The 56,149-nt window shown below is 62.6% G+C and carries 53 protein-coding genes (2 of these 53 cut by a window edge); 31 read left to right on the forward strand and 22 right to left on the reverse strand.

The window, feature by feature from the left end; genetic code table 11:
• A protein-coding gene (locus tag FHX11_RS08515; RefSeq protein WP_184356968.1) for a polysaccharide deacetylase family protein crosses the window boundary here: on the forward strand, positions 1-12 show its 3' portion. 777 nt of this gene lie to the left of the window's left edge; only the last 12 of its 789 coding nucleotides appear in the window; its start codon lies off the left edge, out of view; it ends in the stop codon at positions 10-12.
• Positions 13-55: 43 nt separating this feature from the next.
• On the opposite strand, the gene FHX11_RS08520 is transcribed toward FHX11_RS08515, so the two are convergent.
• Both FHX11_RS08520 and FHX11_RS08525 read right to left on the reverse strand, forming a co-directional pair.
• Positions 56-1,228: an AI-2E family transporter gene (locus tag FHX11_RS08520; RefSeq protein WP_184356970.1), complete on the reverse strand. Its 1,173-nt coding sequence runs from the start codon at positions 1,226-1,228 to the stop codon at positions 56-58.
• A gap of 98 nt (positions 1,229-1,326) precedes the next feature.
• Positions 1,327-2,193: a VOC family protein gene (locus FHX11_RS08525; RefSeq protein WP_184356971.1), complete on the reverse strand. Its 867-nt coding sequence runs from the start codon at positions 2,191-2,193 to the stop codon at positions 1,327-1,329.
• 243 nt (positions 2,194-2,436) lie between these two features.
• Here FHX11_RS08525 and FHX11_RS08530 point away from each other — a divergent pair, with 243 nt between their 5' ends.
• Positions 2,437-3,105: a hemolysin III family protein gene (locus FHX11_RS08530; protein WP_184356972.1), complete on the forward strand. Its 669-nt coding sequence runs from the start codon at positions 2,437-2,439 to the stop codon at positions 3,103-3,105.
• Here FHX11_RS08530 and FHX11_RS08535 read toward each other — a convergent pair.
• Positions 3,080-3,595 carry a hypothetical protein gene (locus tag FHX11_RS08535; RefSeq protein ID WP_184356973.1) on the reverse strand — a complete coding sequence of 172 codons (516 nt, stop codon included), beginning with the start codon at positions 3,593-3,595 and terminating at the stop codon, positions 3,080-3,082. The two genes, FHX11_RS08530 and FHX11_RS08535, sit on opposite strands and share 26 nt — an antisense overlap.
• 207 nt (positions 3,596-3,802) lie before the next feature.
• Here FHX11_RS08535 and FHX11_RS08540 point away from each other — a divergent pair, with 207 nt between their 5' ends.
• A complete protein-coding gene (locus tag FHX11_RS08540) occupies positions 3,803-4,309 on the forward strand; it encodes a GNAT family N-acetyltransferase (RefSeq protein WP_184356974.1) in 507 nt (168 codons plus the stop codon).
• A gap of 8 nt (positions 4,310-4,317) precedes the next feature.
• On the opposite strand, the gene msrB is transcribed toward FHX11_RS08540, so the two are convergent.
• Positions 4,318-4,731, reverse strand: a complete 414-nt coding sequence (msrB, locus tag FHX11_RS08545) for a peptide-methionine (R)-S-oxide reductase MsrB (RefSeq protein ID WP_184356975.1) — start codon at positions 4,729-4,731, stop codon at positions 4,318-4,320.
• A 238-nt stretch (positions 4,732-4,969) separates the two neighbouring features.
• Here msrB and FHX11_RS08550 point away from each other — a divergent pair, with 238 nt between their 5' ends.
• From FHX11_RS08550 to FHX11_RS08585, 8 genes are all read left to right on the forward strand, one after another.
• Positions 4,970-7,345, forward strand: a complete 2,376-nt coding sequence (locus FHX11_RS08550) for a putative monovalent cation/H+ antiporter subunit A (protein ID WP_184356976.1) — start codon at positions 4,970-4,972, stop codon at positions 7,343-7,345.
• On the forward strand, positions 7,342-7,761 hold the full coding sequence (locus tag FHX11_RS08555; RefSeq protein ID WP_184356978.1) for a Na+/H+ antiporter subunit B: 420 nt from the start codon (positions 7,342-7,344) through the stop codon (positions 7,759-7,761). Before FHX11_RS08550 ends, FHX11_RS08555 begins: the two co-directional genes overlap by 4 nt.
• Positions 7,761-8,138, forward strand: a complete 378-nt coding sequence (locus FHX11_RS08560) for a Na+/H+ antiporter subunit C (protein WP_184356980.1) — start codon at positions 7,761-7,763, stop codon at positions 8,136-8,138. The genes FHX11_RS08555 and FHX11_RS08560 overlap by 1 nt, the downstream gene beginning before the upstream one ends.
• A gap of 4 nt (positions 8,139-8,142) precedes the next feature.
• Entirely contained in the window at positions 8,143-9,711 is a 1,569-nt protein-coding gene (locus tag FHX11_RS08565; RefSeq protein ID WP_184356982.1) for a Na+/H+ antiporter subunit D, read from the forward strand.
• Positions 9,708-10,181: a Na+/H+ antiporter subunit E gene (locus FHX11_RS08570; protein ID WP_184356983.1), complete on the forward strand. Its 474-nt coding sequence runs from the start codon at positions 9,708-9,710 to the stop codon at positions 10,179-10,181. Before FHX11_RS08565 ends, FHX11_RS08570 begins: the two co-directional genes overlap by 4 nt.
• A complete protein-coding gene (locus FHX11_RS08575; protein ID WP_184356984.1) occupies positions 10,178-10,558 on the forward strand; it encodes a cation:proton antiporter in 381 nt (126 codons plus the stop codon). The genes FHX11_RS08570 and FHX11_RS08575 overlap by 4 nt, the downstream gene beginning before the upstream one ends.
• The gene (gene mnhG / locus FHX11_RS08580) at positions 10,555-10,911 is read left to right on the forward strand and encodes a monovalent cation/H(+) antiporter subunit G (protein WP_184357528.1); all 357 of its coding nucleotides are present in this window, start codon (positions 10,555-10,557) and stop codon (positions 10,909-10,911) included. The genes FHX11_RS08575 and mnhG overlap by 4 nt, the downstream gene beginning before the upstream one ends.
• 544 nt (positions 10,912-11,455) lie before the next feature.
• A complete protein-coding gene (locus FHX11_RS08585; protein ID WP_184356985.1) occupies positions 11,456-11,884 on the forward strand; it encodes a MucR family transcriptional regulator in 429 nt (142 codons plus the stop codon).
• A gap of 157 nt (positions 11,885-12,041) precedes the next feature.
• Here the strand turns inward: FHX11_RS08585 and FHX11_RS08590 are convergent, their stop codons facing one another.
• Positions 12,042-12,464 (reverse strand): SufE family protein, encoded by a 423-nt coding sequence (locus FHX11_RS08590; RefSeq protein ID WP_184356986.1) that lies wholly within the window; start codon positions 12,462-12,464, stop codon positions 12,042-12,044.
• Positions 12,465-12,687: 223 nt separating this feature from the next.
• Positions 12,688-13,149 (reverse strand): DUF5330 domain-containing protein, encoded by a 462-nt coding sequence (locus FHX11_RS08595; protein WP_184356987.1) that lies wholly within the window; start codon positions 13,147-13,149, stop codon positions 12,688-12,690.
• A gap of 425 nt (positions 13,150-13,574) precedes the next feature.
• Between FHX11_RS08595 and FHX11_RS08600 the strand changes: the two genes are divergently transcribed.
• Genes FHX11_RS08600 through FHX11_RS08610 form a run of 3 tightly spaced genes read left to right on the forward strand, consistent with a single transcriptional unit; the run spans position 13,575 to position 16,353 of the window.
• Positions 13,575-15,152 (forward strand): ATP-binding protein, encoded by a 1,578-nt coding sequence (locus FHX11_RS08600; RefSeq protein WP_184356988.1) that lies wholly within the window; start codon positions 13,575-13,577, stop codon positions 15,150-15,152.
• On the forward strand, positions 15,124-15,960 hold the full coding sequence (locus tag FHX11_RS08605; RefSeq protein WP_184356990.1) for a peptidoglycan-binding domain-containing protein: 837 nt from the start codon (positions 15,124-15,126) through the stop codon (positions 15,958-15,960). Before FHX11_RS08600 ends, FHX11_RS08605 begins: the two co-directional genes overlap by 29 nt.
• Positions 15,961-16,008: 48 nt before the next feature.
• Positions 16,009-16,353 carry a DUF1491 family protein gene (locus tag FHX11_RS08610; protein ID WP_184356992.1) on the forward strand — a complete coding sequence of 115 codons (345 nt, stop codon included), beginning with the start codon at positions 16,009-16,011 and terminating at the stop codon, positions 16,351-16,353.
• An 8-nt stretch (positions 16,354-16,361) separates the two neighbouring features.
• Here FHX11_RS08610 and FHX11_RS08615 read toward each other — a convergent pair whose 3' ends face one another.
• The 5 genes from FHX11_RS08615 to FHX11_RS08635 form a co-directional block, all read right to left on the reverse strand.
• Positions 16,362-17,378 (reverse strand): DUF2336 domain-containing protein, encoded by a 1,017-nt coding sequence (locus tag FHX11_RS08615; protein ID WP_348649689.1) that lies wholly within the window; start codon positions 17,376-17,378, stop codon positions 16,362-16,364.
• A gap of 400 nt (positions 17,379-17,778) precedes the next feature.
• Positions 17,779-17,985 carry a hypothetical protein gene (locus tag FHX11_RS08620; protein ID WP_184356996.1) on the reverse strand — a complete coding sequence of 69 codons (207 nt, stop codon included), beginning with the start codon at positions 17,983-17,985 and terminating at the stop codon, positions 17,779-17,781.
• 811 nt (positions 17,986-18,796) lie between these two features.
• Entirely contained in the window at positions 18,797-19,345 is a 549-nt protein-coding gene (locus FHX11_RS08625; RefSeq protein ID WP_184356998.1) for a DUF1254 domain-containing protein, read from the reverse strand.
• On the reverse strand, positions 19,338-19,925 hold the full coding sequence (locus FHX11_RS08630; protein WP_184357000.1) for a DUF1214 domain-containing protein: 588 nt from the start codon (positions 19,923-19,925) through the stop codon (positions 19,338-19,340). The genes FHX11_RS08625 and FHX11_RS08630 overlap by 8 nt, the downstream gene beginning before the upstream one ends.
• Before the next feature lie 140 nt (positions 19,926-20,065).
• Positions 20,066-22,261 (reverse strand): PBP1A family penicillin-binding protein, encoded by a 2,196-nt coding sequence (locus FHX11_RS08635; RefSeq protein ID WP_184357002.1) that lies wholly within the window; start codon positions 22,259-22,261, stop codon positions 20,066-20,068.
• 164 nt (positions 22,262-22,425) lie between these two features.
• On the opposite strand from FHX11_RS08635, the gene FHX11_RS08640 reads away from it, so the two are divergent.
• Positions 22,426-22,911, forward strand: a complete 486-nt coding sequence (locus FHX11_RS08640) for a YcgN family cysteine cluster protein (protein ID WP_184357529.1) — start codon at positions 22,426-22,428, stop codon at positions 22,909-22,911.
• On the opposite strand, the gene FHX11_RS08645 is transcribed toward FHX11_RS08640, so the two are convergent.
• The gene (locus tag FHX11_RS08645; RefSeq protein ID WP_184357004.1) at positions 22,889-23,218 is read right to left on the reverse strand and encodes an MmcQ/YjbR family DNA-binding protein; all 330 of its coding nucleotides are present in this window, start codon (positions 23,216-23,218) and stop codon (positions 22,889-22,891) included. The two genes, FHX11_RS08640 and FHX11_RS08645, sit on opposite strands and share 23 nt — an antisense overlap.
• A 159-nt stretch (positions 23,219-23,377) precedes the next feature.
• Here FHX11_RS08645 and FHX11_RS08650 point away from each other — a divergent pair, with 159 nt between their 5' ends.
• The 13 genes from FHX11_RS08650 to FHX11_RS08710 all read left to right on the forward strand — a co-directional run bounded on the left by FHX11_RS08650 (position 23,378) and on the right by FHX11_RS08710 (position 38,502).
• On the forward strand, positions 23,378-23,686 hold the full coding sequence (locus FHX11_RS08650; protein WP_184357006.1) for a Dabb family protein: 309 nt from the start codon (positions 23,378-23,380) through the stop codon (positions 23,684-23,686).
• 547 nt (positions 23,687-24,233) lie between these two features.
• A complete protein-coding gene (locus FHX11_RS08655) occupies positions 24,234-24,488 on the forward strand; it encodes a hypothetical protein (protein WP_184357008.1) in 255 nt (84 codons plus the stop codon).
• Positions 24,489-24,623: 135 nt separating this feature from the next.
• Positions 24,624-25,295, forward strand: coding sequence for a response regulator transcription factor (locus FHX11_RS08660; protein ID WP_184357010.1), 672 nt, complete (start codon positions 24,624-24,626; stop codon positions 25,293-25,295).
• Positions 25,285-26,682 carry a HAMP domain-containing sensor histidine kinase gene (locus FHX11_RS08665; RefSeq protein WP_184357012.1) on the forward strand — a complete coding sequence of 466 codons (1,398 nt, stop codon included), beginning with the start codon at positions 25,285-25,287 and terminating at the stop codon, positions 26,680-26,682. The genes FHX11_RS08660 and FHX11_RS08665 overlap by 11 nt, the downstream gene beginning before the upstream one ends.
• Positions 26,683-26,773: 91 nt before the next feature.
• Entirely contained in the window at positions 26,774-27,205 is a 432-nt protein-coding gene (locus FHX11_RS08670) for a hypothetical protein (protein WP_184357014.1), read from the forward strand.
• A 98-nt stretch (positions 27,206-27,303) separates the two neighbouring features.
• Positions 27,304-28,455 carry a c-type cytochrome biogenesis protein CcmI gene (gene ccmI / locus FHX11_RS08675; RefSeq protein ID WP_184357016.1) on the forward strand — a complete coding sequence of 384 codons (1,152 nt, stop codon included), beginning with the start codon at positions 27,304-27,306 and terminating at the stop codon, positions 28,453-28,455.
• Positions 28,452-28,901 carry a cytochrome c maturation protein CcmE gene (gene ccmE / locus FHX11_RS08680; protein WP_184357018.1) on the forward strand — a complete coding sequence of 150 codons (450 nt, stop codon included), beginning with the start codon at positions 28,452-28,454 and terminating at the stop codon, positions 28,899-28,901. The genes ccmI and ccmE overlap by 4 nt, the downstream gene beginning before the upstream one ends.
• Positions 28,898-30,886, forward strand: coding sequence for a heme lyase CcmF/NrfE family subunit (locus tag FHX11_RS08685; protein WP_184357020.1), 1,989 nt, complete (start codon positions 28,898-28,900; stop codon positions 30,884-30,886). The genes ccmE and FHX11_RS08685 overlap by 4 nt, the downstream gene beginning before the upstream one ends.
• Before the next feature lie 137 nt (positions 30,887-31,023).
• Positions 31,024-31,497 (forward strand): cytochrome c-type biogenesis protein, encoded by a 474-nt coding sequence (locus FHX11_RS08690; RefSeq protein WP_184357022.1) that lies wholly within the window; start codon positions 31,024-31,026, stop codon positions 31,495-31,497.
• A gap of 167 nt (positions 31,498-31,664) precedes the next feature.
• The gene (locus FHX11_RS08695; protein WP_184357024.1) at positions 31,665-33,206 is read left to right on the forward strand and encodes a Do family serine endopeptidase; all 1,542 of its coding nucleotides are present in this window, start codon (positions 31,665-31,667) and stop codon (positions 33,204-33,206) included.
• Positions 33,207-33,333: 127 nt separating this feature from the next.
• Positions 33,334-34,092, forward strand: coding sequence for a response regulator transcription factor (locus FHX11_RS08700; RefSeq protein ID WP_184357025.1), 759 nt, complete (start codon positions 33,334-33,336; stop codon positions 34,090-34,092).
• Positions 34,089-35,504 (forward strand): ATP-binding protein, encoded by a 1,416-nt coding sequence (locus tag FHX11_RS08705; protein WP_184357026.1) that lies wholly within the window; start codon positions 34,089-34,091, stop codon positions 35,502-35,504. The genes FHX11_RS08700 and FHX11_RS08705 overlap by 4 nt, the downstream gene beginning before the upstream one ends.
• A gap of 40 nt (positions 35,505-35,544) precedes the next feature.
• Positions 35,545-38,502, forward strand: coding sequence for a bifunctional [glutamine synthetase] adenylyltransferase/[glutamine synthetase]-adenylyl-L-tyrosine phosphorylase (locus FHX11_RS08710; protein WP_184357027.1), 2,958 nt, complete (start codon positions 35,545-35,547; stop codon positions 38,500-38,502).
• 1 nt (position 38,503) lies between these two features.
• Here the strand turns inward: FHX11_RS08710 and FHX11_RS08715 are convergent, their stop codons facing one another.
• On the reverse strand, positions 38,504-40,819 hold the full coding sequence (locus tag FHX11_RS08715) for a PAS domain-containing sensor histidine kinase (RefSeq protein WP_184357028.1): 2,316 nt from the start codon (positions 40,817-40,819) through the stop codon (positions 38,504-38,506).
• A 229-nt stretch (positions 40,820-41,048) separates the two neighbouring features.
• Positions 41,049-43,697, reverse strand: coding sequence for an aminopeptidase N (gene pepN / locus FHX11_RS08720; RefSeq protein ID WP_184357029.1), 2,649 nt, complete (start codon positions 43,695-43,697; stop codon positions 41,049-41,051).
• 435 nt (positions 43,698-44,132) lie between these two features.
• Here pepN and FHX11_RS08725 point away from each other — a divergent pair, with 435 nt between their 5' ends.
• A complete protein-coding gene (locus FHX11_RS08725) occupies positions 44,133-45,008 on the forward strand; it encodes a hypothetical protein (protein WP_184357030.1) in 876 nt (291 codons plus the stop codon).
• A gap of 104 nt (positions 45,009-45,112) precedes the next feature.
• On the opposite strand, the gene FHX11_RS08730 is transcribed toward FHX11_RS08725, so the two are convergent.
• The 7 genes from FHX11_RS08730 to FHX11_RS08760 form a co-directional block, all read right to left on the reverse strand.
• Positions 45,113-45,274 (reverse strand): hypothetical protein, encoded by a 162-nt coding sequence (locus FHX11_RS08730; RefSeq protein WP_184357031.1) that lies wholly within the window; start codon positions 45,272-45,274, stop codon positions 45,113-45,115.
• 55 nt (positions 45,275-45,329) lie between these two features.
• Positions 45,330-45,521 (reverse strand): hypothetical protein, encoded by a 192-nt coding sequence (locus FHX11_RS08735; protein ID WP_184357032.1) that lies wholly within the window; start codon positions 45,519-45,521, stop codon positions 45,330-45,332.
• 141 nt (positions 45,522-45,662) lie between these two features.
• Positions 45,663-46,553: a uracil-DNA glycosylase gene (locus FHX11_RS08740; RefSeq protein ID WP_184357033.1), complete on the reverse strand. Its 891-nt coding sequence runs from the start codon at positions 46,551-46,553 to the stop codon at positions 45,663-45,665.
• Positions 46,554-46,608: 55 nt separating this feature from the next.
• On the reverse strand, positions 46,609-47,898 hold the full coding sequence (locus FHX11_RS08745) for an Hsp70 family protein (RefSeq protein WP_184357034.1): 1,290 nt from the start codon (positions 47,896-47,898) through the stop codon (positions 46,609-46,611).
• Between the two features lie 166 nt (positions 47,899-48,064).
• Entirely contained in the window at positions 48,065-51,184 is a 3,120-nt protein-coding gene (locus FHX11_RS08750; RefSeq protein ID WP_184357036.1) for an efflux RND transporter permease subunit, read from the reverse strand.
• Complete coding sequence (locus tag FHX11_RS08755; protein WP_184357038.1) at positions 51,181-52,425, reverse strand: efflux RND transporter periplasmic adaptor subunit; 1,245 nt, start codon at positions 52,423-52,425, stop codon at positions 51,181-51,183. The genes FHX11_RS08750 and FHX11_RS08755 overlap by 4 nt, the downstream gene beginning before the upstream one ends.
• A 424-nt stretch (positions 52,426-52,849) precedes the next feature.
• Positions 52,850-53,638 carry an SDR family oxidoreductase gene (locus tag FHX11_RS08760; protein WP_184357040.1) on the reverse strand — a complete coding sequence of 263 codons (789 nt, stop codon included), beginning with the start codon at positions 53,636-53,638 and terminating at the stop codon, positions 52,850-52,852.
• A 298-nt stretch (positions 53,639-53,936) separates the two neighbouring features.
• On the opposite strand from FHX11_RS08760, the gene FHX11_RS08765 reads away from it, so the two are divergent.
• Both FHX11_RS08765 and FHX11_RS08770 read left to right on the forward strand, forming a co-directional pair.
• Positions 53,937-55,601, forward strand: a complete 1,665-nt coding sequence (locus tag FHX11_RS08765; RefSeq protein WP_184357042.1) for an electron transfer flavoprotein-ubiquinone oxidoreductase — start codon at positions 53,937-53,939, stop codon at positions 55,599-55,601.
• Positions 55,601-56,134 carry a GNAT family N-acetyltransferase gene (locus FHX11_RS08770; RefSeq protein ID WP_348649690.1) on the forward strand — a complete coding sequence of 178 codons (534 nt, stop codon included), beginning with the start codon at positions 55,601-55,603 and terminating at the stop codon, positions 56,132-56,134. Before FHX11_RS08765 ends, FHX11_RS08770 begins: the two co-directional genes overlap by 1 nt.
• Positions 56,135-56,145: 11 nt before the next feature.
• Here FHX11_RS08770 and FHX11_RS08775 read toward each other — a convergent pair whose 3' ends face one another.
• A protein-coding gene (locus FHX11_RS08775; RefSeq protein WP_184357045.1) for a PIN domain-containing protein crosses the window boundary here: on the reverse strand, positions 56,146-56,149 show its end. Its footprint extends 362 nt past the window's final position; only the last 4 of its 366 coding nucleotides appear in the window; its start codon lies off the right edge, out of view; the stop codon is at positions 56,146-56,148.

Raw genomic sequence — 56,149 nt, forward strand, 5'->3', positions numbered from 1 at the left:
ACCACCAACTGAAGGCGGGATCGCCGCCAGCGGTCATTGAGTTCGCCGGTGGCATTCACTCCGGCAGTTGCGGCTGCACCTTTTCCTCGAAGAACAATTCGTTGACCACGGTCATGACGACCAGCGACAAGGGCAGCGCGAGCATGGCGCCGACGGCGCCCCACATCCAGGTCCAGAAGATGATGGCCAGGAAGACGACAAAGGGATTGAGCTCCCACTGCCGGCCCATGACCGCCGGAAAGACCAGGTTCTCCACGACGAGATGGGCGGTGAAGAAGGTTACGGCGGGCGCCAGGCCGAAGATGATGTCGTCATGGGTGATGATGCCGGCGATCGCCAGCGCGATCGTCATCGACGCGATGCCGAGGAAGGGCACGAAGCTGGAGAGGAAGGCGAAGAGGCCCCAGAGGATCGGCGCGCTGATGCCGCCGACATAGGCGATGACCGTCATCACCACGCCAAGACCGGCATAGATCAGCGCAGCGGTCGCGAAATAGAAGCCGAGCACCTGTTCCACCGCATTGATGATGCGGATTGCCGCCAGCCGCGATGTCCGGCGCGAGAAGGTCAGGATGATGGTCTTGCGCAGATTGACGCGGCCGGCGAGGAACAGCAGCAGCGCCGCGAAGAAGATCAGGCCCTGCACGATGGCGGGCGTGAGGCTGTTGGTGAGGAGATGCAGCACGTTGCCGGTGTTTTCGAGCAGCACGCTGATCGACATCGGCCCGCTTTCGAACGTTTGCGCCGTGATGTGCAGCCATTTGATCCGCTCGAGATAGGGCATCAGCCGCTCGACCGTGTGCTGGAAGGCATCGGGTCCTTTCTGCGCCAGGTTTGCCAGGGGGCCGGCGAGCGCGTTCATGACGAGAAAGACGATCAGCGCGACCGCCGACGACAACAGAACGGCGTTGAGGATGCGGGGCACGCCGAGCTTGCTCAGCCTTTCCGCGGTGAGGCCAAGGATCATGCCGACCACCACGGCGAGCGTCACCGGAATGAGAATGATCGACATCATGTAGACGGCGGCGAGCGTGAGGACGAGGCAGATGCCGATGAGAGCCCAGGCGGAGGCGATATCCAGCCCGTCCTTCTCCGGAGGCTTTGCAGGTTGGAGATTGTCCAGTCGTTCGGTATCCGCCCGCAGGGCGTCAACCCAGTCGCTGGAACGTCCTTTGCCCGCCGTCGCTGGTTCGCGTAGCTGCTTGCCTGTGCCGCTGGTGGTATCCATCCCGAACAATCCCCGAAGCCCCATTGCCTCGGTATCCAAACGCGAAAAGCCCGTTCCGGTTCCGGAACGGGCCTTCGATAATCGATCTATGGTTGCGATCAGGCGATCAGATTGAGGCCGATCCCCCATGGATCGCGCAGGGAAACACCGCCGTCGCGCTTTTCCGTCTTGATCTCGTGCGCGTCGAGTTCGGCGACCGCCTTATCGAGCGCCTGCCTGTCGTTGAAGCGCAGCGTGTAGTCGGAGAGGCCGGTCATCTGCTCGGAGCGGACACCGGCGCCGCGGCTGTTCCAGGTATTGGCGCCGAGGTGATGGTGATAGCCGCCGGTTGCGAGGAAGGTCGCGCCGGGATAGCGCGCCGCCATCACCTTCATGCCGAGCACGTCGCGATAGAAAGCGTTCGCCTCCGCGACGTCGCCGACCTGCAGATGGATATGGCCGATCGCCGAACCATCCGCCATGCCGTCCCAGCGATCCTGCGGGGCGCTCTCGTAAAGCGCCTGCAGATCGAGCCTGAGCGTTGCCATCTCGACCGTGCCGTCGCCATGGAAGGTCCATTGATCATGCGGCCGGTCGGCATAGATCTCGATGCCGTTGCCTTCCGGATCGGAAAGATAGATCGCCTCGCTGACGATATGGTCGGATGCGCCTTCGAGGACGACATTGTTGTGCGCGGCATGCCGCAGCCAGCGGGCCAGCTCGACGCGGCTCGGCAGCAGGAAGGCGGTATGGAACAGGCCGGCGGCCGTCTGTGGCGCGCGCTGGGCGGCGCGGTCCGTCGTCAGCGTCAGCAGCGGCTGGCCGGCAACGCCCAGCACCTCGCCGCTGGCCGTCTTTTCGATGACCTTCAGGCCGAGCATGTCCTGATAGAAGCCCGACACCTGCGCCAGGTCGGTGACGACGAGGTGCGACTGGCCGACATAGGCGGGGCGCGTCAGCGCGTAGGAAGGGGCGATTTCAGTCATTGCGTATCCAGCCTTCGATCATGGGAAAAGGGGCAACCCGCCCACTGTACTTGATCGCCTATATGGCGGATTCCGATTGTTCACAGAAGGTCAGAAATTGCGGATTGAGCGTTCGTAATTCGTTGACGATAATCACTCGATCCGCTCCCCGGTCATGAAGATTTATCGACCCAACCGCTTCTGGCGATTGCTTCCATGGTGATGAGATGCAACGATCAAGGCGACAGGGTTGGAAGCGAGTATATGACCGAGTTCAAGGGTATCCGTTGGGCCTATGATCGATATGAGGTGATCGCCGACAGCATCGTCAACGGTGTCGGCGTGGTGTTCGCCTTGATCGGTGCGACGGCGTTGATCTTCTATGCGACGGTCTGGAGTTCCCATGGCGAGATCGCCGCCGCCTGGATCTACGGCGTCGGCCTCGTGCTGACGCTTGCCATGTCCTTCACCTATAATCTCTGGCCGGTCTCGCCGACCAAGTGGTTCCTGCGGCGCTTCGACCATTCCGCCATCTTCGTGCTGATCGCCGCCACCTATACGCCGTTTCTCGAACGCGGCGCCGCCGATCCCCTGCTGTTTGCCACGCTGATCGCGATGTGGGTGTTCGCCGCCTGCGGCATTGCGCTGAAATGCTTCTTTCCCGGCCGTTACGACCGGCTGGCGATCCTGCTCTACCTCGCCATGGGCTGGAGCGGCGTGTTGGTGGCCAAGCCGGTCTCCATGCATATCCCCTCCGCCTCGATGCTGCTGATCGTGATCGGCGGGATCATCTATTCGCTGGGCGTGATCTTCCATGTCTGGGAGAAGCTGCGTTTCCAGAACGCCATCTGGCACGGCTTCGTCATCTCCGCCGCCGCCGTGCACTATTCCGCGGTTTTCACCTGCTTCAGCCTGTCACCGGAAAGCTTTTGACGATCTGGGTCGTCGGCGCGCATTTCGTCGTCGGGCGCAGGCTGCGCACCAGCCGCATGACCACGGCGTCGTAGCGCTGCATGGCGGCCTTCGGATAATCCATCTGGAAGAAGGCGGCGGCACCGTTGCAAAGGGCCACGCCGCGCACATAGACGATGTGCCCCTGCCGTGTGCCCGAGAAGCTGATGCCGCGCGAGGTCGATTTCGAATAGGAGATCTGCCAGCCTTCGTCCCTGGCCCGAGCCACGCGGATATTCGCTTCCGTCGCGAAGTCGCCATTCAGAATGTTGGCGCCGAACACGAGCAGCCTTGCGGATTGATCCGCCGGCGTCAGCGTCAGCCCGTCGCTATTGTCGGAGCGGGCGGAAAGGTGGAATTCCGACGGCAGTTCGATCGCATAGCCGAAGCGCGCATTGTCATAGGACCACCAGTCGGCGGCTTGCGCCGGCACGGCGGAAAGAAGCAACAGGATGGTCAGGCGCGCGAGCATTGCGGTTTCCGGGAGGCGGGATCTGCAAACCAGCTAGGAATAGCGCATTTTTCAGCAGAAATTCCATAGCGATTCTCAGAATCGCTCGAAAAATAGCGCCAATTCGTTACAGCTTCATTGCGAGCCATGCAGGAATGGCGGATTTACTTCGTCGATATCGCGGAGTAATGCCGCAGTCTGTCTCAAGAACAACCGGATGAGGCGATTATGGACCGAGCCGTGCTGCTTCGCGATGCGACCGAGGCCGATCTGCCCGCGATTTGCGAAATCTACAATCATGCCGTCGCGCACACGACCGCCATCTGGAACGATACGCTCGTCGACATCGACAATCGCATCGAGTGGCTGAAGGCGCGCAGGGCGCGGGGGTTTCCGGTCGTCGTCGCTGAGAAGGACGGCAAGGTTGCCGGCTATGCCTCCTATGGCGACTGGCGTGCCTTCGACGGCTATCGCCACACGGTCGAAAACTCCATCTATGTCGACAAGGATCATCGCGGTCTCGGCATCGGCGAGGGCCTTCTGCGCGAGTTGATTAGCCGCGCCGACAATGGCGATGTCCATGTCATGATCGCGGCGATCGAGACCGGCAACACCGTCTCCATCCGCCTGCACGAGAAGCTGGGCTTTCGCATCGCCGGGCAGTTTTCCGAAGTCGGCACCAAGTTCGGTCGCTGGCTGGACCTGACCTGCATGGAATTGCGCATCGGGGCCTGACGGGCGGGTTATCCTTCCGCCTCGAACACCATGGCATGGCCGTTGATGCAATAGCGCAGCCCGGTCGGCGGCGGGCCGTCGGGGAAGACGTGGCCGAGATGCGCCTCGCAGGCGCCGCAGCGGATCTCGGTGCGCACCATGCCGTAGGAATCGTCGCGATATTCCGTCACCGCCTCGGGCGAGACCGGCTCGAAATAACTCGGCCAGCCACAGCCGGCGTCGAACTTGGTGTCGGAGCGGAAGAGCGGCGCATCGCAGCAGACACAGCGATAGAGGCCGGTTTCAAACGAATTCCAATAGGGGCCGGTAAAGGCCCGCTCGGTGCCATGCTGCCGGGTCACGCGATATTGCTCCGGCGTCAATTGCTCCCGCCATTCGGCATCGGTCTTTTCGATTTTCGGCTTGGTCATCGTAACGGACATGCGCGCCATCCTTTCCCGCCGTCCCGGCACACGAGACGGATTCCTACCAATATCCCTCCAATATAATGTGGCGTTTCCGAATGGTTGTTCAATCGCCGGATCGTGCCGTTGAAGTACAATTCCAGTGGGTTACTTCCAGCTTTCCTCACGCAGGGCTTGAGGCGGTTCAACCTTTGTCCTATCCCAGAAAGGACTTCCGGCCATGCCGGATCGTGCGATCGTTCAGCAGGGAGAAGACATGGCCAGTGTCACCGGCCTGACATTCCTGGCTTTGTGTCTGCCCTTTCTCGGTGCGATCATTGCCCCCGTTGCCGTTCGTCGTCTCGGTCACAACGCGGCCTGGCCGCTGGCCCTGCTTCCCGCGCTCGCCTTCCTGCATTTTTCCGGTTTCCTTCCGACGATTTCCGCCGGTTCCAGCATCCAGGGCGGCCTCGATTGGGTGCCGAGCCTGGCCTTGCGTTTTTCCTGGCTGCTCGATGGCCTGTCGCTGACCTTCGCGCTGCTGATCACCGGGATCGGCACGCTGATCGTGCTTTATGCCGGCGGTTATCTGAACGGGCATGCGGATCAGGGACGCTTCCTGTCCTTCATCTTCCTGTTCATGGGCTCGATGCTCGGCCTTGTCGTATCGGACAGCTTCCTGACCCTGTTCGTCTTCTGGGAACTCACCTCGATCACTTCCTTCCTGCTGATCGGCTTCGATCATCAGCGCGAGGCATCGCGCCGAGCCGCGCTGCAGGCGCTGGTCGTCACCGGCGGGGGAGGGCTGCTGCTGCTTGCGGGCCTGCTTCTGATCTGGCAGGCCACTGGCGTCGCCGATCTGTCCGGCTTGCTGAAGGCCGGCGGCGTCCTGCGCGAAAGCCCGCTCTATCTTGCGGCGCTGATCCTGGTCCTCGGCGGCGCCTTCACCAAGTCGGCGCAATTTCCTTTCCATTTCTGGCTGCCCAATGCCATGGAAGCGCCGACGCCGGTGTCGGCCTATCTGCATTCCGCGACCATGGTGAAGGCCGGCGTCTATCTGCTGATGCGCCTCAATCCGGTCATGGGCGGCACGACGGCATGGCAGACGATCCTGCCTGTCTTCGGCGCCGCGACGCTTCTGGTCGGCACGCTGCTCGCCATCCGCCAGACCGACCTGAAGCTGAAGCTCGCCTATACCACCGTCTCCTCGCTCGGCCTGCTGGTGCTGCTGACCGGCTTCGGCACGGATTATGCGGTGGAAGCCGCCGTGCTCTATCTGGTGGCGCATTCGCTGTTCAAGGGCGCCCTGTTCATGGTCGCCGGCATCGTCGACCACGAGACCGGGACGCGCGACATCACCCGGCTCGGCGGCCTGCGGAATGCCATGCCGCTGACCTTCGCCGCGGCCCTCGTGGCGGCGATTTCCATGGGCGGCCTGCCGCCCGCCTTCGGCTTCCTTGCCAAGGAGGAAATCTATGCCGCGCTGGCCGGTGCGTCTCCCTGGCCGGTCGTGCTGACGGTCATCGCGGTTGCCGGCAATGCGCTGATGTTCGCCATCGCTTTCGCCGTGGCCCTAAAGCCGTTCCTCGGCACGCGCGTCGAGACACCCAGGCATCCGCACGAGGCGCCGCCCTTGCTCTGGCTCGGCCCGGTCGTGCTGGCCATCCTCGGCCTCGCTGCCGCCATCGCCTCCGGCCCCTGGCATAGTTATGTCTCCTCGCCGATGGCGAGTGCCGTCAGCGGCAAGGCGATGGAGATATCGGTCTCGCTCGCTCCCCATATCGGCCTGCCGCTGGCGCTCTCGATATTGACCGTGCTGGCTGGCATTTTCGTCTACTGGAAGCTCGACCGCGCCCGCTTCCTGATGTCGGCGGTGCTGCGCCATCTCGGACCGGGGCCGGATCGCGGCTTCGATGCCTTCATGTCCGGGCTGGTGCGCCTGTCGCATGCCGTCTCGCGCGTCCTGCAGCCGGGTCGGCTGGAGATTTATATCGCCGTGACCTTCCTTTGCCTTGCGGCCATGCTGCTGGTGCCGCCGGTGCTCCATGGCGAATTGCCCGTCGCGCCCTCCTGGCCCGACCTGCAATGGCATGAGGCGGCGATCTTCCTGATCGCCATCATCGGCCTCGGCGCCGTCGTCCTCGCCCGCGACCGGCTGACGGCGATCGTATCGCTCGGCATCCAGGGCTTTGCCGTGGCGGTCATCTTCCTGCTGTTCGGTGCGCCGGACCTGTCCTTCACCCAGTTCATGGTGGAGACGCTTTCCGTCGTCATCCTGGCGCTGGTCATGACGCGGCTGCGGCTTTCGGCTTCGGATCGCCGTCCGCCGCTGCGGATGCTTTGGCATGCGGCGCTCGCCGTCGCTTGCGGCCTCGGTTTCGGGCTGCTGTTGCTGAAGGCGACGCAGGCACCCTTCGACCTGACGCTGACGGCCTTCTTCAATCAATATTCCAAGCTGATCGCCCATGGCGCCAATGTCGTCAACGTCATCATCGTCGATTTCCGCGGCACGGATACGCTCGGCGAGATCGCCGTCGTCACCATCACCGGCCTTGCCATCCTGGCGCTGATCCGCATCCGCGCCGGCGGCGAGCGCAAGCTTGCGGCCAACGATCCTGATCTGGAAGAAAAGATGGAGGCGGAGCGCCGATGAACACGCTGATCTTCCGCACGGCCGCGCCCTTCCTGACGGCGCTGATGCTGCTCTTTTCCGTTTTCGTACTGCTGCGCGGCCATAACGAGCCCGGCGGCGGCTTCATCGGCGGTCTGATCGCCGCCTCGGGCTTTGCGATCTATGGTATTGCCTGTGGCGTCACGGCGGTGCGCCGCGCCATCGTCTTCCATCCGCTGGCGATCGCCGGCTTCGGCCTGCTGGCGGCGACGGTCGCCGGGCTGCTGTCGGTCTTCTTCGGCGTGCCCTTCATGACCGGGCTGTGGATCTATCCGCATCTGTTCGGCGTCGAGGTGCCGCTCTCCAGCGTCATGCTGTTCGACACCGGCGTCTATCTGGTCGTCGTCGGCGCCATCACCTCGATCGCGCTGGCGCTCGAGGAGCGGGAGGTGGAGTGATGGAGGCTGTCTTCGCCGTCCTCGTCGGCCTGTTCTTCGCGGTCGCGATCTACCTGATGCTGTCGGGTTTTTCGATCCGTATCATGCTCGGCATCGCCATTCTCGGCAACGCCGTCAACCTGCTGCTCTTCACCGCCGGCCGGGTGACGCGCGAGGTGCCGCCGATCATTGCGGCCGGGGCCGACACGCTCGGCATGGAGGCCGCCAATCCGTTGCCGCAGGCCCTGATCCTGACGGCGATCGTCATTTCCTTCTCTTTCCTCGCCTTCCTGCTGGTGCTCACCTACCGCGCCTATCAGGACCTGCGCACCGACGATACCGGCGAGATGCGGGTGGCGGAACCGGACGAGCGGCCGCTGCCGCCTTTGGGGTACTGACGGCATGGCGGCACCTGCAAACACCGCTATCGATCTTTCCGCCGCGCTGGTGACCGCGCCGGTGGCGGCGGCGCATTGGCTGGTCATCCTGCCGGTGGTGCTCTGCATCGGCCTCGGCGCGCTGCTGCTGATGCTGCGCGATCGCACCGCCTTGCATGGCTGGATCGCCATCCCCGGCCTGGTCGTCCTGGTGCTGGCGGACCTTGCCCTGCTGTGTAAGGTCGCTGCCGAGGGACCGCTGACCATGGTCATGGGCCGCTGGCTCCCGCCCTTCGGCATTGCCTTCAGCGTCGATCTCTTCGGCGCGGTGATGGCGCTCGCCGCGGCCATCGTGGCGCTGGCGGGGAGCCTCTACGCGCTCGGCGAAATCACCACCAGCGGCCGCCGTTACGGCTTCTTCCCTTTCCTGATGCTGCTGCTTGCCGGCGTCAGCGGCGCGTTCCTCACCGGGGATGTCTTCAATCTCTATGTCTGGTTCGAAGTGCTGCTGATCTCGTCCTTCGGCCTGCTGATCCTCGGCTCGGAACGGGAGCAGATCGACGGCGCCCTGAAATATGCGGTGCTGAACCTCATCGCCACGACGCTGTTCCTCGTCTCCGTCGGCTATCTCTACGCCGTCTTCGGCACGCTCAACATGGCCGACATCGCCATGAAGGCGAAGACACCAGACAGCGAGGCGCCGCTGATGACGCTGGCCGGCCTGTTCCTGCTGGCTTTCGGGATGAAGGCTGCCGCCTTTCCGGTCAATTTCTGGCTGCCGGCCTCCTATCATACGCCGCGTATCACCGTCTCCGCGCTGTTCGCCGGCCTGCTGACCAAGGTCGGCATCTATGCGCTGATCCGGGTGCTGGTCATGCTGCTGCCGGCCGAAAGTGCCGGGCTTGCGCCGCTCATCGCGACGGTCGCCATCGCAACCATGCTTGCCGGTGTCCTCGGCGCGCTCGGCGAAAGCGATCTGCGCCGCCTGCTCGGCTATGTCGTCATTTCAGGCATCGGCACGATGCTTGCGGGCGTCGCGCTCGGCAGCGCCGGCGGTCTTGGCGGCGCGATCTTCTATGCGCTGCATTCGATGGTGCTGATGACGGCGCTCTATCTGTTGTCGGGACAGGCGGCGCGTCTTGGCGGCGGCTTCTCGCTCCATGGGCTCGGCGGGCTTTATCGGCAAAGCAGCTGGTTCGCCGGCCTGTCGCTGGTGCTGTTTTTCGCCGCCAGCGGCTTGCCGCCCTTTTCCGGCTTCTGGCCAAAGGTCGTGCTGGTCAAGGCCGCGCTCGACAGCGGTGCCTGGTGGCTCGCCGCCGCGATCCTCCTGACCGGCTTTCTCACCACCATCGCATTCGGCCGCGTCTTCCTGCTGGCCTATTGGCGTCCGAGAACCCAGCAGGACGCGGTCGTCGCGTCGGAACCCATCGCCTGGCAGGCCAACTTGCCGATCGCCGTCCTGGCCGCCCTGGTGATCGGTTTTGGCCTTTTCCCCGAGCCGCTCCTGCATTTGACGCAGCGGGCCGCGCTTGGCCTTGAGGATCCTTCAGCCTATCTGCATTCGGTCTTTCCGGGAGGGGCGGGGACACAATGATCCTGTTCGTGTTCAACCTTCTGCTTGCCATCGTCTGGGCCGCCATCACCGGCAGTGCCTCCTTCGTCAACCTCGTCTTCGGCTTCGTTCTCGCGGCACTGGCGCTGGCGATCGTGCGGCAATCCTATGGCGGCGTGCTCTATCTCGGCCGTATCAGGCGGATTGTCGCACTGCTGTTTCTGTTCCTGCGCGAACTCGCCAATTCCGCTTGGACCGTTGCCGTCACCGTGATGAGCCCGAGACTGGATGTGAAGCCCGGCATCTTCGCCTTTCCGCTGACCGTCGACCGCGACTTCGAGATCGCGCTGCTCGCCAACCTCATCACGCTTACCCCCGGCACGCTTTCGGTCGACGTCTCCGACGACCGCAAGACGCTCTATGTGCACGCGCTCGACTGTTCCGATCCGGAAGCGACGAAACGCAGCATCGCCGATGGCTTTGAACGCCGGATCATGGAGGCGTTCCGATGACCGGTGCCGCCATCGTCTCGGCCGCCGCCATGGTGGCGCTCGGCATTCTTGCCTTGGCCTTCCTGCTCACCGTCTATCGCGTCGTCGCCGGGCCGAGCCTGCCGGACCGGGTGCTGGCGCTCGACATGCTGGTCGCCGTCGCCATCGGCTTCATCGCCGTCATCGCCATCAAGACCGGCTTCACCCTCTATATCGATATCGCCATCTCACTGGGCCTTGTCGGCTTTCTCGCCACCGTTGCCTTCGCCCGTTTCATCCTGAGCCAGGGCGCGGCGCGTGAAGCCGAACGGCAAGGCGTGTCTGCGGCGGGCGAGGCGGTGAAGCCAAAGGCCAAAAAGGCCCGCAAGGATGCGCGGACAAAAAAGGGAGGGCGATAATGGAACTGCTCGCAGCCGTCGTCGTCGCCACCCTGCTTTTGGCCGGCGCCCTGTTCGCACTGGTTGCCGCGATCGGTATCGTTCGCCTGCCGGATCTCTACAGCCGCATGCATGCCGCCTCGAAAGCCGGCACGGTCGGTTCCGGCCTGTTGCTGCTTGCGGTCGGCGTCCATTCACAGGATTTTTCTATTTTCGCGCGGGCGCTCGCTGGTTTCGTCTTCTTCGTCTTGACTGCGCCAATTTCAGCCCATCTTCTTGCACGTGCCGCGCATAAAGCCGGCTATCGGTTGACGCCGCCATCTGTTCGCGATGATCTGACGAGAGCACAACGGAATGGCAGTCGTACAAAATGAAGCGCTAACAAACGCAAGGATTGCTGTGGTGGGAATACAATTCTAGTTCTTAGTTACCTATTTTTAATAGATGAGCATTTTGCGAAGAATTGATAGAATTAAAAACTGGACTTTTGGGTAAAGAGTGATAATTCACATTGAAGTAGAGTTCTGATGTTGAATTAGTCTCGGCCGGAATTAAGTGCCTAATGTTCTGATCTTTCCTTCAAGCAGCAGTGGGCAAAACTTATTTTCGGTTAAGGTTTGGCGGACCTATCTCCGTCATCACTGATTCTATCATTGGACGGTATAAAAGCGGGTTCCGTAGTGCGAAATCTAGGGGTGGATTTCGAATTGCGGGGCAAATGGCATGAAATACCCCGTTTTTTGCTGATGGCTGCTACGAATATGGACAATGCGCCCGTGCGGATTGTCCAGTGCACAGGCCTCGAAAATCACATCGGTTTTCGCCGGGACTATGCACGGATCATGAGGAATGCCGTGTCTTTACGTGCTCCGCTGGAGACGTTGGCGCGGTAAGCAAGCCGATGAACAGGAGAACAAAATGACAGATACGGCCCTTGGCAATGGCCAGGATTTGCTGGTTGAACTGACTGCCGACATCGTGGCGGCCTATGTCAGCAATCATGTAGTGCCGGTCACCGACCTTCCGAACCTGATTTCCGACGTGCATTCTGCTTTGAGCAACACCTCGGCTCCGGCACCTGCCGTCACCGTGGTAGAAAAGCAGAAGCCGGCCGTATCCGTTCGCAAGTCGGTACAGGACGACCAGATCACCTGCCTGGAATGCGGCGGCAGCTTCAAGTCGTTGAAGCGCCACCTGATGACCCATCATGGCCTTTCGCCAGAAGAATATCGTGAGAAGTGGGACTTGGCGGCCGATTACCCGATGGTCGCGCCCGCCTATGCCGAAGCCCGTTCGCGCCTTGCGAAGGAAATGGGTCTCGGCCAGCGCCGCAAGCGTGGCCGCTGAGGTTCCCAACCGAAGCCGCAAAGAAAAAACCCGGCTTTCGAGCCGGGTTTTTTGTGTCTTGGAACATGTCGCGCAAAAGTGTGCAGCGGTTTTCCGTCCGCAATTGCGTTGATACAACAGCATGAGCGGTTCAGTGATTCCGTGAAGGATTGAACCGCTATGCAGCGGCGCGAATGCGCGCTTCCTCGCGGATACGCTTGATCATCGAGCGCAATCCATTGGCACGTTGCGACGAGAGATGTTCGACGAGGCCGATCTTGCCGAAGACGTCGAGCGCGTCCAGCGCGGCGATCTCGGAGGCCGGCTTGCCGGAATAGGTGGCAAGCACGATGGCCACCAGTCCGCGCACGATATGCGCGTCGGAATCGCCCTCGAAGGTCAGGACCGGATTGTCCGGATCTCCCGCAGCATGCGTCACGAGCCAGACCTGGCTGGCGCAGCCCTGGACCTTGTTTTCCAGCGTGCGCTTCTCTTCCGGAAGATCGGGCAATGCCTTGCCGAGTTCGATCACATAGCGATAGCGGTCCTCCCAGTCGTCCAGGAAGGAGAAATCCTCAATGATCTGCTCAAGCGTCGCCATTCTGCCGGTCCAATTGTCCGGAGTGTTTCAGCACCTCAAGAGCGCTGAAACACTCCAACTTTCTATTTTACGCAATTCCGGGCGGAAAATCGCTGCGCACTTTTCCAGGAATTGCTCTATTGCCTGCATATAAGTGAAATGGTCGATGATTTGAACCCGTGGCAAAAAAGATCGCCGTGAGCGGTCGGGCTCACGGCGCGGGGCAGGTTTCAGGGAAGACATGTCAGGTGCGAGGCTTCGGCAAAGGCACCGGAATGAAGGAGGGTAGCCTGACCGTGCCGGTGACGACGGCATCCGCGGTCTGGGTGCCGGCCACGCGCCTCGGGGGCATGGGCTGAGTTTCGGCGGCTGCCTGCTCATGGCTGGCGGCGGGAGCGGTCGCGGCCTGTTCGGCCGGCTTCTGGTCCTTGAAATGCTGGCCGAGCAGGTCATAGGCGACGCGGGCGCCGTCACGGGCCTGATATCCCAGCGCAGTCAGTGTTTCGCCGCCCTTCAGGCAGACGTCGGGCTTCTCGGTGCACATGGAACCGACATATTGCATCACGCCGGAGGCAGCCGACAGCGCGTCGGAAACCTGCACCTGCGGTTCGCCCGCCGGCCGGGGATCGCCCTGCGGCTTGGCGAAGATCGGCAGGAACATGAGGACCAGTGAGAACCAGAACCCCGTCCTAATGAGAAACCACATTGCCTTGCCCATCCTGTTCGTTCGGTCTTGCCACCGATTCGAATCCATTGATCCGACGTTGCCCAGACCCTATTCGGCAGAGGACAACATCGCTTTTCAAAACTTGGATGCATTTTCGGCAAATTTGATTCAAATTTTAGCTTTCGGAATTTGAAGCCTATTTGGTTCGAATTGTAGCGATTGCTGTTAAGCATGTCTCCCGCGATCTGCTTGATCTCCAGGGCTTTGCGGCCGCCGGGCGCGTCCAAAAAGTTAATGCGAAACGGAAATATAAATAAAATCCGTTGCTTACCCGCTGTTAACCACAAAACTCAAAGGTCTTATCATGTGCGTCAAAACGGGACTTTCGAGCCTTTTCGGCCGATCCCCATGCCCGTCCTTTATTCTTTCCTTAAGTCGCCAGGGCCTATTGTGAACCTCGATAAATGACCGTTTGTGCGGGTTTTGGTGTGCGCGTATTGAGTAACATGGCTGGCAGGGCAGGAGCCCTCGTGGACCGGGCAGGCGAAAGCTGGCTCTCCCGGACAAGCGGGAACGGCGAGGTCCGTGGACAGGAGTTGACGATCCTGCGCCGGCTCGCGCTTGCCTCCTCCGTGGCGCTCGTCGCCGTTCCGGCGGGTCTCTCCTTCATCACCAGCCCGGCCGTGGCGCTGCCGGCCGGCGTTGCCACCGTCTGCGCCGCTTTCCTGTTCTCCGCCGTCGGCAGCATCGCCCTTTCACGCCTGCGGCCCGTTTCGACAGCCGTCGAGGCCGTCGTCGTCGAACATCGCGATCTGATGCTGGAGGCTGCCAGCGGTCTCGTTCTCCTGTTCGATCCGCAAGGCAGCGTCACCGCCATCGGCGGCCGCGATCGTGCCGAATTCCTGAGCTGGATGCGCGATCCCACCGGCCGCGGCCTCATCGAGCAGGTCCACATCTCCGATCGCATTCTCTTCCTGCAGGCCGTCGATACGCTTCGCCAGGGACGCGATGGCCTCAGCGTCGATCTGCGTCTGGAACGCTCCGCCGTTGTCGAAGGCAGCGATCAGTTCATTCATATCCGCATGGAGATGAGCGCGCGGCGCGATGGCGAGGGACGGCTGACGGGGATCGTCAGCCAGTCGCGCGATATTTCCGACGATCAGCGGCTGCGCGACGAGGCGGCTCGCAAGACCGCCGAGGCGGAATCGGCCAATGACGCCAAATCACGCTTTCTGGCCGCCGTCAGCCACGAGCTGCGCACGCCGCTCAATGCCATTCTCGGCTTTTCGGACATTCTGAGCGGCGAATATTTCGGCAAGCTCGAAAACAATAGACAACGCGAATATGTCAGCCTGATCCGTCAGTCCGGCGCGCATCTGCTGTCGGTGGTCAACACCATGCTCGACATGAGCAAGATCGAGGCCGGCCGCTACGAGCTCATGCCAGAACCCTTCCCGATCGAAGCGTCGATCGGTGCCTGCGAAGCCATGCTGGCGCTGCAGGCGAAGGAAAAGGGGCTGACGCTGACGAGCCGCGTGCAGCGCGGCCTCGGCGATATCGTCGCCGACCAGCGCGCCATCCAGCAGATTCTCATCAACCTCGTCGGCAACGCCATCAAGTTCACCGATGCCGGCGGCGCGGTGACCGTGGATGCGGCCATGGCCGATGGCATGCTGAAGCTTTGCGTCAGCGATACCGGCATCGGCATCGAGACCGATCGGCTCGCCTCGCTCGGCCAGCCCTTCGTGCAGATCCAGAACGATTATACCCGCCGCTATGCCGGCACCGGCCTTGGCCTGTCGCTGGTCAAGGGGCTGGTGGCATTGCATGGCGGCAGCTTTGCCATTGCCAGCGCTCCCGGCGAGGGTACGATGATCACCATCCTTATCCCGCTCGACGGTTCCGGCGTTGTGACGGCTCAGCAGCCTGTGGATGCCAGCCGCACGGTCGATTTTCCGCCACGTCTGAAGCATAATCTGGAGATGAATGGAAAGCGAAAAGAGGAAGAGATGAATGGCCCCGCAAAAGCGAAAATCGCCTAAGGGAAAGGGCAGGGGCGGGCGCAAGCAGCCTGGCCTGGCTTCCCGGGGGGCGGTTGCCGTTGGCAGCCTTGGCCTGCGCGGCGCCGGCGCGCTGGGTGGCCTTGGCGTGCGCGGTGCCGGTGCGCTGGCCAACCTGTTCGGTGGCGTTGTCGGCCGGCATCCGGCCGCGGCCGGCGGCGTGGCGGTCTTTGTCGCGGTCTTCGGTTTCGTCACCGCCAACGCACTCTGGTATCAGGCGGGCACGCATCCGTCGCCGCTGCTGCGCACGCGTGATCCGGCAGCTCCCTACCAGATTCCGGGTCGAAAAGCCTTCCTGAACGCACAGCAGGCCGACGCCGGCAATGTCACGACATTCCGAATCGAACGGCAGGACACGGAAACGCCGGACGCTGCCACCGCCGATCGGCAGGCCGTCGCGGCTGCGGCTCCGGCTGCCAGCCCGGCCGCCCGCGCGGTCAGCAAGCCGACGGTGGCCGCGGTTCCTGTCGAACGGCCCGTCAACGTCTCCGCGGATGCATCGGCCATCGATCCCGTTGCCGCCGCCATCCGCAGCGCCGAGAAGGATGTCGGCAAAAGCAGGGCCGCGCCCAAGAGCGCGCCGAACGACGCGGTCAATACCGTCAACATGGTGATGCAGATCCAGAAGGGCCTGAGCAACATCGCCTATAGCAATGTCAGCGTCGACGGCGTTGCCGGCGAGCAGACCAAGGCGGCCATCCGCCGTTTCCAGAAGCATTACCGCCTGCCGGAAACCGGCGAGCCCGACATGGCCGTCCTAAAGAAGCTGCAGGATATCGGCGCGCTTTGATGAGCGCCGTCAATTGCCCTGTCGGCGGCCGGTCGTTATAGCTCAGCCATGAGATTGCGTAGCGACATCTTCGTTTCCGCCCTGACCCGCCGCCTGTTCGGCCGCGGCGATTTCGCCGCTGTCGAACACAAGGGCTCGGATGCGGCGGGAGCGATCTTCATCCGCCAGCGTTTTCGCGACGGGCTGGAAACGCTTTACGCGCCGGCGCCACAGAGCTTTTTCGATGAGGAAGAGAGCGGGGCGCGGCTGTTCGAAATCCGCCTGGAGCGCAAGGACCCCGAAGAGATCAGGCATATGCTCGACCGGGAGCTGAAATTCGATCCAGACCTTTGGATCATCGAGCTGGAGACGGACGATATCGGCGATATCGTGCCGCTGGCCGAGCAAGGTTAAAACCCGCTTCAGCGCCGGCTGACGACGCGCAACTCGCGGATCGGGCTGGCCCTGGGACCGAAGAGCGGTGCGTCGCGCTTCTGTTCCGGCGGCAGGTAGGTGTAGCTGTCGGCACGGCGCCAGGCTTCGACGCGCGCATGGCTCTCCTCGGCATCGATGTCATCCAGGACAAGCCAGGCGCGGCTGACGCTGCCATGGCGTTCGGCCAGCTGCGGATAGAAGCGCTCCAGCGCGTAGACGGCATCGGCAAAGCCCATGCCGAGGCTCACCAGCGTCAGCGCCAGTTGCTGGCCGGACGTATCGAGCATGATGCGCTCGGCGAGCCAGCGGCTGGATGACAGCGCATCGGCGAGCGTGGCGGCGAACTGCTGCGCCTCGCGCTCGCGGGCGAACCGCACCAGCAGGGCCTCCTGCGCGTCGGAGAGATTGCGCAGACCGAGCCGGTCGGTGTCGTCCCTGGCGAGATGGCGGGCGATCTGCTTGATCTTCTGCCGCAGGACCTCCTCGCGGGCCAGTCGTTCGGCCTCGGGATCGGGAATGCTTGCCGTGAGATCGAGCGCGGCCGTTGGCTGGGCCGCTGCCGTCTCGGCTATGGTCATGCCGCGTTCGGGCTCCGCCTGATGCAGGCTGACGAGGGCATCGATGACCTTCGGAGAGAGCGAGGAACGGCGAACGATGGCTTTTGCATGCGCCGCACCCTGGGTGCGGGCGATGGTGATCAGCGTGTCGTCGTCGATCGCCTGCGAGCTGGTCAGAAACGGCGCGGCGATGGCGATCGGTTGACAGCCGATGAAGAGGGCGACGGCCTGCGGCACGGTCGGGCATTGCGAAAGCGCTGCAACCGCCTGGCGCTTTGCTTCGTCGCTCGATGCCTGGAAGAGGGGCGTAAAGAGCTCGGCAAACTGACGCAGCTCCGACTTGGATGGATGGTTCATGCCTTCGAAGCTGGTGACCGTTGCCATCAGGACCACATCCTTCTTGCGGACGGTCGCTGGCTCTTCCAGATCTCGAAATCGGTCACGCACGCCAACACCCATACTGATACGCGAAACAAAGAACGGGAGCCGGATCGCCGGGCCTATCCGCGAACCTTCTTCCGCCGAGCCGAGATGCGCTTTGATCTTGCGCGCCCGCTGCTGTGGGTGCCGGAAGGGTCGTAGGCAGTCCTGATCAGGCTTTGTTGGAAGAGTAAGGCGTGCAGGGTTAACGCTTGGTGAAAACTTTATTAAAATCCAAATAAAAACTGCGCGTTAGACTTGCGGCGGCTTTCGGCGGGATTTGTTGCGGATCGCCTTGATAGCCTTGCCCGCAGCCGGCCTGCCGTCACATTCCAAGGCGATGTGGTGTTTGGCGCTTTTCAACCTATGGGAGATTTGTCGCCGATGTTGGCGGATCGACGGCGGAGGTTCTCTCCGTGGACGTCCGTCAAAGCCCCTTGTGCTCGCGCAATGCCATGAGCAGCTTCTCGGAGGTGTTGTATCCGGATTGAAACAGGCCGAGCGCCGCCGTTGCCGCGAACTGGGCCTCGGTGCTCCTGATGTCTATCCTCTTCTCAAGGCACCATCTATCGAGCGCGCCCCGCAGCACGGTGACGTCTTCGGGAGAGAAGAAGGAATTGGCCGTCGTTGACATTGCCCGCCCTCTATTTCGCCCGTTACATTACGTTAATTTTTCGTTACCGCAAATAATATTTGCGTGACGCTTTTCTGCAACGAGCGGCCGCCATGAAAATTCATGGAAATCCGGCTCAGATTGATTAATAGTATGATTTTTCAATGTTTTACAGCCTATGCGCTTCATATATTTTTTATATCGCATATGAAACCAAATTCAGCCCTTCCGCGTTTATCAGCCACGATGCCACGCATGCTCGCGGCAGGGCGTGGCAATGATTAGCATTCTGTTAACCACAGTATGTCTGAATTCGGGTGAAAACGGCGATTTGCATAGTTTGGTCGCATGATGGTTCGCATGGAAGCCACAGTTCGGCGTCCATGTCACGGTGTCCAGGAAATACCGTGAGAAGGCGTGCATCTCCTTTGTCGGCTCCGCGGGTGCGGAAAGATCGAAGGGCACGCTAGCCCGCACGAATGGCGGGCAGGGTGAAATCAGTCGCAAGTTCATCCGTCTCAGGTTGTAAATGGAGACGAGAATGGCAAAGATCATATCCCTTTCGGACCGACGATCGCGGTTACCGCGGCGCGTCCCGAAGGAGCCGGCCGAAGCGAAGATTCTTCTCTTCACCGGCGTGCGCTATGAGCGCCTTGAGGTCGACTCCCATCGTCCGGGAGCAGGACCCCAGCGGGCAAAGGGCAAATAGCCCGCATATAGGTCGGCCTGTCCAGCCGGCATCACGCCGCCAGAGCGGCCCCGGTTTCGCGGCTCGAACCACGATATGCCGGCGGTCAGCCGCTCGGCTTTCTTCAGCCCTTCGATTTGATCGTCATTGCCCGTCGAACGCATCGCAGCCGGCTTCCGACAGGAAGTTCCGGGCGGCATCGTCGAAGCTTGCCTCGGGCGCCATGGTGCGCAACACGACATAACCTTCGGCGCGCGGCACCTCGACGAGGATCGATTGCGTGAGCGACGGCGGCAGCGCCTTGCGGATGCCGGTCAGCTGGATCGGCGAGGCGAGCAGCAGGTCGAGCATGCCGCCGACAGAGGTGCGGTCGCTCATGCTGAACACCTCGTTGGAGGCGGCGTCGTAGACGGACAGCGACCAGAACGGCACCTGGCCCTTGGCGGTCAGGCGGATCGGCTGCGTTCCGATATCGAAGGCGCAGACAGCGGTGCGGATATAGGGATCGCTGTTGGAAAGCCCGGCATCGTCATCCTTGTCGTCAAGCGTATAGAAATGGTTCTCGTCGCCCTCGTCCTCGATGCGGGTATAGGCGTCGCGGTCGGAAAAATGCGGCAGGGACAGGATGATGATCAGATGCAGCAGCGCAGCGCCGAGCAATCCGGTCAGGATGGCGAAGACGGTCCTAAACATGGCCGCACCCGATTTTCTCGAGCTTCGGCATCGACAGGTCGACCAGGCCGGAATTGCCGGCGGCCGGTGTGTCGAGCAGCGTCCACACCAGCCGGACATTGCCGGAAGCCGGCAGCGCCAGCCAGTTGCCGGCTTGCGCCTCCGGCGAAACGGTGATGACGAAGCTTGAATCGGGATTGCGCAGCACCACCCAGGAATTGATCGCCGAGGGCCTGCCCGGCAACGCCTGTAACGGTTCGCCGTCATTGCCGGCGATGAACAGCGTCCACAGCCGCGCCGGCGGCGTCTGCCCGCTGATGCGATAGGTGCAGCCGGCCGTCAGCCGCCCGCCGCCGTCATCCTCGGAGGCGGTGAAGGACAGCCCCTCCGCCGTGCCGTAGAGCAAGCGGCCGGCGCGGGCGCGATGTGACTTGGCGTAAGGGTCGGCATCCGCCGTGTGCATGTCCGGAAATGCCTGCCAAGCACCGAGCTTGATCGCACCGAAACCCGATGTCGCATCCAGCGCGAAAATCGTGAACACGATCCCGCCGCCAAAGGCGAGCACCAGCGAAAGCGCAACAAGAAGGGGAACCCGGAACACCCTAAGATCGTCCTTATGACCAATCAGGTGGCGATTTATCCCTGATTCTGACGGCAGGGGAAAGGGTTAGTCGGTTGATTGCTGTCGTTGCGACGTGAAATACAGGCCCATCACGCATTGCGTTATGCCGCCGGCCCGGCTTATTCCGCCGTCGCCACCTTCTGTGTGGCAAGGGGCGCGGCGGTCTTCAGCTTCTCGCCGAGATCGCGCAGGATCTTGGTGGAATCCACCGATAGCGAGCGCGGACGGATGAGTGGCGGCAGGGTGTTTTCCGGCGTATCGGCCGGTTTTTTGGCGGCGACCGTCTGCGGCTTCTGCGCCGGGAATGGATTGTCGAGGCCGGGGATCGGCTTCAGCACGATGCCTTGATGGGCATAGTCCATGATCTTCTTAAAGGTCATGGCCGGCAGCGTACCGCCCGTCATGTTGTTGGTGGAAGTGTAGTCGTCGTTGCCGAACCAGACGGCGCAGGTGTAGTTGCCGCTGAAGCCGATGAACCAGGCGTCGCGATAGGCCTGCGTCGTGCCGGTCTTGCCGCCGACGAGGATGCCGCGGTCGAGCGCCGCCCTGCGGCCCGTGCCGGCGAGCGGGATCTGGATCAGCATCTGGTTCATATAGGCCGTCGCCTGTTCGGTCAGGACGCGCTTGGCCGGCGGCTCGTCGTGACTGAAATCATAAAGCACCTTGCCGTCATAGCCGACGATCTGCCCGATGCCATGGCGGCGGGACTGCAGGCCGTCGGCCGGGAAGACGGCATAGGCCGTCGCCTGGTCGAGCACAGTCACTTCCGATGTGCCGATCGGAATGGTCTTGTCGTTGCGGATCGGCGTTTCCACGCCCATGGCCTTGGCCATGTCGCGGATTGGCTGGATGCCAAACTTCTCCTTGGCGAGGCGTACCGGGATGGTGTTGATCGATTGTGCGATCGCTGTCGTCAGCGTCACCTTCCCGGCGTAGCGGTTTTCATAGTTGTGCGGGCTCCAGTTGCCCCAGGTGATCGGCGCATCGACGATGGTGGAGGTCGGCGTCATGCCCTTCTCCATTGCGACGGAATAGGTGTAGATCTTGAAGGAGGAGCCCGGCTGGCGCAGTGCCTTGGTGGCACGGTTGAACTGGCTCTCGCCGTAATCCCGGCCGCCGACCATGGCACGCACCGCGCCGCCGTTTTCGATGACGACCGTGGCGCCCTGCTTGGCATGATACCGCTCGCCATATTCCATCAGGCTGGATTCGACCGAATCCTCCGCCGCCTTCTGCAGCCCCATGTCGATGGTCGTGCGCACGATCAGGGACCGCTCGGGGAAACGCGCGGCCAGCCGCTGCACTTCGTCGAAGGCCCAGTCGAGGAAGAAATCCGGGGACTCGATCTGGGCGCGGTCGACGACGGAAGCGGGGTTGCGCCGCGCGGCGATCACCTGTCCCTCGGTCATCAGCCCGCTCTGCACGAGATTGGAAAGCACGTCGTTGGCACGGGCGCGGGCGGCCGGCAGGTTGACATGCGGCGCATATTTCGCCGGCGCCTTGAACAGCCCCGCCAGCATCGCCGCCTCGGCGAGATTGACGTCGCTGATGTTCTTCCCGAAGTAGAATTGCGCCGCCGCCGCCGCGCCGAAGGTGCCGCCGCCCATATAGGTGCGGTCGAGATAGAGGCTGAGGATTTCCTTCTTGGAAAGATTGGCTTCCAGCCAGATGGCAAGGAAGGCCTCCTTGATCTTGCGGTCGATCGAGCGCTCGTTGCTGAGGAAGATATTCTTGGCGAGCTGCTGCGTCAGCGTCGAGCCGCCCTGGACGACGCCGCCGGCCTGGGCATTGACCGTCAGTGCCCGGAACAGGCCGATGACGTCGATGCCGAAATGGTCGAAGAAACGCCTATCCTCGGTCGCCAGCACCGCCTTGACGAAATAGTCGGGCAGCTGGTCCACAGGCACCGAATTTTCATGGATGATGCCGCGATGGCCGATGACGTTGCCGTAACGGTCAAGGAAGGTGACGGCGAAATTGCCGCGATTGCGCCAGTCGCCCTGCGTCGCCTCGAAAGCCGGCATGGCGAGCATCAGCATCACCACCGAGCCAGCCGTGCCGAGCGTCAGTCCTTCCCCGAGCAGCTCGAAAAATATGCGCTTCCAGCCGCGGGTGCGGAAGCGGCGAAAGAAGATGGTGATGTCTTCCCAAAGTTCGCCGAGACGAAAACCGGCGTTCCAAAGCGTGGAATCGATCCAGGAATCGATGCGCAGCAGGATATGCCGCTTCCGGCGCGGGCGGTTCTCCGCCTGGCCATCCGGCTGCGCGTCGGGCTTGGTCTCCGGCCCGTTTTCCTGGTTGGATGGGTCTTCCACGCTTTACTTCCCGACCACAATGCCTCGATTGCGTATTCCCTTGGGAGACGCAAAGCCTATCCTGTCATAGAATGGCACATTGAATAATTGGTTGATTTAGGGAAAAGAACAAGAGACATGCATGCCGCAGCCGGCTTTCCCGTGTCGGCGGCAGGATGAAGATGATGGACGAAATACCTTTCTGGAAGAAGAAGACGCTGGTTGAGATGAGTGCCTCCGAATGGGAGAGCCTCTGCGACGGCTGCGGGCTCTGTTGTCTCAACAAGCTGGAGGATTGGGATAGCGGCGATGTCTATTTCACCTCGGTCCGCTGCAAGCTGATGGATGGCGAGAGCTGTCGATGCACCAGCTATCCGAACCGCTGGGATTTCGTGCCCGATTGCGTGCAGCTGACGCCGGAGAAGGTTCCCGAACTGGCATGGTTGCCGCCGACTTGCGCCTATCGTCTCGTCGAGGAAGGCCGCGATCTCTATTGGTGGCATCCGCTGGTATCGGGCGATCCGGAGACCGTCCATATCGCCCGCGCCTCGGCGCGCGGCCGCACGATCAGCGAGGAGGATGTCTCCGTCGACGATTTCGAGGATTATGTCGTCGACTGGCCGCTGACGGTGGAAGACGACATGGAGGCTAATCCTCCGGCGGGGCGATAGATTTCGGCGCCACGTTGCGCCATGCCTGCCGCACCAGCGCATATATCGTGTTCTCACCGGCAACTGAGTGGAAAACCCGCGTCCAGCCTTTCGCTCCCCAGCCGCCTGGCACGGCAAGGACATGGTCCGGCGCGGTTGCCAGCGCCATCTGCTGCTGATCGGGTGTCAGCTTGACGACGCAGAAATCCGGACTGGGAAGGGCCAGGTAAATCTTGCCGCGAACGCGAAAATCCCGATTGCCGAAATGCGAGCTTTCCATCGCTTCCGGCAGGCTGAGCGCAAAGGCAACAAGCTCATCATCGGTCATGGCGTCAAAGCATAGCATGCGGGGACGTTGCGGGGGAGGTGACGTTTTCCCGGACACGCTGCGACGAAACGGCAGGCTGCCCGAGGGCTGAGCGTCGTTGAATTGACCGGATACGCATGATATCGCGCTGTGCTTTCGCAATGCACAGGGAGCCTCCGCGTGATCCGCCACATCGTTTTCTTCACCGTTCCCGACCGCGCCAATCTGGAGGAAGTCCGGTCCGGATTGTCGATCCTGACGGCCATTCCGCATGCGCGCCTGCTGGAGATCGGCACGAATGTGAAGACGGATCAGCTTGGCACGGACATCGATCTGGTCGTCTACGGCGAATTCGACGACGAGGCGGCATTGGCCGCCTACAAGGCGCATCCGAACTATCAGCTTTCGATCGAGCGTGTCCGCCCGCTGCGGGAGCTACGGATCGCGGCGGACTATGAGACCACGGCGGCGGTGCGCGAGCCGGCTTAAACGCAATCAATCCGGTTGGTTGGATCTTTGGGCGGAATCAATTTCGCCACGAGCGGATTCTGCGCATGAAGATCATGACTCAACCTCTCACCTCCTCGACTCAACGTCTGAAGGCATGACGGCAAGCGATTCAAAAGACTCAAGGAACCCTTCGCGTCTTACCTTCGCAAAACGCTTGAAGGCCGGTTGCATCGGCCGCGACGCGCCGTCGGTCATGACGACGCCTATGAGAAAATGATAATCAAGAAAGATTAAAAATGACTGAGTTTTTCCCAAGCCGTGGATTTGTTTCGGAACGTTGAAAGGGAAAAATATCGGCGCCGTCAGCCGATTTGTGGTGCGCCGGGGCCCAAGGCGGATTCGGCCGGTCACCGGCTGTCGCGCGGCGACGTCAGTGCTAACAAATCCAATCAACACAATGGCTTAAAGGGAAAGAAAATCTCGCCGCACGTTTTGCGGGTGGAAAATTACCGCCCATTCATTTGCCATTCAGACGCGTTTGGGTACATATTTGCTCAAGTTAATGTCCCCATGGGAAGTCTGGAGCATGGCATCATTTCTAAGCATAGCAGCAGCGGCGGCGCTCATGGCCGGCTCGACTGTTCTGCCGACGCCGGCCCCGACAACGACCTTGGTGGCGCGTGCGAACAGCGATTGCAGCGAGGCGGCGGCCGAAGTTGTCGCCAAAACCGGAGGGCAGCTTCTCTCCGCGCAGCCCTCGGGCGATAGCTGCGTCATAACCGTCCTTGTTCAGGGCAACGGTCAGCGGCCGCGCAAGGTGACCATGAAAGTGCCGATGTAGGCGCAAAGACCGTCGTCGCCACATGCAGGGAACACTCTAACACTTTGAATCTCACGCAAAATCTTATGGCCAAGTGATTCCACTTGAATCAGATTTGCAGTACTGCTTCTCGAACCGGGGAAATTGGGTCGAAATATGCGCATCCTCATTGTCGAAGACGATGTCAATCTGAACCGCCAGCTTGCCGACGCCTTGAAGGAAGCGGGTTACGTGGTCGATACCGCCTTCGATGGCGAGGAGGGGCATTTTCTCGGCGATACCGAGCCTTATGACGCAATCATCCTCGATATCGGCCTGCCGGAAATGGACGGGATCACCGTGCTCGAGAAATGGCGCGGCGCGGGCCGGGGAACGCCGGTGCTGATCCTGACGGCGCGCGACCGTTGGAGCGACAAGGTCGCAGGCATCGACGCCGGCGCCGACGACTATGTCGCTAAGCCCTTCCATGTCGAGGAAGTGCTTGCCCGCATCCGGGCGCTGATCCGCCGTGCCGCCGGCCATTCCTCCTCCGAGATCGTCTGCGGCCCGGTGCGCCTCGACACCAAGAGCTCGAAGGCGACGGTCGATGGCAAGCCGCTGAAGCTCACCTCGCATGAATATCGCCTGCTCGCCTATCTCATGCACCACAAGGGCGAGGTCGTGTCGCGCACCGAGCTGGTCGAGCATATGTACGATCAGGATTTCGACCGCGATTCCAACACGATCGAAGTCTTCGTCGGCCGCCTGCGCAAGAAGATGGGCGTCGACCTGATCGAGACCGTCCGCGGCCTCGGCTATCGCATCCAAGCGCCGACCAATGCGAATTAAGTCGCTCACCGCCCGCGTCCTGTTGTTGACCACACTCTGGTCCGCCGTGGCGCTGGTGGTGATCGGCCTTGTCATCTCGAATATCTATCGCAAGAGCGCCGAGCGCGGCTTTCAGGACCTTCTGAGGGCGCAGCTCTACAACGTCATCAACTCCGTCACGATCGGCGATCAGGGGGCGCTGTCGGGCAGCCCGCAGCTCGGCGACCTGCGCTTTGCCCAGCCGAAGACCGGCTGGTACTGGATGGTCGAGCCGCTCGGCACCTATACGGCGACGCCCTTGGTCTCGCCCTCGCTCGGGGCTGCGACCTTGCCCGTCCTCTCGGTGCTGGAAGCGCCCTTCGACAAGAATTACGAGCGCTATTACATCGTCACCGACGCTTCCGGAAACCGTGTGCAGGTGGCCGAGACCGAAGTCGTGCTGGATACGGATGGCCGCGCGGCGCGCTTCCGCGTCACCGGCAATGTCGCCGTGGTGGAGGACGATGTCCGCAATTTCTCCCACAGTCTCTATTTCGCGCTCGTCGGCTTCGGCGTCGGCAGCCTCGTCGTCAATGCGCTCGCCATTCTCTATGGCCTGAAGCCGCTCGACAAGGCACGCGCCGCGCTGGAGCGCATCCGCGCCGGCGAAAGCGAGCGGCTGCAGGGGGATTTCCCGCGTGAGATCCTGCCGCTCGCCAACGAGGTCAATGCGCTGATCGAGAGCAACCGCCGTATCGTCGAGCGAGCCCGCATGCAGGTCGGCAATCTCGCCCATTCGCTGAAGACGCCGATCGCCGTCCTGCTCAACGAATCCCGCGTGCTGGAACGTTCGCATGGCGATCTGGTCAAGAACCAGGCCGAGGTCATGCAGGGGCAGGTGCAGTCCTATCTCAACCGCGCCCGCATCGCGGCGCAGCGCGAATCCGTACTTGCCCGCACGGAGGCGGAGCCGGCGCTGGAGCGTCTGGTCCGCGTCATGCGGCGTCTGAATACCGACAAGGAATTCGAGCTTTCCGTGACGCCGCATCTGGCGCTCGCCATGGAGCAGCAGGATCTGGAGGAGACGGTCGGCAACCTTCTGGAAAATGCCGCCCGCTTCGCCGAGCATAAGATCCGCATCGCCGCCAACGAGGCGCCCACCGACGTCAAGGGCATCGATCCGGCCCGGCGCCACTGGGTGGAGCTGGTGGTCGAGGATGACGGGCCGGGCCTCGAGCCCGATCAGATCCGCGAGGCGATGAAGCGCGGCCGCAGGCTGGACGAAAGCAAGCCGGGCACCGGCCTCGGGCTTTCGATCGTCAGCGAGATCACCAACGAATATCAGGGACGCTTCGAGCTGTCCCGCGGCGCCCGCGGCGGCCTCCGGGCCAGCCTCATTCTACCGGGGGTGACAAAGGATGTTGCGTGACGGACGGCATGATGCCAAAAAGACGTGCCGCGTCATGATGATGCTGCATTGCAGTACCTCTGGTTTTGCTCTTTGATACTGGTTCGGTTGTATGAAGCTTCGTACCTTTTTCCTGATCGTGCCTTCCCTTTTTGCTGTGATCGGCCTGTCCTCCTGCTCGACATCGAGCGGCAAGATCGGCGGCGTCAGTTTCCTGTCCACTGCCAAGCCGCCGGCTTCGACGCCGTACATCGCGGCCTTGGAAGGGGGGATTGTCGGCCGCACCGACGTGAAGCTCAGCGACAATGATCAACGGCGGGCGCTGGAAGCGGAATATCGGGCGCTGGAAACCGCGCCGCTCGGCATGCCCGTCGTCTGGTCGGGCAGCAATGTCAGCGGTGAAGTCGTGGCAGCCGCTCCCTATCAGGTGGGTTCGCAGAACTGCCGCCAGTATCGGCACACGGTCACCGTCGACGGCAAGCAGACCCAGGCACGGGGCGCTGCCTGCCGCAATGACGACGGCACCTGGTCGCCGCTGAACTAGAATTCCGTCCGTCTGAAAAGCGCGGCCAAACGCCTCAAATCTTCGTCAACCGGGCTTTGACGGTTGGAATAAGCGCCCGGTTAAAGTATTGGGCGTCTATGCTGTTCTGGATTCTCGTGGCCGTTCTGACGGCCGTTGTCGGTGCCGTCCTGCTCTATCCTCTTTTGCGCGGAGCAAATGCGGTTGACGATGGTCGCGCCGGGGAGGCGGCGGTCTATCGCGATCAGCTTCGCGAACTGGACCGGGATCTTGCCGGCGGTCTGATCTCCACCGAGGAGGCCGGCTATGCCCGCGCCGAGATCGGCCGGCGCCTGCTTGCCGTTTCCACCGACACACTGGACAGGGCGAAAGCGCCGGGATCCGGCCATTATCGCCTTTCGCAGGCCTTCATCATCCTCGTTCTGCCTGCCATCGGTCTCTGTCTTTATCTCGCCAAGGGCACGCCCGGACTGCCCGCGCAGCCCTTGCAGGCGCGTCTCGAGCAACCCGGCAACGATCTCGCCATTTCCATTGTCAAGGTCGAGCAGCATCTGGCGCAGAATCCCGATGACGGCAAGGGCTGGGAGGTGCTGGCGCCGATCTATCTCAAGACCAACCGCATCGCCGACGCGGAACTGGCCTACCGCAACGTCATCCGCCTGCTTGGCCCCAGCGCCGAGCGCTTCGGCAGCCTGGGCGAGGCGCAGGTCCTGAAGGCGGGCGGTATCGTTACGGCGGAGGCGCGCAGCAGCATGCAGCAGTCCCTGGCGCTCGATGCGAACAATCCCCGCGCGCTCTTCTATCTGGCACTGGCACTTGAACAGGACGGCAAGACGGCGGAAGCGAGAGCCGCCTTCGACGCACTGGCGAAACAATCGCCACCCGAAGCGCCCTGGATGATCGCGGTCAACGATCATATCGCCAAGAACAGCCCCGACGATACCGGCGCCGGCGGAATGGTCAATCCCAAGGCCCCGGGCAATCCCACCGCCGAGGAGGTCGCCGCCGCCGATGCCATGAGCAGCGGCGATCGCCAGCAGATGATCCGCGGCATGGTCGAGAGCCTGGATGCCAAGCTCAAGGACGATCCGAAAAATGTCGATGGCTGGCTGCGGCTGATCCGCTCCTATGCGGTCCTGAACGACAGGGATCGCGCCGCCGATGCGCTGAAGCGCGGTCTTGCCGTATTCCCCGCCGATGGCGGCGAAGGCCAGCAGCTCCTGGCGCTGGCAAGGGAGCTCGGGCTGCCGATGGAGGAGACGCAGCAATGACCCGCAAGCAGAAACGTCTGGCGGTCATCGCCGGTGGCATGGGGTTCATCGCTGCCGCCGTGCTGCTCGTCCTCTTCGCCTTCAGCCAATCGGTCGCCTATTTCTATATGCCGTCCGATCTTGCGAAGACGCCGGTCGGCGCGGGAACCTTGATCCGCCTCGGCGGTCTCGTCGGCGAGGGCAGCATCGTGCGCGGCCAGGGGACCGAGGTCCAGTTCTCGGTCACCGACGGCGGCGATGCGGTCAAGGTCCGGTTCAACGGTATCCTGCCCGATCTCTTCCGCGAGGGGCAGGGGGTGGTCGCCGAAGGCAAGTTCGAGCCGGGCAGCGATGTCTTCGTTGCCGACAGCGTGCTTGCCAAGCATGATGAGCGCTATATGCCGAAGCAGGTGGCCGACAGGCTGAAGGCGGATGGCGTCTGGAAAGGCGAGGAAGCAGGCCAATGATCATCGAGCTTGGACATTATGCGCTGGTGCTGGCGCTCGCGACGGCGCTGATCGTCTCGATCATTCCGGCCGTCGGCGCGCGCCGGGGCGATCTCGCGATGATGGATGTCGCGCCGGTCGGCGTCGTCGTCCTGTTCGCCCTGGTCGCCTTTTCCTTCGCGGTGCTGACCTACGCCTATGTCGCCTCCGATTTTTCCGTGCTGAACGTCTGGGAGAATTCCCATTCGCTGATGCCGCTGATCTTCAAGATCTCCGGCGTCTGGGGCAATCACGAGGGATCGATGATGCTCTGGCTGCTGATCCTGGCGCTGTTCAGCGCGCTGGTCGCGCTGTTCGGGCGGAACCTGCCGGATACGCTGCGCGCCAATGTGCTCGCGGTCCAGTCCTGGATTTCGGCGGCTTTCCTGGTCTTCATCCTCCTGACCTCAAATCCCTTCACCCGCCTCGACCCGGCGCCCGCCGAGGGCAAGGATCTCAATCCGGTGCTGCAGGATATCGGCCTGGCGATCCACCCGCCGCTGCTCTACCTCGGCTATGTCGGCTTCTCCGTCTGCTTCTCCTTTGCCGTCGCCGCTTTGCTCGAAGGCCGTATCGATGCCGCCTGGGCGCGCTGGGTCCGCCCGTGGACGTTGGCCGCCTGGACCTTCCTGACGCTCGGCATCGCCATGGGTTCCTATTGGGCCTATTACGAGCTCGGCTGGGGCGGCTGGTGGTTCTGGGACCCGGTGGAGAACGCCTCCTTCATGCCCTGGCTCGCCGGCACGGCGCTCTTGCATTCCGCGCTCGTCATGGAAAAGCGCGACGCGCTGAAAATCTGGACGGTGCTGCTGGCGATCCTGACCTTCTCGCTGTCGCTGCTCGGCACCTTCCTCGTGCGCTCCGGCGTGCTGACCTCGGTCCATTCCTTCGCCAGCGATCCGACACGCGGCATCTTCATTCTCTGCATCCTCCTGATCTTCATCGGCGGCGCGCTGTCGCTCTTCGCCTTTCGTGCGCCCCGGCTTGCTGCCGGCGGCCTGTTCGCGCCGATCTCGCGCGAGGGCGCGCTGGTGTTGAACAATCTCATCCTGACGGTCGCCTGCGGCACCGTGCTGACGGGCACGCTCTATCCGCTGGCGCTGGAGACCTTGACCGGCGACAAGATTTCCGTCGGCCCGCCCTTCTTCAACATGACCTTCGGCCTGCTGATGGCGCCGATCCTGATCGCGGTGCCCTTCGGGCCGCTGCTCGCCTGGAAGCGCGGCGATCTGCTCGGCGCGCTGCAGCGGCTCTATGTGGTGGCCGGTCTTGCCCTGATCGCCGGCCTCATCCTGTTCTATGTCCGCCATGGCGGCCCGGTTCTGGCCGTTCTCGGCCTTGCCGCCGGCTTCTTTCTGGTTTTCGGCGCGGTCGCAGACCTCTGGTATCGCGCCGGTATCGGCAAGGTGGTGGGCAACGTCGCCTGGCGCCGCCTGAGCGGCCTGCCGCGCTCCACTTTCGGAACGGCGCTTGCCCATGCCGGCCTCGGCGTCACCGTGCTCGGCATCGTGGCCGTCACCACCTTCGAGACCGAGAACATTACCAATATGAAGCCGGGCGAAACTGCCGCGCTCGGCGGCTACAGCCTGCGTTTCGACGGCACAAAGCCGGGCGTCGGCCCGAATTTCACCGAGGATCGCGCCCATTTCACCGTCAGCCGCGGCGGCGTCGCGGTGGCGGAAGTTTCCTCCTCCAAGCGCGTCTTCACCGCCAATCGCACGGCGACGACGGAGGCGGGCATCCTGACTCTGGGCCTCAGCCAGCTTTACGTCTCCCTCGGTGATCCCACCAACGCCGGCGGCATGGTGGTGCGCATCTGGTGGAAGCCGTTCATTCTCTGCATCTGGGGTGGTGCCGTCATCATGGCGTTCGGCGGTTTCGTCTCGCTCAGCGACCGCCGCCTGCGCGTCGGCGCGCCGAGTCGCAGGGCAAAGCCGGCCCGCCCGGCGATGGAGCCGGCGGAATGAACGGGTCGAGTGACACTTCCTTCTCCCCTCGGGGAGAAGGTGGCCCGAAGGGTCGGATGAGGGGGTGGCGCGGCATGGTCCGTGTAACCTCACGGTGCAACGCCCCCTCAATCCGTGCTACGCGCGGCCTTCTCCCCATGGGGGAGAAGGTAAAAGCGGTCCTGCGCTTGCTTCTCGTCTCTGTCCCCTTGCTGGCTCCGCTCACCGCCTTCGCCGTCAATCCGGACGAGGTGCTGCCCGATCCGGCCATGGAGGCTCGGGCGCGGACGATCTCGGCGGAACTGCGCTGCATGGTCTGCCAGAACCAGTCGATCGACGATTCCAATGCCGATCTCGCCCGCGATCTGCGCCTTCTCGTGCGCAAGCGCCTGACCAATGGCGACAGCAACCAGCAGGTGCTGGATTACATCGTCTCCCGCTACGGCGAGTTCGTGCTCTTGAAGCCGCGGCTCAGCGAGAAGACCCTTCTGCTCTGGGCCGCGCCGATCGCGCTTTTCATCCTCGGTGGCCTCGCGCTCGTCGTCTACGCCCGGCGCCGCGCCGGGCGGCCGACGGGGACGCCGCTGACATCCGAGGAGGAAAAGCGGCTGAACGAGATTCTTGGCAAGTAACAGTGCGTCGGCTGTCCCTTCCTGGCAGGATTTTCCTACATTACCAATTTTTCATGGGTCGGACAGTTCGCCGTAAGGTCCGAAGCCCTATATCATGTTCCATGAGCTTCATCGCCGGCCCAGCCGGTGAGAGAAAATCGGACGAGAGAAGAAAAGGTAACTCGCATATGTTCAGGAATATCAAGGACACCCTGTCCCGTAGCACTGCTATGAAAGCTTCTGTCGTCGCCGGTCTTGCTGTCGCTGCTCTTGCCACCGGTGTTCCGGGCGAGATCAGCCGCTCCTATGCCGAGGCCGTCAATGTACAGGCTCCGCAGGTCCCGAGCTTCGCCAATGTCGTCGACGCCGTATCCCCGGCCGTCGTTTCCGTTCGCGTCGAATCCCGCGTCAATCCGGTCGCCGATGATGACGATTCCTTCGGCCTCGGCCGTGGCTTCGACGAGCTGCCGGACGATCATCCGCTGAAGAAATTCTTCAAGCAGTTCGAACAGCAGCAGGGCCGCAACCAGCAGAAGAACCAGCCGGACAGCAAGGGCCGTCTGCGCCCGGTTGCCCAGGGCTCCGGCTTCTTCATCTCCGAAGACGGCTATCTCGTCACCAACAATCACGTCGTGTCCGACGGTGCTGCCTTCGTCGTCGTCCTCAATGACGGCACCGAGCTCGATGCCAAGCTGGTCGGCAAGGACCCGCGCACCGACCTCGCCGTGCTGAAGGTCGATGGCAAGGGCAAGAAGTTCACCTATGTCAACTGGGCCGATGACGACAAGGTTCGCGTCGGCGACTGGGTCGTTGCCGTCGGCAACCCCTTCGGCCTCGGCGGCACGGTCACGGCCGGTATCGTCTCGGCGCGCGGTCGCGATATCGGTTCCGGCCCCTATGACGACTTCATCCAGGTCGACGCGGCCGTGAACCGCGGCAATTCCGGCGGCCCGACCTTCAACCTCAACGGCCAGGTGGTCGGCATCAACACCGCCATCTTCTCGCCGTCGGGCGGCAGCGTCGGCATCGCTTTCGCGATCCCCGCAGACACCGCCAAGAATGTCGTCGCCGATCTGATCAAGTCCGGCACAGTCTCTCGCGGCTGGCTCGGCGTGCAGATCCAGCCGGTCACCAAGGATATCGCCGAATCCCTCGGCCTGTCCGAGCCGAGCGGCGCGCTCGTCGTTTCCCCGCAGGATGGCTCTCCGGGCCAGAAGGCCGGCATCAAGAACGGCGACGTCGTGACCGCCGTCAATGGCGAGCCGGTCAAGGACCCGCGCGATCTCGCCCGCCGCATCGGCGCGATGCAGCCGGGCTCCAAGGTCGACGTCTCGATCTGGCGCGATGGCAAGGCCCAGTCGGTCACCGTCGAGCTCGGTACGCTGCCGGTCGATCAGAACCAGGCTTCGAACGACGGCAATTCGCAGCCGGCACAGCCGCAGCAGCCGTCTTCGGAAAAGGCGCTGGCGGATCTCGGCCTGACGATCGGCCCGTCCGATGACGGCAAGGGCGTCGCGATCACCGGCGTCGATCCGGACTCGGATGCCGCCGACAAGGGCGTGAAGGAAGGCGAGAAGATCACCTCGGTCAACAACCAGCAGGTCTCGAGCGCCGGCGATATCGCCAAGGTCATCGAACAGGCGAAGAAGGATGGCCGCACCCGCGCGCTGTTCCAGATCCAGTCCGGCGACGGCAGCCGCTTCGTTGCCCTGCCGATCACCGCCGGCTGATTTTCGGCCGACCGAATGAATTGAGAGCCGCGCAGGCCACGGCTTGCGCGGCTCTTTTGTTTCCAGAGTCCCGGACCATGTCCGGGACAGAGCTCAACCGATGAACGATAGTCAGGGCGGGTAGAAGATGACAACCGCAGGCCAACATGCTGTGAACTCTTCCGATTCCGGTTGTGCCGAGGCGCTCCCGGCGGGTAATGTTGCCCACATGAAGATTTTGATTATCGAAGACGATCTGGAGGCGGCCGCCTATCTCACCAAGGCGTTCCGCGAGGCCGGCATTGTCGCCGACCATGCGAGCGATGGCGAGAGCGGGCTCTTCATGGGCACGGAGAATGCCTATGATGTTGCCATCATCGACCGCATGCTGCCGCGCCGCGATGGCCTTTCCGTCATCAGCGAGCTGCGCCGCAAGGGCGTGCATACGCCGGTTCTCATTCTCTCCGCCCTCGGCCAGGTCGACGACCGCGTCACCGGCCTTCGCGCCGGCGGCGACGATTATCTGCCGAAGCCCTATGCGTTCAGCGAATTGCTTGCCCGCGTCGAAGTCCTCGGCCGCCGCAAGGGCACGCCGGAACAGGATGTGCTCTATCGCGTCGGCGATCTGGAGCTTGACCGGCTGTCGCATGAGGTTCGCCGCGGCGGCAAGGAAATCCCGCTGCAGCCGCGCGAGTTCCGCCTGCTCGAATATCTGATGAAGAATGCCGGCCAGGTGGTCACCCGCACCATGCTGCTCGAAAACGTTTGGGATTACCATTTCGATCCGCAGACGAACGTGATCGACGTTCACGTCTCACGCCTGCGTTCCAAGATCGAGAAGGACTTCAGCCAGCCGCTGCTGAAGACCATTCGTGGCGCCGGCTACATGATCAAGGACGAGGGATGAGCCGCTTCCGCGTCCTCTTCAAGTCCACCGCAGTCCGCCTGTCCGCTCTCTATATCCTGCTCTTCGCGCTCTGCGCCGCCACGCTCGTCTTCTATGTCACGGCCATGTCGGAGCGATTGCTGACTGGGCAGATCCGCGATGCCGTGCAGCAGGAGGTCAATCAGGTCAAGCGCGCCTATGATGTCGGCGGCCTGAACCTGCTGCTGCGCACCATGGAGCGCCGCGCCCGCCAGCCCGGCGCCAATCTCTATGTCATCGCCAGTCCCTCCGGCGATATTCTTGCCGGCAACGTCGCCTCGGTGCAGCCCGGCGTTCTCGGCGAATCCGGCTGGACCGAACTGCCCTTCACCTATGAGCGTTATACGGATGCCGGTCCCGACCCGGAGCGGCGGCATCTCGCGATCGCCAATATCTTTCTCCTCGACAACGGCCTGCGCATCCTGATCGGCCGCGACCTTGGCGAGCCGGAACGTTTCCGGGTGCTGGTGCGGCAGGCCCTCATGCTGGCTCTGGCGATCATGGGTCTGGGCGCGCTGGTCATCTGGTTCGGCATTGGCCGCAACGCGCTGAAGCGTATCGACCGCATGACGGATGCCAGCCGCAAGATCATGGCCGGCGATCTCTCGCAGCGCCTGCCGATCGGCGGCTCCGGCGACGAGTTCGACCGCATGTCGATCTCGCTCAACACCATGCTGGAGCGGATCGAGAAGCTGAACGAGGGGCTGAGGCAGGTCTCCGACAACATCGCGCATGATCTGAAGACCCCGCTGACGCGGCTTCGCAACAAGGCGGCAGATGCGCTCGACCATGCCGACAGCGACGGCCGTCGCGTGGCGCTGGAAGGCATTATCGGCGAATCCGACCAGTTGATCCGCACCTTCAATGCGCTGCTGATGATCTCCCGCGTCGAGGCCGGCTCCGTTGCCGCCGAGATGACCGGCGTCGATCTGTCCTCCATTGTCGCCGATACCGCCGAGCTCTACGAGCCGGTCGCCGAGGAGGCGGGGCTCAGCCTGACCGCCGAGATCGAGCCCGATGTCGAGGTGCAGGGCAATCGCGAGCTGATTGGCCAGGCGATCTTCAATCTGATCGACAATGCCGTCAAATATGCCTCCGGCTGCCCCGGCAAGCAGGCGGTGGAGCTGAAATTGTCGCGCACGCCCGATGCCGTGCATCTCGCCGTTGCCGACCATGGCCCGGGCGTTCCCGCCCATCAGCGGACCGAAGTGATCAAGCGCTTCTTCCGCCTGGATGCCAGCCGCTCCAAGCCCGGCACCGGTCTTGGCCTTGCCCTGGTGGAGGCCGTCATGGAGCTCCACGGCGGCCGGCTGGAGCTTTCCGATACCGATCCGGCAAGCGAGGAGGCACGCGGATTGACGGTCACCATGATCTTCCCCATGCAGAAACAATAGACTAATCCTGCTCCATCGGATTGCTATTGGGGAGAATTGCATGACGACGGATGGCGATTGGCTGCGGAATGTTCCGCCGGGGCGGCTGCGCCCGCTCAATCAGGCGGAGCTGAAGGCGGCGCTCGCCGATCTCAAGGATATCGCCAGGTCGGAACCGGCCATTGCAGCACTTCTGGACGGCGACGGCCCCTTGCGTGATTTCATCGTGGCGGCGCTGACGCTGTCGCCGCATCTGCGCGAAACCGCCAATCTCGATCCGGCGCTGCTCGTCGCAGCCATCGAGAAACCGCTGTCGCCGCAGATCGAAATGCTGGTGGCAGAAGCCCGCCGCGCCTGGTTGCCGGTCGAGGGAGAGGCGTCGTCTCCTTCGGAATCGGACGTGATGAGCCGCCTGCGCGTCGCCAAGCGCCGTGCCGCCTTCCTGATCGCGCTTGCCGATCTCGCTCGCATCTTCGATGGACGGCAGACGACGCGCTGGCTGAGCCTGCTCGCCGAAGCCTCGATTTCGGCGGCGGTCGACCATCTGCTGCTGTCCTCGCACGAGGCCGGCAAGGTCACGCTTGCCGATCCCGCCGAGCCGAGCCGTGGCTCCGGGCTCATCGTTCTCGGCATGGGCAAGCTTGGCGCCGGGGAGCTGAACTATTCCTCGGATATCGATCTGGTGGTCTTCTTCGACGACACGGCCGGCATCGTCGCCAATCCCGATGACGCCATCGATATCTTTCCGCGCCTGATGCGCCGGCTCGTGCGTATCCTCCAGGAGCGCACCGCCGACGGTTATGTCTTCCGCACCGATCTGCGCCTGCGCCCCGATCCCGGCTCGACGCCGCTTGCCATCCCCGTCGACGCCGCCATGATCTATTACGAGGGCAGGGGGCAGAACTGGGAACGCGCCGCCTTCATCAAGGCCCGCGCCGTGGGGGGCGACATCGCCGCCGGCCAGGCCTTCATCCGCGATCTCGTGCCCTTCGTCTTCCGCAAATATCTCGACTATGCGGCGATCTCGGACATTCATTCGATCAAGCGGCAGATCCATGCGCATAAGGGGCATGGCGCGATCGCGGTCAAGGGTCATAACGTCAAGCTGGGCCGTGGCGGCATTCGCGAGATCGAGTTCTTCGTGCAGACGCAGCAGCTCATCGCCGGCGGCCGCATGCCGGCGCTGCGCAGCCGCGCCACCGAAGAAACACTGGCGGGGCTGACCGAGGCGAAGTGGATCGATGCGGAAACGCGCGACGAGCTGACCGAGGCCTACTGGTTCCTGCGCGATGTCGAGCATCGCATCCAGATGGTGCGCGACGAGCAGACGCATCTTCTGCCCGAAACGGATGGCGAGCTGAAGCGTATCGCTTTTATGATGGGCTTTGCCGATATCTCCAGCTTTTCCGAGGCGCTGGTCGCCACACTGAAGGCCGTCGAGCGGCGCTATGCCCGCCTGTTCGAACAGGAGGCGAGACTTTCGGCCGGCACCGGCAATCTCGTCTTTACCGGTCAGGGCGACGATCCCGATACGCTGGAGACCCTGCGCCGCCTCGGCTTCGAGCGCCCCTCCGACATTTCCCGCGTCATTCGCACATGGCATTACGGCCGCTATCGCGCCACGCAATCCGTCGAGGCGCGCGAACGGCTGACCGAATTGACGCCGGAGTTGCTGCGCGTCTTCGGCGAGAGCAAGCGGGCCGACGAGGCGCTGCTGCGCTTCGACAGCTTCATCTCCGGCCTGCCCGCCGGCATCCAGCTCTTTTCGCTGCTGAGCACCAATCCGGCGCTGCTTTCCCTCATCGTCAACATCATGTCGTCGGCGCCGCGGCTTGCCGAGATCATCGCCGCCAAGCCGCATGTCTTCGACGGCATGCTCGACCCCGGCCTGATGGCCGAGCTACCGACGCGCGATTATCTCGCCGAGCGTATCAGCAGCTTCCTCGTGCCGGCCCGGCACTATGAGGAGGTGCTGGACCGGCTACGCATCTTCGCCTCCGAGCAGCGCTTCCTGATCGGCATTCGCCTGCTGACCGGCGCGATCGGCGGTGCCATGGCGGCGCGCGCCTTCACCTATCTCGCCGATCTGATCGTCGAGGCGGCGTTGAACGCAGTCTTGAAGGAGATCCGGGCGGCGCATGGCGATTTTCCGGGCGGCCGCGTCGCCATCGTCGGCATGGGCAAGCTCGGCAGCTTCGAGCTGACCGCCGGCTCGGACATCGATATCATCCTGCTCTACGATTACGACGATACGGCTGCCGAATCCTCGGGCGAGAAGCCGCTGGACGCGACGCGTTACTTCACCCGCATCACGCAGCGCCTGATCGCCGCGCTATCGGCGCCGACAGCGGAGGGCGTGCTCTACGAGGTCGACATGCGGCTCCGTCCCTCCGGCAACAAGGGCCCGGTCGCGACCCGCATCAATTCCTTCGAGAAATATCAGCGCGAGGAGGCCTGGACCTGGGAGCATATGGCGCTGTCGCGCGCCCGGCTCCTCTGCGGCGACGAGGAACTGGTGCTGAATGCCGAGCGGATCATCGGCGAGGTGCTCTCGACAAAGCGCGATATCGCCAGGATCGCCAAGGATGTCGCGGAGATGCGCGAGCTGATCGAACAGGAAAAACCGCCCGAGAGCATCTGGGATATGAAGCTCGTGTCCGGCGGGTTGGTTGATATCGAATTCATCGCGCAATATCTGAGATTGATCGCGCCGGCGCGCGGCGTCGGCATCGACGCCAATGGGCTCAGCACCGGCGAGGCGCTGAAGTTGCTGGGCGCCAGCCTGATGGATCGCAACGATCTGGACCTGTGCCTGGAAGCGCTGCATCTCTACACGGAGCTGTCGCAATTGATCCGGCTCTGCGTCGACGGTCCGTTCGATCCGGCCAAGGCTCCGTCCGGCCTGATCGAACTCGTCTGCCGCGCCGGCGACTGCCCTGATATCCGCACGCTGGAGGCTGAGCTGAAACGGCTGTCGAAAGCGGTGCGGAAGATCTTCCAGTCGGTCGTGAAAGCCTGACTTACCCCTGGTCGGGAATGCGGATGGCGATGACGGTGCCGATCCCTTCGCGCGAGCGGATGCGCATCCGGCCGTGATGCAGCAAGGTCAGCGAGCGTGAGATGGCAAGCCCCAGGCCCGAGCCGCCCTTGCTCTTGGCATATTGGTTCTGCACCTGTTCGAAGGGCTGGCCGATCTTGCTGAGGGCCGATTTCGGAATGCCGATGCCGGTATCGGCGATGGTCAGGATGACGGCATCCTCGACCTTGCGCGTGCGCACCGCGATGCGGCCGCCATCATTGGTGAACTTCACGGCATTGGAGAGCAGGTTGAGCAGGATCTGCTTCATGGCGCGGCGGTCGGCAGTCAGCTTGATGCCGGAGCAAATGCGTTGCTCGACCACGATGTTCTTGTAGGCGGCGGGAATGGCGGTGAAGCGCAGGCATTCCTCGATCAGGGGCGCGAGATTGATCTTTTCGCAGGACAGCTTGATATGGCCCGCCTCGATCTTCGACATGTCGAGAATATCGTTGATGACGTTCAGCAGATGCTTGCCGCTGTCATGGATATCCTTGGCATATTCATTGTATCGCGACGATCCCAGGGGGCCGAACATCTGGTCCTGCAGGATCTCCGAGAAACCGAGAATGGCGTTGAGCGGCGTGCGCAGCTCATGCGACATGTTGGCGAGGAATTCCGATTTCGCCTTGTTGGCGGCCTCGGCGCGTTCCTTTTCCGCGAGATAATTGGTGTTGGCGGTCGAAAGCTCCGCCTTCTGCCGTTCGAGGATCTGCCGGGAGGCGGAGAGATCGTTGATCGTCGCCATCAACCGGCGCTCGGAATCGCGCAGGCGTTCCTGGTTGCGCTTCAGCTGGGTGATGTCGGTGCCGACGGACACCAGGCCGCCGTCGCGCGTGCGGCGTTCGTTGATCTGCAGCCAGCGCTCATCGGCGAGCTGCACTTCCGTCGTCTGCGAATGGCTGACGCGGCCGGGGTCGACGATGCGCCGCTCGATGACCGGGCGTGCCGCGGCGGCATTCACCACCGCGCGCTCGGTGCCCGGCACCAGCACGCTGTCCGGCAGGCCGTACGCCTGCTGGAAATGGCCGTTGCACATCACCAGCCGGTCGTTCTTGTCCCAGAGCACGAAGGCCTCCGAGGTGCATTCGATCGCATCCGCCAGCCGCTGGTCGGCCTCGGCATAGCGCTGCGCCAGCCGATGCTGCTCGGTGACGTCCATGGCGATGCCGATCATGTGGACGCGGCCGGAATGCGTGCGGATGACCTGGGCGCGGGCGCGCATCCAGACGTAATGTCCCTTGGCATGGCGGATGCGCAGGATCTGATCGACCTGGCCGGCGTTGCCGCGGGTGATCGAGCGCGCCAGCGCATGCAGGCTGTTGTCGTCGGGATGCATGAGCTGCTCCGCATCCGCAAACGACAGCGGCCGATCGGCTGCCGGCAGGCCGAGCATATCGTACATCGACCGCGACCAGAAGAATTCGCGGCTGGCGAAATCGAAATCCCACAGGCCGCAGCGGCCACGAGACAGCGCGGTTTCGACGCGCAGATTGGATTCGAGGAAGATCTCGTCGGCGTCCCGCGTCCGCTTCACCTGCGTGTAATAGGCATAGAGGATGACGAGCAGGATGGAGGAGATGCCGGCGAAAAGCGTCACGTTGAGGGTCAGCTCATCGCGCCAGAGTTTTTCGATCTGTTCCATCGAGGCGGCGGAGAGCACGAAGTCTCCCTTGTCGCCGATCAAAGAGATCGCTGCGTAATAGGGCGCGCCGTCGATCATCGTCTCGATCACGCCGGCATGGTCGCCGAAGCTCCTGATGGCCGAAACCTCGGGAAAGAAATCGGAGATCGTCAGGCCGATATAGTTGGACCCGGCCGCCGATGCACCGAAAACGCGGCCGCTGGCCTGGACGAGAAGCACGAAGGTTCCGGTATCGAGCCGATCCTGCGGAAGGTAGGTCGAAAGTTTCCGTTCAGCCCCGTCACGATCGCCGGCCCTGAACAGGCTGGCATCGTTGGCAAAGGCCGCCGCCGCCGCGGCAATGGAAAGCGATGTGGTCTGGCGGGCCGCGGCCGCCATGCGCCCGTGCTCGGTCACCATGCTGAAGAAATGCGAGGCGGCGACGACCATCAGGAAGGAGACGATGAGAACGGGAATGACCCGCTTCAGAATGTGTTCCGTCTGCGGGAAGCGGCGGGAAATCGTCTCCGCTCGCATTCCTGCTCGATCGCCAACACCGCTATGCCAGGATTTCAGACCGTCGAAATTAACACGCAGCCGTCCATCGGCCGCGGTTGCCCGCCGCACGTCCACCATCGCTCTAGCCTTGTCCCTCGTGTGATTCGCTGCGCCGCTCGCCCGAATCTGCCTTAATGAATCACTCGTGATTCGCCTTGTCCAGAGGGTCCGGTAAAACTTTGTTAACCATAAGTGATTTCAGCGCTTTTCCTGCGCGCAAGGGTAGGTTGTCCGCATGCGGGACTCGTCCAAGGTGAAAAGGTGGGTGCAAATCACCCACCGTCATCGTTGAATGGCAAGGACAAAATCAGTCCTTGAGAATGCGCTCCACAATATCGCGAACGTCGGTCGAAAGGCCGCCGGCGCGTTCGATCTGCACCAGAGCGGAGCGGGCATGGTCGGCGCGAACCGGCTCCAGCAGCCGCCAGGAGCGCATCGAGGTCAGGATGCGCGCTGCAAGCTGCGGGTTGCGCTGGTCGATATCGAGGATTTCGTTTGCGAGGAAACGGTAGCCGGCGCCGTCGGCCCGGCCGAAGCCGGTCGGGTTGGCGAAGGCGAAGGTGCCCACGAGCGCGCGCATGCGGTTCGGGTTGGTGCGCTTGAAAAGCGGATTTTCCATCAATGCCTGAATGCGCTCCAGCGTCGCGGCGCCCGGGATCGTCGCCTGGATGGAAAACCATTTGTCGATGACCAGCGCGTTTTCCGCGAAACGGTCGTGGAAGTTCGCGAGCGCCGCCTTTGCCTCATCCGTCTCGGGGAAGCGATGGGCGAGGATGGTCAGTGCGGCGCTGAGATCGGTCATGTTGTTGGCGGCGTCATAGGCCGCCTTGGCGCGGGCCGGACTGTCGTCCGACTGCGAGAGATAGGAGAGGGCGGCATTGCGCAACGCCCGGCGCCCGGCGCTGGCCGCATCGGGACTGAAGGGGCCGGGTGTCTGCATGCTGTCATAGAGCGCAGCGAAGATATCCTTCCCGGCCTCGGCGATCTGCCGCAGGATGGACTGGCGGCCGGCATGGATCGCATCGGGATCGTTGTCGCCGCCGAGTTCGCGGGCGATATCGGCCTCGCTCGGCAGGGCAAGCACCTGCGCGCGGAAGGCCGGTTCCAGCGCGTCGTCGCTCGCGGCCGCCAGCAGGGCGTCGATGAAGGCGGCATCGCAGCGAACCTTGACGCCCTGACGAGCATCACGGGCCGCCTGCAGCAGGTTCGGCAGGCCAAGATCGATCAGCGCCTGCCAGCGGGCGAAATGATCGGTTTCGTAGCGCGCGATCAGCGCCAGATCCTTAGGACCCTGGCTGAATTGCAGATTGATCGGCGTCGAGAAGCTGCGGTTGAGCGACAGGACGGGCCGTGAAGGAATGCCGTGAAAGACGACGGTCTGCGCCTTTTCCGTCAGGTGCAGCACGTCGTCGGTCAGTTCCGCGCCGGTCACCGATGACGGCGTCAGCAGCGTGCCATTCTCGGCAATCAGCGCCATGCGCAGCGGAATGTGCAACGGCTGCTTGGTCGTCTGGCCGGGCGTGGCCGGCTGCATCTGCTCCAGTGACAGCGTGAAGCTCTTGGCGGCGGCATCATAGGTGCCGGAGGCCGTGACCAGCGGCGTGCCGGCCTGATGATACCAGAGCGAGAACTGGGTGAGGTCGCGGCCGCTGACATCCTCGAAGCATTTGACGAAATCCTCGATCGTCACGGCCTGTCCGTCGTGGCGGTCGAAATAGAGATCCATGCCCGTCTTGAACAGGTCGCGGCCGAGCAGCGTCGCGATCATGCGGGTGACTTCGCTGCCCTTCTCGTAGACCGTGGTCGTGTAGAAATTGTTGATCTCGCGATAGGTCGTCGGACGCACGGGATGGGCGAGCGGTCCGCCGTCTTCCGGAAACTGTTCCGATTTCAGGTGGCGCACCTCGGCGATACGCTTGACCGGCCGCGAGCGCTGGTCGGCGGAAAATTCATGGTCGCGATAGACGGTCAGCCCTTCCTTGAGGCAGAGCTGGAACCAGTCGCGGCAGGTGATGCGATTGCCGGTCCAGTTATGGAAATATTCATGCGCGATGATCGCCTCGATATTGGCATAGTCGGCATCGGTCGCGGTTTCCGGATCGGCAAGCACGTATTTGTCGTTGAAGACGTTGAGGCCCTTGTTCTCCATAGCCCCCATGTTGAAATCGGAGACGGCGACGATCATGAAGATATCGAGATCATATTCGCGGCCGAAGCGTTCCTCGTCCCATCGCATCGAGCGCTTGAGCGCATCCATAGCATAGGCCGCGCGCGGCTCCTTGCCATGCTCGACATAGATCTTCAGCGCCACCTCGCGGCCGGACGCCGTGACGAACGTGTCCTCGACCACGCCGAGATCGCCGGCGACCAGCGCGAACAGATAGCTCGGTTTCGGATGCGGATCGAACCAGGCGGCGAAATGCTTGCCTTCGCCGTAACCGGCGCCGCCGAGGAAATTGCCGTTCGACAGCAGCAGCGGGTTGGCGGCCTTGTCGGCGATGATGTTGACCGTATAGGGCGCGAGCACATCCGGCCGGTCGGGGAAATAGGTGATGCGGCGGAAACCTTCCGCCTCGCACTGGGTGCAGTAGACGCCCCCGGTGCGGTAGAGCCCCATCAGCTGCGTGTTGGCCTCGGGGTTGATGATCGTCGTGATCGTCAGCTCGAACGGTGTGCTTTCCGGCAGGTCGCGGACCGTCAGGCTTTCCGGCGTTGCCGTATATTGCTTGGCCGGGACCTCCTCCTGGTCGAGCAGCAGCCCGGACAGGACCAGTTCGTCACCGTCCAGCACCAGCGGCGCCTTCGGGTCGATGCCCTCGCGACGATGGAAGATCAGCCGCGCCTCGACCTTGGTCTCGGTCGGGTCCAGCTCGAAGGTAAGGTCCACGCGTTCCAGAACGAAGTCGGTGGGACGGTAGTCTGCCAGGTGAATGACCTGGCCGGTGTCTGTTCGCATGGTCTATCCTGATCGGGCTTTGCTGCGGCGGGCATTGCTCCGGAGCGGCGCTCCGGAGGGAAATCCGCAGCATCATTACATCGAAATCTGAACCAAAGTTAAAGTCATGTCGACTTGTTGTCACAATTTGCGACAGTAACATGCCTGCATTTCCGTCGGGTCGAAGGCAAATGTCAGGGAATACCGCTGGCCGGCGCGATTGCGTTTGATGACCAATACCTCTGGTCGCCATCCTGCTCGCTGAGAGAGACAAATGGCCGCGGAACCACGATGAAAAGGTAAATTTCTGTTTAAACTCTTGCGTGGACAGCATATTCGCATGATTATAGCATGCTATGTTGTGCCATTGCTGTACGCAATGCTAGCGGCCTTGTGTTAAAACCAGTCAATTTTCTTCGCATTGGTATTTAGGAAGGGCGCCATGAGGAGGCCCGATTGAGTTTTTCCGCCGAGCAGCTTGCTCGCCATCCCGAATTCGTATCGTCCCTGCGCTTTCTGGCGGAGGCGTTGCGGGCACGCTATGACAGCGGGCCGCGCCTGGCGCGCCTGCTGTCCTCGCATCAGCGCTGGCTTTTGACCCAGACGGCCTATGCGCTGCATCTCGACTATGATCCGACCGTTTCCGGTTCCGGCCTGACCGCGGTGAAGCTGCGCAATATCATCACCCAATATCGCGTCGCGAGCCGCAACACGGTGCTGACCTATATCGAGGAATTGCTGACCTATCGTTTTCTGGCGCCTGCCGCCGGCCCCGTCCGTCGTCCACGGCGCTATGAACCGACCGAGGTCAGCCGCACCGCGATGTTCGATTGGTATCTTGCCAACCTGGCGGCCCTCGACCTGCTTGATAATGGCAGCCGCGCGGTGGCATTGGCCACCTATCCGGATTTGATCGATCTGGCGCAGCCGCGCATGGCGCGTCGTTGTCTGGAGGCAACGGCATGGCGGGAGCCGCCGGAGCGGGTCGGCATGTTTCTCTGGACGGAGGCAGGCGGTCTGGTGGTGGACAATCTCGTGTCCCGGCTGGATCCGAGCGCTGAAACGGATGGCCGCATCGATCTCGGCCGCATCGATACGCGCGCGATCGCGGCGCAGTTCATGATGTCGCGGACGCATTTGCAACGGCTTCTGCGCAAATCCGCAGACTATGGTTCCCTCGGCTGGTACGACGAACCGAGGAAGATGCGAATTTGGATGTCTCGCGATTTTCTCAATGAATATTGCGCCTGGCAGGCTGTGAAGTTCGCCGCGGTGGACGAGGCGTTCGAGTGGGCGCAATCGGTGGTCACAGATGCGGCGGCGCAGGGGTGATCAAAGAAAAACGCCGGGCTGGCCCGGCGCGTGCGTCATGAAAATTGCTGATGAAAATCCGAAACAAAAGGGCGGGATCGATGATCCCGCCCTTTTGGCAAATCTTACAAGGGGATGCCGGTCGCCGCGCATGCGGAGCCCGGCTGGCGCTTCCCAGCCCTGTGCAGGCTACGGGAACGCTCGAATTCTTCCGCTGCCCGTACGGCCGAGCCGATATGGCCGACCGTATCGAGAAGGGTGATGAATGAACGAAATCCTGCAGACACGAAACAACCTCTCAGAATGAACGTTTGCTATGCGATGCCGACTTTGTCTCGCCGATCAGCAGGCGCGAAAATCGGCGAAGACGGCGGTGGGGCGGGCAACGCGCGCGGAAATGCCGGTGCCGCGAGCAACCATCTGCTCGTTGGCGGCAATGCCGACTCCGCGGCGGCCGCTAATGGTGCGCACCGGTTCGATGGCGCGGCGAAGGGTATCAAACCCGCAATGGATTGGGCGAAAGCGTGCAGTCACGGCCTTGGTTCCTTATGATTCCTCCCAAGACACACGTCTATATTGCAGTGCAGCATCAATTTTGCAATGCACGCACTTGGAATTACTGCCATGCATGGAATGCATGGCAATGTTTCGATCATTCTCAATTGTGATGAAAAATTAACCGATCTTTCCGGCTTCGATACGGGCTTTGAAGGCCAGGAGATCGTTCCAGGCCAAGCGCTTGTTGATCGGAGCGGTCAGCAATTCCTGGGGATGGAGGCTGGCGATCGCCGGTATGGTCCGACCGGAGATCGTCACCTCCCGCCACTGGCCGCGCAGGCCATGAATGGTTTCGCCGCTTTCGAAGAAATGGCGCGCCGTGAAGTTGCCGAGCAGCAGCAGCGCTTGCGGTTCGGCAAGCGCGATCTGCCGTTCGATGAAGGGGCGGCAAATCTCGATTTCCGGCGCCGACGGGGCGCGATTGCCCGGCGGCCGCCATGGAATGACATTGGTGAGCAGGATGTCGTCGCGTTTGAGGCCGATGGCGGCCAGCATCTTGTCGAGCAACTGCCCGCTTCGACCGGCAAAGGGCGCGCCTTCGCGATCATCGTCAGCGCTCGGCATCGGGCCGATCACCATGACCCGCCCCGCGGCGCTGCCGCTGGCGAAGATGGTCGAACGGGCACTGTTCTTCAGATTGCAACTGCTGAAAGCTTCAAGCGCCGTCTTCAGCTCACCGAGCGAACGCGCGCTTTCGGCCGCGAAACGGGCTTGCTCCACGGCCTGATCGTCGGGAATGGCAGGGCTATTGCGGGGGGACGCCGCCGGTGCGGCCGTTTGAGCCGCCGCCGGGCGGCGTTCGGCCTGTTGTGCCGGTCGCGTCGCGGAGGGCGGCGCTTCGGCACGCGGCTGGGTCGCCCGCGCACCCTGGCGCGCCGCCTTCATCGCCTCGAACTCGGCAAAACGGTCGACGGCCTCTTCCTCGAGCAGCCAATCCACGCCCGCATCCGCATGGAAATGCAGAAGGGCGGCAAGTTCGGCCGGGGTGAGGTCGCTGGCGGAAATCATGGGCGAAGTCTAGCCAAAGTGGCGCGAGAACGAAAGGGCGAGAAGCCCTTTGTCGTCACGCCGTCCACTGGCCGATGTCGTCGCGCTCGCCGATCAGGGCGAGACCATGGGCGATCGACAGCAATTCGCCGCCGGTCTCGATCCGCTCCTGCCCGAAGCGCTCGGTGAAGATGCGCCGCACCGCCGGCACGAAGGAGGTGCCGCCGGTCAGAAACACCTTGTCGATACCCTCGGGTGACGTATTGGTGGTCGTCAGTACGTCGTCCAGTGCCGCCTCGATGCGGGCGAGGTCCTCGGCAATCCAGCTTTCGAAATCGCTGCGGCGCACCGTCTTGCGACCGGCCTTGCCGAGCGGCGCGAAATTGAACTCGGCTTCCTCTTCCGCCGACAGCGCCATCTTCGTCGCCGACACCGCTTGATAGAGCGGATAACCTTCGTCATGCTCGACGAGATCGATGAAGGTCTCCAGTTTTTCCGGCTCGAGACTGCTGCGCACCAGCTTTTTCAGGTCGGCATATTCGCGCGAGGTCTTGAAGATCGAAAGCTGGTTCCAGCGGCCGAAATTGGCATAGTAGGAGCTCGGCACTTCGAGCAGCTTGTCGAAGCTCTTGAAGAAGCTGCCCTTGCCGATCGCCGGCGAGACGATGTTGTCGATCATGCGGAAGTCGAAATGGTCGCCGGCGATGCCGACGCCGGAATGGCCGATCGGCGTTGCCGTCAGCCGGCCGGCATGGGTCTCGAAGCGGATCAGCGAATAGTCCGTCGTGCCGCCGCCGAAGTCGGCAACCAGCACGGTCGCGTCCTTCTTCAGATGCTGGGCGAAATAGAAGGCGGCCGCAACCGGCTCGTAGACATAATGGATTTCCGGAAAGCCGAAGCGGGTCAGCGCCGCGTTGTAGCGTTCCGTCGCAAGTGCTGCATCCGGATTGGCACCGGCGAAATGCACCGGTCGGCCGGTGACGATCCGCGAGACGTCGGCCGGCCAGCCATCGCCGGCATAGCTGCGCAGCCGGCGCACGAAGATCTCCATCAGGTCCTCGAACGTATGGCGCTTTGCGTAGATCAGCGTGCCCTGGAACAGGGCGCTCGCCGCAAAGGTCTTGATCGATTGCAGGAAGCGACAGTCGCCGGGATTGTCGATGAACTGCCGGATGGCGGCGTGCCCCGCCTCGACCTTCAGCGCCGCGGCCCCCAATCCGGGGTCCTTCATGAAGGACAACGCCGTGCGCATGCTGTCGGCGGTGCCGGCGGCACTGGTAAAGGCCACCGATTGCGTCGCAGGCCCGTCGGCCAGCGCCAGAACCGTATTCGTCGTGCCGAAGTCGAAACCAAGCGCCCGAGCCATGCCCGCACTCCTTTCCATTCAGATTTTTTGGAATGGGGCAAAGCCCCTCATGCAGCGCGAGATGCGCCCTTGTCGCGAAGAGGGCGCGTCATGGCATGGCTGGGAGCCGAGCGCAAGACTGGAAATGCACAAAGCAGAACGGGCGCCTCCTCGGCGCCCGTCGATGTCACTCGGCCGCGATCGCGGTCGGTCTTTCCTGCTCGTGCGGATGCTCGTCCTTGCGCTTGCCGAAGCGGGCGAGGAAGTCGTTCAGCGCGTTCATCTGAAGGAAGATGACCGGCGTGATGAACAGCGTCAGGATCTGCGAGACGACGAGGCCGCCGACGACGGCGACACCGAGCGGCTGGCGCAGCTCCGAGCTGGCGCCGCCGCCGACGGCGATCGGCAGGGCACCGAGCAGGGCGCAGAAGGTCGTCATCATGATCGGACGGAAGCGGCGCACGCAGGCCTCGTGGATCGCCTCGGACGGCGATATGCCGGGGGCCGAGCGGAGCGTTTCCAGTGCCACGTCAATCATCATGATCGCGTTCTTCTTGACGATGCCGATCAGCATCAACAGGCCGATGAGCGCGATGATCGACAGATCGAAGCCGAAGACCTTCAGGGCAAGCAGCGCGCCGAGGGCAGCGGCCGGCAGGCCGGAGAGAATGGTCAGCGGGTGGATGAAGCTCTCGTAGAGAACGCCGAGAACCACATAGATCGTCAGCACCGCGGCCAGGATCAGATAGGGCGTGCTGCCCTGCGACTGCTGGAAGATCTGCGCCGTGCCGCCATAGGACGTGAAGACGTCCGCCGGCATGTTGATATCCTTCTTGATCTGCTCGATCTGGGCGGTCGCGTCACCAAGCGCTTCGCCAGCCGGCAGGTTGAAGGATACGGTGGTGGAGACGAGCTGGCCGGTCTGGTTGATGGTGACCGGACCCGTCGTGCGGTCGACGCGGGCGAAGTTCGACAGCGGCACCAGCGCGCCGCTTGCCGAGGCGATCTGGATTTCCTGCAGCTTCTGGTCATCCCAGGGCTTGCTGGTGTCGTATTCGACGATGACGTCATAGCTGTCGCCGGTCGACTGGATCTGCGCGGCGGTATAGCCGCCGAAGGCTTCTTCCAGCGTCGTGCGCAACTGGTTGTCGTTGATGCCGTAGGCCGCCGCCTTTTCGGTGTCGACGACGATATTGGCCTGCAGCGCGTTGTTCTGCTCGTCCGAGGCGACGTCGGTGAAGCGCGGATCGTGGCGCATCGCGTCCTCGACCTTGTTGGCCCAGAGGTTGGTCTGGTCGGCACTCAACGCCTGAATGACGAGCTGATACTGGCTGGCCGTTTGACGGCCGCCGAAGCGTAGGCTCTGCTGCGGGGTGATATAGGCCTTGATGCCGGCGATCTTGCCGATGCTGGAGCGCAGCTCGCGCAGGGTCTGATCCAGCGGTTCGCGCTGGTCCTTCGGCTTCAGTTCGACATACATCGTGCCGTTGTTCAGCGGTTGGCGGGCATTGCCGCCGACGATCGACATGACATGCGCGACGGCGGGGTTCTGCTTGACGAGTGCCGCTGCCTGGTTCTGCAGGTCGCGCATGGCCGGATAGGAAATATCCTGCCGTGCCTGGGTCGAGATCGTCAGGCGGCCGATATCCTCGGTCGGGAAGAAGCTCGCCGGCAGCACCATGAACAGGTAGACGGACAGGCCGACCGAGGCGAAGAAGCTCAGGAGGACGGTGCCGCGATGGCGCAGGCACCAGCTGACGCCCTTGTCGTAACCGCGCTGCGTCCAGTCGAAGCCGATGTTGAAGAGGCGAACCGGCAGCGGCGGCTGGCCGTGGCCGGAAGACAGGCGCGAGCTCAGCATCGGCGTGACGGTCAGCGAGACGATGGCCGACGACACGATGGCGATGGCGACCACCATGCCGAATTCGTTGAAGATACGGCCGACGACGCCGCCCATCAGCAGGATCGGGATGAAGACGGCGATCAGCGAGATCGACATGGAGATGATCGTGTAGCTGACTTCGGCCGAGCCCTTGATCGCCGCCTGCAGCACCGGCATGCCTTCCTCGACATGCCGCAATATGTTCTCGAGCATGACGATCGCGTCGTCGACCACCAGGCCGACCGCGAGCGTCAGGCCCAGCAATGAGATGTTGTCGATGCTGTAGCCGAGCACATACATCATGCCGAAGGTCGAGATCAGCGACAGCGGCACGGCAAGGCCGGGGATGATGGTTGCCGTCAGGTGGCCCGTGAACAGATAGATCACCAGCACGACCAGACCGATGGTCAGGAACAGGGTGAATTTCACGTCGGCAATGGCGTCGCGGATCGGCTGCGCCGAATCGTTCATGACCGTCGTCTTCACCGAGGCCGGGATTTCCGCATGCAGTTGCGGCAGCTTGGCGTTGATGGCATCGACGACATCGACGGTATTGGCGTCGGGCTGACGCTGGATGGCGAGGATGATCGCCCGCTTGCCGTCATACCAGGAGCCGGTATTGGTGTTCTCCACGCTGTCCTGGACGTCGGCGACGTCGCTCAGATGGATCGGCGCTCCGTTCGGATTGGCGATCACCAGCGAGCGGAATTCCTGTGCGTTGGTGCGCTGGGTATTGGCATTGATGGTCATGCTCTGCGCATCGTTCTGCAGCGTGCCGACCGGAACCTGGCTGTTGGCGTTGACGAGGGCAGTGTTGACCGTATCGATGCCGATGCCGCGGCTTTGCAGCTTGTTGGGATCGACTTCGACGCGCACGGCATAGGTCTGCGCGCCGAACACGGTCACCTCGGCAACACCCGGAAGGGTCGATAGCGACGGCGAGATGATGTCCTCGGCGATTTCGTCGAGCTTGCTGCGCGGCATCGTATCGCTCTGCACGGCCAGCAGCATGACCGGCGCATCGGCCGGGTTGGTCTTGCGGTAGCTCGGCGGCACCGTGAGATTGTCGGGCAATTGGCGCGTCGCATGCGAGATCGCCGCCTGAACGTCGGCAGCGGCGGCATCGATGTTACGATTGAGATCGAATTGCAGGACGATGCTCGTATTGCCGAGCGAGTTGGTCGAGGATATCTCGCTGATGCCGGGAATGGTTTCGAATTCCTTGATCAACGGCGTCGAGACCGATGTTGCCATGGTCTGCGGCGAGGCGCCGGTCAGCTGCGCCGTGACGTTGATGGTCGGAAAATCGACCTGTGGCAGTGCCGCCACCGGCACGAGCTGATAGCCGGCCAGGCCGGCCAGCACCACGCCCAAGGCGAGGAGTGTCGTCGCGACCGGCCGCTGGATACAGAAATTCGGGATCATTGCTGTGCTCCAACCGTGATCGTTTCCGTTTTCTGACCCGACTGGCCATCAGCCGAAGCCACGTTCTGAGATTTGCCGTCGTTGAACTGCTCGGTGACGTTCTGTCCGTCATTGAGCTGTACTTGGCCCTCGACCACGACGTGGTCGCCTTCCGACAGGCCCTTGGCGACGGCGGTGAAGCTGCCATTCTGGCGGGCGACGGTGACCGGCGTCATGTGAACCTTGTTGTCCTTGACGACGAAGGCATAGAAGCCTTCCGCGCCGGGACTGATCGCGACCGTCGGGGCGACGATCACCGGCTGGTTGTCGTTGAAATGCACGACGATGTTGACCGACTGGCCTGGCCAGATGGCGCCGTTGGCATTGTCGAACTTCGCCTTTGCGAGGATCGTGCCGGAGGCGGCATCGACCTGATTGTCGTAGAAGCTCATCACGCCCTGGCGCGACTTGCCCTGTTCGGAGCGGGGCACCGTGCTGACCGGCACGCTGCCGGCCTTCATCGCTTCTTCCAGCTCGCGCAGGTGGCTCTCCTGCAGATGGAACTTGACGTAGATCGGATTGTATTGCGCGATCGAAACGATCGCGGTGCCGGGGCTGACATAGGCGCCGAGGCTGAGGGCGACGTCGCCGAGGCGGCCGTCATAAGGCGCGCGGATTTCGGTATGCTCGAGCAGGACCTGATCGGAGGCGAGCTGCGCCTTGTCGGCATTGACGGTGGCGACCGCCGTGTCGCGCGCCGCGACCGCCTGGTCGACCGTCTGCTGCGTGCCGGCATTGTTGAGCAGGCTCTTGGCGCGGGTCAGCGCGGCTTCCGCCTCGGTCAGGGTCGCCTGATCCTTGGCCAGTGTGGCCTGATCCTTATCGACCGCCGCTTGGGCCGTGCGCGGATCGAGCTTGGCGATCAGGTCGCCGGCCTTGACCATGGCGCCATCCTCGGCCTCGATCGCGGTGATGATGCCGGACTCCTGCGCGGCGATCGTCGTCGTATCCTGCGCATCCGCCCATCCGGTGGCGGTGACGTCGTTCGGCAGGACGGTTTTCGTGACGGCCACGGTCTTGACGAGCTGGGGGCCGCCCTGGCGCTTGCCATGGCCACCGGCGTCCGTCGCCTTGGCGCTGTCCTCGGCCTTGGCGGAGGCCTTGTCGACGAAAGCGGACATAAAGGGAATGCGGTCGCGGAAATTCCAGACTGAAAAGGCGGCGACAATGAGAAGGCCGAGAGGAAGCCAAAATTTCTTCATGCTTGAAAACCGGTCGAAGCGAGTTGCGGGGAACGCGATGACGTTGAAGTGTATTTATTGCGCCGCACAAGCAGACGGGTTCCGCCGCAATCCATCACATCGCCGTTACCGCTAACGTTCGGTAATTCTGTCCCTATAACGTGAATTCTTGAACGCTGTTTCGCCGTAATTTACCACAGTTCGGCATGGTGAAAAATTAAAGCTTGGAAAGCTTTGCCGACCGTAAGGCTCTGATGGCGCGTAAAATGGTCGAAATGGCTATTTTTTGATTGCCGTTATGTAATGAAGGCGAGTTCGAGCCTGATTTGACGGCATTTATCTTGAGGTGATGGGTTCGGCCATTATGCCGAACCCTGCCGTTACTCACGCAATTGTGTTATTCGTCGCGTTGAATGGTGTATAGCTCGCCCACCAGTGGTTGTTTTTACAGCGAACGCGCGGCGCCGCCGTCACAACGGATCATCGAGCCGGTGACGTAGCTCGCCGGTTCGCTGCAAAGGAAGGCCGCGGTGGCGGCGAATTCCTCGACGCGGCCATAGCGGCCAGCCGGAATGCGCTGCTGCCGCTCAGCGCTGATCTCCTCCAGGCTTTTGCCGCTGCGTTTTGCGGCGGCCGTGTCGAGGTCGGCCAGCCGGTCGGTGGCGATGCTGCCCGGCAGCAGCATGTTGACGGTGACGCCATGCGCCGCCACTTCGGCGGCCAGCGTCTTGCTCCAGCCGGCAAGGGCAGGGCGCAGCGTATTGGAGAGCGCCAGGTTCGGGATCGGCTCGATGACGCCGGAAGAGGCGACCGTCAGGATGCGGCCCCAGCCCTGCGTTTTCATGCCGGGCAGCAAGGCATTGGTCAGCGTGATGATCCGCGCCACCATCGACAGGAAATAGGTTTCCAGCCGCTCGGCCGTCATATCTTCCGTCGCGCCCGGAGTCGGCCCACCGCTATTGTTGACGAGGATGTCGATCCCACCGAGCTTGTCGGCGACCGCCTTGCTCACCGTTTCCACGAAGTTCTCGTCGTTGAGGTCGGCCCAGATCCAGTCGGCGCGACCCTTGCCTTCGGCGTTGATGGCCTTGCAATTGGCGTCCAGCCGCTCGCCGCTGCGCCCGCACAGCAGCACATTCGCGCCCTCGCGCGCCAGCGCCACGGCGATGCCCTGTCCCAAACCTTTGGACGATGCCAAGACCAGCGCCCGCTTTCCCTTGATGCCGAGATCCATCGTTCTTCACCTCTCATGCCTATGACTCTACTCAGGCGAAATTTATAGAGTGCTTCAATTTGCTTTTGAAAGGCGAATGCCGGCATACGACAATGAAATATGGCAGAAAACATTGACGTTGACGTAAACGGCATTTAACTTCGCCCATGCGGTGGGGAAATTGGAGGATTGCCTGTCGCTTCCCGGCTCGACAATCCTCTCCCATTTTGACAAGAGATAACCGAAACGGGGAAGACGCCCAAAGGGGACAAGGTCGAACAGCCGCTGTATCGGATGTCCGGCCAATCGGAGAAAGTGAATGACTGACGCCAGCGAGCTGCCTGAACGCGAGAGCATGGAATTCGACGTCGTGATTGTCGGTGGAGGCCCCGCGGGCTTGTCTGCGGCGATCCGGCTGAAGCAGGTCAATCCGGACCTGACGGTGGTCGTGCTGGAAAAGGGCGCTGAAGTCGGAGCGCATATTCTCTCGGGCGCCGTGGTCGATCCCATCGGCATCGACCGGCTGCTGCCCGGCTGGCGCGAAGAGGAGGGTCATCCCTTCAAGACCGAGGTGACGGACGATCACTTCCTCTTCCTCGGTCCCGCCGGCTCCATCCGGCTGCCGAATCTCTTGATGCCGCCGCTGATGAACAATCATGGCAACTACATCGTCTCGCTCGGCAATGTCTGTCGCTGGCTTGCCGAGAAGGCCGAGGCGCTGGGCGTCGAGATCTATCCCGGCTTTGCCGCGACCGAAGTGCTCTATAATGACGAAGGTGCCGTCATCGGCGTCGCCACCGGCGACATGGGCATCGAGAAGAACGGCGAGCCCGGTCCGAACTACACGCGCGGCATGGCGCTGCTCGGCAAATATGTGCTGATCGGCGAGGGCGTGCGTGGCTCGCTGGCCAAGCAGCTGATTGCCCAGTTCGATCTGTCGCGCGACCGCGAGCCGCAGAAGTTCGGCATCGGCATCAAGGAACTCTGGCAGGTCAAGCCCGAGAACCACAAGCAGGGCCTCGTGCAGCATTCCTTCGGCTGGCCGCTCGGCTTCAAGACCGGCGGTGGCTCGTTCCTCTATCATCTCGAGGACAATCTGGTCGCCGTCGGCTTCGTCGTGCACTTGAACTACAAGAATCCCTACCTCTTCCCCTTCGAGGAATTCCAGCGCTTCAAGACGCATCCGGCGATCCGCGGCACCTTCGAGGGCGGCAAGCGCATCTCCTATGGCGCCCGCGCCATCACCGAGGGCGGCTATCAGTCCGTGCCGAAGCTGACCTTCCCCGGTGGGGCGCTGATCGGCTGTTCGGCCGGCTTCGTCAACGTGCCGCGCATCAAGGGCAGCCACAACGCGGTGCTCTCGGGCATATTGGCGGCCGACAAGATCGCCGAAGCCATTGCCGCCGGTCGCGCCAATGACGAGGTCGTCGAGATCGAAAACGAATGGCGTGCCTCCGACATCGGCAAGGACCTGAAGCGGGTGCGCAACGTCAAGCCGCTGTGGTCGAAGTTCGGCACGCTGGTCGGTGTCGGCCTTGGTGGTCTCGATATGTGGACCAACCAGCTCTTTGGCTTCTCCTTCTTCGGCACGCTGAAGCATGGCAAGACCGATGCTGAGAGCCTCGAACCGGCCTCCAAGCACCAGAAGATCGACTATCCGAAGCCGGATGGCGTGCTCACTTTCGACCGTCTGTCCTCGGTGTTCCTGTCGAACACCAATCACGAGGAAGACCAGCCGGTGCATCTCAAGGTCAGGGACATGGCGCTGCAGGTCTCGTCGGAGCACGACATCTTTGCCGGTCCGTCGACGCGCTACTGTCCGGCCGGCGTCTATGAATGGGTGGAGAAGGACGGCAAGGAGACCTACGTCATCAACGCCCAGAACTGCGTCCACTGCAAGACCTGCGACATCAAGGACCCCAACCAGAACATCAACTGGGTTCCGCCGCAGGGCGGCGAAGGGCCTGTTTATCCCAATATGTGATGGCGATGGAGACGACCGGGCGAGACACCTATGCGATCCGTTCCGCCCGGTCGGACGAATTGAGCTTGCTGTCCGCCATCGAGGTGGATGCCTTCTGGGCCTTGCATGACGCCGGCGCCGTCGCCTGCGAGCCGACGTCGCTGCCCATCGGCATTCTGAGGCAGTCGCTCGACGCGGGTCTATTGTTTGTCGCTGTCGATGAGAGGGACCAGCCCTTTGGTTTCCTCGCGGGAATCGTGACAGGCGACACGGTTCATATCGCCGAGATCGATGTCGTGCGGGACTGGCAGAAAAAGGGTGCCGGACGGCTGTTGATGCAAGCGGTCATCGAGAGGGCGCGGACAAGCGGCAGATCGGGCTTGACCCTGACCACGGATCGCCACGTCGCCTTCAACGCGCCATTCTATGCTTCGCTCGGCTTCCGTATCCTGGATGAGGGCGAGCGGTCTGCGGAGCTGACGCGTATCCTGGAAAGAGAGTTCGAACACGGCGCCGATCCGGCCCGCCGGGTTGCGATGGCGCTGCGGTTCTGAGCCAGGGGCGCTCAT

Origin of the sequence: Rhizobium sp. BK602 (genome assembly GCF_014195095.1) — a bacterium.
Taxonomy (GTDB): domain Bacteria; phylum Pseudomonadota; class Alphaproteobacteria; order Rhizobiales; family Rhizobiaceae; genus Rhizobium.

Bases quoted from the DNA above. Each gene is read 5' to 3' on its own strand.
- FHX11_RS08660 (WP_184357010.1), top strand. From the start codon at position 24,624: ATGCGCATCCTCATTGTCGAAGACGATGTCAATCTGAACCGCCAGCTT.
- FHX11_RS08655 (WP_184357008.1), top strand. From the start codon at position 24,234: ATGGCATCATTTCTAAGCATAGCAGCAGCGGCGGCGCTCATGGCCGGC.
- FHX11_RS08560 (WP_184356980.1), top strand. From the start codon at position 7,761: ATGGAGGCTGTCTTCGCCGTCCTCGTCGGCCTGTTCTTCGCGGTCGCG.
- FHX11_RS08585 (WP_184356985.1), top strand. From the start codon at position 11,456: ATGACAGATACGGCCCTTGGCAATGGCCAGGATTTGCTGGTTGAACTG.
- FHX11_RS08750 (WP_184357036.1), bottom strand. From the start codon at position 51,184: ATGATCCCGAATTTCTGTATCCAGCGGCCGGTCGCGACGACACTCCTC.
- FHX11_RS08715 (WP_184357028.1), bottom strand. From the start codon at position 40,819: ATGGTGGACGTGCGGCGGGCAACCGCGGCCGATGGACGGCTGCGTGTT.
- FHX11_RS08610 (WP_184356992.1), top strand. From the start codon at position 16,009: ATGAGATTGCGTAGCGACATCTTCGTTTCCGCCCTGACCCGCCGCCTG.
- FHX11_RS08690 (WP_184357022.1), top strand. From the start codon at position 31,024: ATGGGGGAGAAGGTAAAAGCGGTCCTGCGCTTGCTTCTCGTCTCTGTC.
- FHX11_RS08685 (WP_184357020.1), top strand. From the start codon at position 28,898: ATGATCATCGAGCTTGGACATTATGCGCTGGTGCTGGCGCTCGCGACG.
- FHX11_RS08565 (WP_184356982.1), top strand. From the start codon at position 8,143: ATGGCGGCACCTGCAAACACCGCTATCGATCTTTCCGCCGCGCTGGTG.
- FHX11_RS08760 (WP_184357040.1), bottom strand. From the start codon at position 53,638: ATGGATCTCGGCATCAAGGGAAAGCGGGCGCTGGTCTTGGCATCGTCC.
- FHX11_RS08620 (WP_184356996.1), bottom strand. From the start codon at position 17,985: ATGTCAACGACGGCCAATTCCTTCTTCTCTCCCGAAGACGTCACCGTG.
- FHX11_RS08755 (WP_184357038.1), bottom strand. From the start codon at position 52,425: ATGAAGAAATTTTGGCTTCCTCTCGGCCTTCTCATTGTCGCCGCCTTT.
- FHX11_RS08555 (WP_184356978.1), top strand. From the start codon at position 7,342: ATGAACACGCTGATCTTCCGCACGGCCGCGCCCTTCCTGACGGCGCTG.
- FHX11_RS08520 (WP_184356970.1), bottom strand. From the start codon at position 1,228: ATGGATACCACCAGCGGCACAGGCAAGCAGCTACGCGAACCAGCGACG.
- FHX11_RS08670 (WP_184357014.1), top strand. From the start codon at position 26,774: ATGAAGCTTCGTACCTTTTTCCTGATCGTGCCTTCCCTTTTTGCTGTG.
- FHX11_RS08695 (WP_184357024.1), top strand. From the start codon at position 31,665: ATGTTCAGGAATATCAAGGACACCCTGTCCCGTAGCACTGCTATGAAA.
- FHX11_RS08625 (WP_184356998.1), bottom strand. From the start codon at position 19,345: ATGTTTAGGACCGTCTTCGCCATCCTGACCGGATTGCTCGGCGCTGCG.
- FHX11_RS08765 (WP_184357042.1), top strand. From the start codon at position 53,937: ATGACTGACGCCAGCGAGCTGCCTGAACGCGAGAGCATGGAATTCGAC.
- FHX11_RS08535 (WP_184356973.1), bottom strand. From the start codon at position 3,595: ATGCTCGCGCGCCTGACCATCCTGTTGCTTCTTTCCGCCGTGCCGGCG.
- ccmE (WP_184357018.1), top strand. From the start codon at position 28,452: ATGACCCGCAAGCAGAAACGTCTGGCGGTCATCGCCGGTGGCATGGGG.
- ccmI (WP_184357016.1), top strand. From the start codon at position 27,304: ATGCTGTTCTGGATTCTCGTGGCCGTTCTGACGGCCGTTGTCGGTGCC.
- FHX11_RS08665 (WP_184357012.1), top strand. From the start codon at position 25,285: ATGCGAATTAAGTCGCTCACCGCCCGCGTCCTGTTGTTGACCACACTC.
- FHX11_RS08605 (WP_184356990.1), top strand. From the start codon at position 15,124: ATGGCCCCGCAAAAGCGAAAATCGCCTAAGGGAAAGGGCAGGGGCGGG.
- pepN (WP_184357029.1), bottom strand. From the start codon at position 43,697: ATGCGAACAGACACCGGCCAGGTCATTCACCTGGCAGACTACCGTCCC.
- FHX11_RS08575 (WP_184356984.1), top strand. From the start codon at position 10,178: ATGACCGGTGCCGCCATCGTCTCGGCCGCCGCCATGGTGGCGCTCGGC.
- FHX11_RS08525 (WP_184356971.1), bottom strand. From the start codon at position 2,193: ATGACTGAAATCGCCCCTTCCTACGCGCTGACGCGCCCCGCCTATGTC.
- FHX11_RS08550 (WP_184356976.1), top strand. From the start codon at position 4,970: ATGGCCAGTGTCACCGGCCTGACATTCCTGGCTTTGTGTCTGCCCTTT.
- FHX11_RS08530 (WP_184356972.1), top strand. From the start codon at position 2,437: ATGACCGAGTTCAAGGGTATCCGTTGGGCCTATGATCGATATGAGGTG.
- FHX11_RS08740 (WP_184357033.1), bottom strand. From the start codon at position 46,553: ATGATTTCCGCCAGCGACCTCACCCCGGCCGAACTTGCCGCCCTTCTG.
- FHX11_RS08540 (WP_184356974.1), top strand. From the start codon at position 3,803: ATGGACCGAGCCGTGCTGCTTCGCGATGCGACCGAGGCCGATCTGCCC.
- FHX11_RS08710 (WP_184357027.1), top strand. From the start codon at position 35,545: ATGACGACGGATGGCGATTGGCTGCGGAATGTTCCGCCGGGGCGGCTG.
- FHX11_RS08600 (WP_184356988.1), top strand. From the start codon at position 13,575: ATGACCGTTTGTGCGGGTTTTGGTGTGCGCGTATTGAGTAACATGGCT.
- FHX11_RS08705 (WP_184357026.1), top strand. From the start codon at position 34,089: ATGAGCCGCTTCCGCGTCCTCTTCAAGTCCACCGCAGTCCGCCTGTCC.
- msrB (WP_184356975.1), bottom strand. From the start codon at position 4,731: ATGTCCGTTACGATGACCAAGCCGAAAATCGAAAAGACCGATGCCGAA.
- FHX11_RS08645 (WP_184357004.1), bottom strand. From the start codon at position 23,218: ATGACCGATGATGAGCTTGTTGCCTTTGCGCTCAGCCTGCCGGAAGCG.
- FHX11_RS08770 (WP_348649690.1), top strand. From the start codon at position 55,601: ATGGCGATGGAGACGACCGGGCGAGACACCTATGCGATCCGTTCCGCC.
- FHX11_RS08745 (WP_184357034.1), bottom strand. From the start codon at position 47,898: ATGGCTCGGGCGCTTGGTTTCGACTTCGGCACGACGAATACGGTTCTG.
- FHX11_RS08700 (WP_184357025.1), top strand. From the start codon at position 33,334: ATGACAACCGCAGGCCAACATGCTGTGAACTCTTCCGATTCCGGTTGT.
- FHX11_RS08590 (WP_184356986.1), bottom strand. From the start codon at position 12,464: ATGGCGACGCTTGAGCAGATCATTGAGGATTTCTCCTTCCTGGACGAC.
- FHX11_RS08570 (WP_184356983.1), top strand. From the start codon at position 9,708: ATGATCCTGTTCGTGTTCAACCTTCTGCTTGCCATCGTCTGGGCCGCC.
- FHX11_RS08595 (WP_184356987.1), bottom strand. From the start codon at position 13,149: ATGTGGTTTCTCATTAGGACGGGGTTCTGGTTCTCACTGGTCCTCATG.
- FHX11_RS08640 (WP_184357529.1), top strand. From the start codon at position 22,426: ATGGACGAAATACCTTTCTGGAAGAAGAAGACGCTGGTTGAGATGAGT.